At 46.5% G+C, this 57,671-nt stretch carries 46 protein-coding genes and 3 riboswitches (1 of these 49 only partly in view); of the genes, 13 read left to right on the top strand and 33 right to left on the bottom strand.

Going from position 1 to position 57,671, the window contains the following annotated elements; all coding sequences use genetic code 11:
• Nucleotides 1-949: the 5' portion of an aspartate--tRNA ligase gene (gene aspS / locus H8S64_RS00445; RefSeq protein WP_099290904.1), read on the bottom strand. The gene continues 800 nt to the left of window position 1, outside the view; the window shows 949 of its 1,749 coding nt (coding positions 1-949); its start codon is at nt 947-949; its stop codon lies beyond the left edge, outside the window.
• A gap of 189 nt (nt 950-1,138) precedes the next feature.
• Between aspS and H8S64_RS00440 the strand changes: the two genes are divergently transcribed.
• Both H8S64_RS00440 and tyrS read left to right on the top strand, forming a co-directional pair.
• A complete protein-coding gene (locus H8S64_RS00440) occupies nt 1,139-1,618 on the top strand; it encodes a CvpA family protein (RefSeq protein WP_099290903.1) in 480 nt (159 codons plus the stop codon).
• 36 nt (nt 1,619-1,654) lie between these two features.
• Nucleotides 1,655-2,947 (top strand): tyrosine--tRNA ligase, encoded by a 1,293-nt coding sequence (tyrS, locus tag H8S64_RS00435; RefSeq protein ID WP_099290902.1) that lies wholly within the window; start codon nt 1,655-1,657, stop codon nt 2,945-2,947.
• 91 nt (nt 2,948-3,038) lie between these two features.
• Here the strand turns inward: tyrS and H8S64_RS00430 are convergent, their stop codons facing one another.
• The 5 genes from H8S64_RS00430 to H8S64_RS00410 all read right to left on the bottom strand — a co-directional run bounded on the left by H8S64_RS00430 (nt 3,039) and on the right by H8S64_RS00410 (nt 7,725).
• Nucleotides 3,039-3,752 carry an energy transducer TonB gene (locus H8S64_RS00430; protein ID WP_186974554.1) on the bottom strand — a complete coding sequence of 238 codons (714 nt, stop codon included), beginning with the start codon at nt 3,750-3,752 and terminating at the stop codon, nt 3,039-3,041.
• Between the two features lie 220 nt (nt 3,753-3,972).
• The gene (gene hflX / locus H8S64_RS00425) at nt 3,973-5,193 is read right to left on the bottom strand and encodes a GTPase HflX (protein WP_186974553.1); all 1,221 of its coding nucleotides are present in this window, start codon (nt 5,191-5,193) and stop codon (nt 3,973-3,975) included.
• 63 nt (nt 5,194-5,256) lie between these two features.
• Nucleotides 5,257-5,943 (bottom strand): energy transducer TonB, encoded by a 687-nt coding sequence (locus H8S64_RS00420; protein WP_099290899.1) that lies wholly within the window; start codon nt 5,941-5,943, stop codon nt 5,257-5,259.
• Between the two features lie 197 nt (nt 5,944-6,140).
• Nucleotides 6,141-6,827: an energy transducer TonB gene (locus H8S64_RS00415; RefSeq protein WP_099290898.1), complete on the bottom strand. Its 687-nt coding sequence runs from the start codon at nt 6,825-6,827 to the stop codon at nt 6,141-6,143.
• Nucleotides 6,828-7,029: 202 nt separating this feature from the next.
• Nucleotides 7,030-7,725 (bottom strand): energy transducer TonB, encoded by a 696-nt coding sequence (locus H8S64_RS00410; protein WP_099290897.1) that lies wholly within the window; start codon nt 7,723-7,725, stop codon nt 7,030-7,032.
• Nucleotides 7,726-7,947: 222 nt separating this feature from the next.
• Here H8S64_RS00410 and H8S64_RS00405 point away from each other — a divergent pair, with 222 nt between their 5' ends.
• Nucleotides 7,948-8,625, top strand: a complete 678-nt coding sequence (locus H8S64_RS00405; protein ID WP_186974552.1) for a 4'-phosphopantetheinyl transferase family protein — start codon at nt 7,948-7,950, stop codon at nt 8,623-8,625.
• A gap of 224 nt (nt 8,626-8,849) precedes the next feature.
• On the opposite strand, the gene H8S64_RS00400 is transcribed toward H8S64_RS00405, so the two are convergent.
• The 12 genes from H8S64_RS00400 to cobI all read right to left on the bottom strand — a co-directional run bounded on the left by H8S64_RS00400 (nt 8,850) and on the right by cobI (nt 26,024).
• Nucleotides 8,850-9,929 carry a thioredoxin family protein gene (locus tag H8S64_RS00400; protein WP_186974551.1) on the bottom strand — a complete coding sequence of 360 codons (1,080 nt, stop codon included), beginning with the start codon at nt 9,927-9,929 and terminating at the stop codon, nt 8,850-8,852.
• Nucleotides 9,930-9,934: 5 nt separating this feature from the next.
• Nucleotides 9,935-10,879: a TlpA family protein disulfide reductase gene (locus H8S64_RS00395; RefSeq protein ID WP_186974550.1), complete on the bottom strand. Its 945-nt coding sequence runs from the start codon at nt 10,877-10,879 to the stop codon at nt 9,935-9,937.
• A gap of 216 nt (nt 10,880-11,095) precedes the next feature.
• Nucleotides 11,096-12,181, bottom strand: a complete 1,086-nt coding sequence (locus H8S64_RS00390) for a hypothetical protein (RefSeq protein ID WP_186974549.1) — start codon at nt 12,179-12,181, stop codon at nt 11,096-11,098.
• Nucleotides 12,182-12,192: 11 nt separating this feature from the next.
• Complete coding sequence (locus tag H8S64_RS00385) at nt 12,193-13,767, bottom strand: RagB/SusD family nutrient uptake outer membrane protein (RefSeq protein WP_186974548.1); 1,575 nt, start codon at nt 13,765-13,767, stop codon at nt 12,193-12,195.
• Nucleotides 13,768-13,778: 11 nt separating this feature from the next.
• A complete protein-coding gene (locus H8S64_RS00380; protein ID WP_186974547.1) occupies nt 13,779-17,369 on the bottom strand; it encodes a SusC/RagA family TonB-linked outer membrane protein in 3,591 nt (1,196 codons plus the stop codon).
• 49 nt (nt 17,370-17,418) lie between these two features.
• Complete coding sequence (locus H8S64_RS00375; RefSeq protein WP_186974546.1) at nt 17,419-18,549, bottom strand: FecR family protein; 1,131 nt, start codon at nt 18,547-18,549, stop codon at nt 17,419-17,421.
• An 83-nt stretch (nt 18,550-18,632) separates the two neighbouring features.
• On the bottom strand, nt 18,633-19,199 hold the full coding sequence (locus tag H8S64_RS00370; RefSeq protein WP_186974545.1) for an RNA polymerase sigma factor: 567 nt from the start codon (nt 19,197-19,199) through the stop codon (nt 18,633-18,635).
• Nucleotides 19,200-19,298: 99 nt separating this feature from the next.
• Nucleotides 19,299-20,663: a peroxiredoxin family protein gene (locus tag H8S64_RS00365; protein WP_186974544.1), complete on the bottom strand. Its 1,365-nt coding sequence runs from the start codon at nt 20,661-20,663 to the stop codon at nt 19,299-19,301.
• Between the two features lie 290 nt (nt 20,664-20,953).
• Nucleotides 20,954-21,943 (bottom strand): aspartate-semialdehyde dehydrogenase, encoded by a 990-nt coding sequence (locus H8S64_RS00360; protein ID WP_186974543.1) that lies wholly within the window; start codon nt 21,941-21,943, stop codon nt 20,954-20,956.
• A 410-nt stretch (nt 21,944-22,353) separates the two neighbouring features.
• Nucleotides 22,354-24,057, bottom strand: coding sequence for a phosphoethanolamine transferase family protein (locus H8S64_RS00355; RefSeq protein ID WP_366482210.1), 1,704 nt, complete (start codon nt 24,055-24,057; stop codon nt 22,354-22,356).
• Between the two features lie 16 nt (nt 24,058-24,073).
• Entirely contained in the window at nt 24,074-25,219 is a 1,146-nt protein-coding gene (locus H8S64_RS00350) for a BamA/TamA family outer membrane protein (RefSeq protein ID WP_186974542.1), read from the bottom strand.
• Nucleotides 25,220-25,307: 88 nt separating this feature from the next.
• Nucleotides 25,308-26,024 carry a precorrin-2 C(20)-methyltransferase gene (cobI, locus tag H8S64_RS00345; RefSeq protein ID WP_186974541.1) on the bottom strand — a complete coding sequence of 239 codons (717 nt, stop codon included), beginning with the start codon at nt 26,022-26,024 and terminating at the stop codon, nt 25,308-25,310.
• 185 nt (nt 26,025-26,209) lie between these two features.
• Nucleotides 26,210-26,404, top strand: a riboswitch (cobalamin riboswitch).
• Between the two features lie 21 nt (nt 26,405-26,425).
• Between cobI and H8S64_RS00340 the strand changes: the two genes are divergently transcribed.
• The 3 genes from H8S64_RS00340 to H8S64_RS00330 are packed head-to-tail and all read left to right on the top strand — an operon-like array spanning nt 26,426 to nt 29,670.
• Nucleotides 26,426-27,580, top strand: coding sequence for an ABC transporter substrate-binding protein (locus H8S64_RS00340; RefSeq protein ID WP_186974970.1), 1,155 nt, complete (start codon nt 26,426-26,428; stop codon nt 27,578-27,580).
• Nucleotides 27,581-27,586: 6 nt separating this feature from the next.
• Nucleotides 27,587-28,630: an iron chelate uptake ABC transporter family permease subunit gene (locus H8S64_RS00335; RefSeq protein WP_186974540.1), complete on the top strand. Its 1,044-nt coding sequence runs from the start codon at nt 27,587-27,589 to the stop codon at nt 28,628-28,630.
• Nucleotides 28,631-28,662: 32 nt separating this feature from the next.
• On the top strand, nt 28,663-29,670 hold the full coding sequence (locus H8S64_RS00330; RefSeq protein ID WP_186974539.1) for an ABC transporter ATP-binding protein: 1,008 nt from the start codon (nt 28,663-28,665) through the stop codon (nt 29,668-29,670).
• On the opposite strand, the gene H8S64_RS00325 is transcribed toward H8S64_RS00330, so the two are convergent.
• The 8 genes from H8S64_RS00325 to H8S64_RS00290 all read right to left on the bottom strand — a co-directional run bounded on the left by H8S64_RS00325 (nt 29,635) and on the right by H8S64_RS00290 (nt 41,245).
• Complete coding sequence (locus H8S64_RS00325) at nt 29,635-29,850, bottom strand: hypothetical protein (RefSeq protein WP_099290881.1); 216 nt, start codon at nt 29,848-29,850, stop codon at nt 29,635-29,637. The genes H8S64_RS00330 and H8S64_RS00325 overlap by 36 nt on opposite strands.
• Nucleotides 29,851-29,982: 132 nt before the next feature.
• Nucleotides 29,983-31,764 carry a cobalt-precorrin-5B (C(1))-methyltransferase CbiD gene (cbiD, locus tag H8S64_RS00320; RefSeq protein ID WP_186974538.1) on the bottom strand — a complete coding sequence of 594 codons (1,782 nt, stop codon included), beginning with the start codon at nt 31,762-31,764 and terminating at the stop codon, nt 29,983-29,985.
• A 36-nt stretch (nt 31,765-31,800) separates the two neighbouring features.
• Nucleotides 31,801-33,615, bottom strand: a complete 1,815-nt coding sequence (gene cobM / locus H8S64_RS00315) for a precorrin-4 C(11)-methyltransferase (protein ID WP_186974537.1) — start codon at nt 33,613-33,615, stop codon at nt 31,801-31,803.
• On the bottom strand, nt 33,608-34,801 hold the full coding sequence (cbiE, locus tag H8S64_RS00310) for a precorrin-6y C5,15-methyltransferase (decarboxylating) subunit CbiE (RefSeq protein ID WP_186974536.1): 1,194 nt from the start codon (nt 34,799-34,801) through the stop codon (nt 33,608-33,610). The genes cobM and cbiE overlap by 8 nt, the downstream gene beginning before the upstream one ends.
• A gap of 129 nt (nt 34,802-34,930) precedes the next feature.
• Complete coding sequence (gene cobJ, locus H8S64_RS00305; RefSeq protein WP_186974535.1) at nt 34,931-36,337, bottom strand: precorrin-3B C(17)-methyltransferase; 1,407 nt, start codon at nt 36,335-36,337, stop codon at nt 34,931-34,933.
• Nucleotides 36,338-36,587: 250 nt separating this feature from the next.
• Nucleotides 36,588-38,066: a PepSY domain-containing protein gene (locus H8S64_RS00300; protein ID WP_186974534.1), complete on the bottom strand. Its 1,479-nt coding sequence runs from the start codon at nt 38,064-38,066 to the stop codon at nt 36,588-36,590.
• A gap of 4 nt (nt 38,067-38,070) precedes the next feature.
• The gene (locus H8S64_RS00295; protein ID WP_186974533.1) at nt 38,071-38,994 is read right to left on the bottom strand and encodes a sirohydrochlorin cobaltochelatase; all 924 of its coding nucleotides are present in this window, start codon (nt 38,992-38,994) and stop codon (nt 38,071-38,073) included.
• Between the two features lie 10 nt (nt 38,995-39,004).
• A complete protein-coding gene (locus tag H8S64_RS00290) occupies nt 39,005-41,245 on the bottom strand; it encodes a TonB-dependent receptor (protein ID WP_186974532.1) in 2,241 nt (746 codons plus the stop codon).
• Between the two features lie 53 nt (nt 41,246-41,298).
• A riboswitch (cobalamin riboswitch) is annotated at nt 41,299-41,505 on the bottom strand.
• A gap of 193 nt (nt 41,506-41,698) precedes the next feature.
• A riboswitch (cobalamin riboswitch) is annotated at nt 41,699-41,886 on the top strand.
• Between the two features lie 108 nt (nt 41,887-41,994).
• Here H8S64_RS00290 and H8S64_RS00285 point away from each other — a divergent pair.
• Nucleotides 41,995-44,337: a TonB-dependent receptor gene (locus tag H8S64_RS00285; protein WP_186974531.1), complete on the top strand. Its 2,343-nt coding sequence runs from the start codon at nt 41,995-41,997 to the stop codon at nt 44,335-44,337.
• 172 nt (nt 44,338-44,509) lie between these two features.
• Complete coding sequence (locus tag H8S64_RS00280) at nt 44,510-45,721, top strand: C1 family peptidase (RefSeq protein ID WP_186974530.1); 1,212 nt, start codon at nt 44,510-44,512, stop codon at nt 45,719-45,721.
• A 71-nt stretch (nt 45,722-45,792) separates the two neighbouring features.
• Here the strand turns inward: H8S64_RS00280 and H8S64_RS00275 are convergent, their stop codons facing one another.
• Nucleotides 45,793-47,802 carry an LruC domain-containing protein gene (locus H8S64_RS00275; RefSeq protein WP_186974529.1) on the bottom strand — a complete coding sequence of 670 codons (2,010 nt, stop codon included), beginning with the start codon at nt 47,800-47,802 and terminating at the stop codon, nt 45,793-45,795.
• 212 nt (nt 47,803-48,014) lie between these two features.
• Between H8S64_RS00275 and H8S64_RS00270 the strand changes: the two genes are divergently transcribed.
• Both H8S64_RS00270 and H8S64_RS00265 read left to right on the top strand, forming a co-directional pair.
• Nucleotides 48,015-49,334: a cobyrinic acid a,c-diamide synthase CobB gene (locus H8S64_RS00270; RefSeq protein WP_186974969.1), complete on the top strand. Its 1,320-nt coding sequence runs from the start codon at nt 48,015-48,017 to the stop codon at nt 49,332-49,334.
• A gap of 101 nt (nt 49,335-49,435) precedes the next feature.
• Entirely contained in the window at nt 49,436-49,918 is a 483-nt protein-coding gene (locus H8S64_RS00265) for a ferritin (protein WP_186974528.1), read from the top strand.
• 110 nt (nt 49,919-50,028) lie between these two features.
• Here the strand turns inward: H8S64_RS00265 and cbiB are convergent, their stop codons facing one another.
• The 6 genes from cbiB to H8S64_RS00235 all read right to left on the bottom strand — a co-directional run bounded on the left by cbiB (nt 50,029) and on the right by H8S64_RS00235 (nt 55,441).
• On the bottom strand, nt 50,029-50,985 hold the full coding sequence (gene cbiB / locus H8S64_RS00260) for an adenosylcobinamide-phosphate synthase CbiB (RefSeq protein ID WP_186974527.1): 957 nt from the start codon (nt 50,983-50,985) through the stop codon (nt 50,029-50,031).
• Nucleotides 50,982-51,992 (bottom strand): pyridoxal phosphate-dependent aminotransferase, encoded by a 1,011-nt coding sequence (locus H8S64_RS00255; RefSeq protein ID WP_186974526.1) that lies wholly within the window; start codon nt 51,990-51,992, stop codon nt 50,982-50,984. Before H8S64_RS00255 ends, cbiB begins: the two co-directional genes overlap by 4 nt.
• 2 nt (nt 51,993-51,994) lie before the next feature.
• Entirely contained in the window at nt 51,995-53,470 is a 1,476-nt protein-coding gene (locus tag H8S64_RS00250) for a cobyric acid synthase (RefSeq protein WP_186974525.1), read from the bottom strand.
• 123 nt (nt 53,471-53,593) lie between these two features.
• Nucleotides 53,594-54,163, bottom strand: coding sequence for a cob(I)yrinic acid a,c-diamide adenosyltransferase (locus tag H8S64_RS00245; protein ID WP_186974524.1), 570 nt, complete (start codon nt 54,161-54,163; stop codon nt 53,594-53,596).
• A 59-nt stretch (nt 54,164-54,222) separates the two neighbouring features.
• On the bottom strand, nt 54,223-54,744 hold the full coding sequence (locus H8S64_RS00240; RefSeq protein ID WP_186974968.1) for a histidine phosphatase family protein: 522 nt from the start codon (nt 54,742-54,744) through the stop codon (nt 54,223-54,225).
• 202 nt (nt 54,745-54,946) lie between these two features.
• A complete protein-coding gene (locus H8S64_RS00235; RefSeq protein WP_186974523.1) occupies nt 54,947-55,441 on the bottom strand; it encodes a GNAT family N-acetyltransferase in 495 nt (164 codons plus the stop codon).
• Nucleotides 55,442-55,588: 147 nt separating this feature from the next.
• On the opposite strand from H8S64_RS00235, the gene H8S64_RS00230 reads away from it, so the two are divergent.
• The 3 genes from H8S64_RS00230 to cobT all read left to right on the top strand — a co-directional run bounded on the left by H8S64_RS00230 (nt 55,589) and on the right by cobT (nt 57,670).
• Complete coding sequence (locus tag H8S64_RS00230) at nt 55,589-55,978, top strand: ribosomal maturation YjgA family protein (RefSeq protein ID WP_222621121.1); 390 nt, start codon at nt 55,589-55,591, stop codon at nt 55,976-55,978.
• A gap of 65 nt (nt 55,979-56,043) precedes the next feature.
• Nucleotides 56,044-56,556 (top strand): bifunctional adenosylcobinamide kinase/adenosylcobinamide-phosphate guanylyltransferase, encoded by a 513-nt coding sequence (locus H8S64_RS00225; protein ID WP_186974966.1) that lies wholly within the window; start codon nt 56,044-56,046, stop codon nt 56,554-56,556.
• Nucleotides 56,557-56,629: 73 nt separating this feature from the next.
• Entirely contained in the window at nt 56,630-57,670 is a 1,041-nt protein-coding gene (gene cobT, locus H8S64_RS00220) for a nicotinate-nucleotide--dimethylbenzimidazole phosphoribosyltransferase (protein WP_186974522.1), read from the top strand.
• Nucleotide 57,671: the final 1 nt, after the last annotated feature.

The following is a 57,671-nucleotide window of genomic DNA, read 5'->3' as shown; positions in this document are numbered from 1 at the left end:
CCCCGATGTATTCCGCCTCGTTGAACACGGCAAAGTCTTTTCCCTTTGCCACGTTTGTCAAATCGACGAATTTCATGTCAAAACGGATATCGGGTTTGTCACAGCCGTATTGCTCCATGGCGTCAATCCACGTCATTCTCGGTAGCGTGGGAATATCCACGTTCCGGATTTCTTTGAACAAATGCTTGATCAATCCCTCGAATGTATCCAGAATATCCTCTTGTTCCACGAACGACATCTCACAGTCAATTTGCGTGAATTCGGGTTGACGGTCTGCGCGGAGGTCTTCGTCCCGGAAACATTTCACGATCTGGAAATAACGGTCGAAACCGGAAACCATCAGCAGTTGTTTTAGCGTCTGCGGACTTTGCGGCAAAGCGTAGAATTGACCTTGGTTCATACGGGAAGGTACCACGAAATCACGTGCGCCTTCCGGTGTGCTTTTTACAAGCACGGGAGTTTCTACCTCGATAAAATTCTGGTTGCTCAGGTAATTTCTTACCAGTTGCGCCATCCGGTGGCGTAACTCGATGTTCTTGCGTACAATGGGACGGCGTAAGTCCAAGTAACGATATTTCATACGGAGTTCATCACCGCCGTCGGTTTGGTCTTCTATCGTGAAAGGAGGAGTTTCCGACTCGCTCAGCACGGTAAGCTCGTTCACGGATATCTCGATATCTCCCGTCGGAATTTTATTGTTTTTGCTGGCTCGCTCGATCACGGTTCCTCTTACCTGAATCACGTATTCCCGTCCGAGTTTAGCCACGTTATTTTTAATTTCTTCGGGAGCGGACTCTTCAACCACCAATTGGGTAATGCCATAACGATCACGTAGATCCACGAAAGTCATGGCTCCCAGTTTTCTTACCTTTTGTACCCATCCGCTAAGACAAACGCTCTCTCCCGCGTTTTCTATCCTTAATTGCCCACAAGTATGTGTTCTATACATAATTATCAAATTTAGATTCTGGCATAAATATCCTGCGAAAATAGTAAGAATTTGTCAGTTTAAAGACATAAACTGCCGAAAATTGAACGCGGGTATATTTTTGTTGAATAATTTTGGTTTGAATACTCGTGTAAGAGTAGACAATTCCTTATCTTTGGGAGCTGAAATGATGTGATTAAATAATTAACAGTGAATTACATTGATGTGATAATATTGCTCCCGTTAGTATACGGGGCTTATAAAGGGTTTAGTCGAGGATTGATAGTTGAGATGTCAACGTTGTTCGCGTTGGTCTTGGGGGTTTTTATCTCTTTGAGATACGCCGTGAACATGGAGGATTTTTTGAAAGACTTTATAGCGATGCCGGAGTCGTATGCCTATTATATCGCTTTTGCGGTTACCTTCTTGCTGGTTATTATTGTGATTCATTTGTTGGGGAAATTGCTCACGAAGTTGATTGATATGGTTTCGCTTGGGTTGTTTAATAAACTGTTCGGGATCGTGATGGGCGTGTTGAAATCGGCAATCGTGGTATGCGTGATTCTTTTTATCGTGAATGCGATGGACAATCGTTATGAATTTATCTCAGTAAAAACAAAAAGTGATAGTCTATTGTATCAACCTTTTGTTAACTTCGCGAATGGCGTTTACGAGAGCGCTTTTAAATAATTTGGAACGAATACGAACATATAAATTTAAGAATCGATGAATTTTGTAGAAGAACTAAGATGGAGAGGGATGGTTCATAGTATTATCCCGGGTACTGAAGAGCAACTTGCAAAAGAGTTAACGACTGCTTACGTGGGGATCGATCCGACGGCTGATTCATTACATATCGGGCATCTGGTTTCGGTGATGATGATGAAGCATTTGCAAATGGCAGGTCACAAACCCATCTTTGTTATCGGGGGAGCCACTGGAATGATCGGTGATCCTAGCGGCAAATCCTTGGAACGTAATTTGCTTGATGAAGAAACGATCCAAAAGAATATGGCGGGGATCAAGGCTCAATTATCCAAGTTTATTGATTTCAACTCGGATGCATCCAACGCTGCGATTATGGTGAATAATTACGATTGGATGAAGAATTTCTCTTTCCTTGATTTTATCCGGGAGGTGGGAAAACATATTACCGTAAACTATATGATGTCAAAAGAGTCCGTGAAAAAACGGTTGAGTGCTGATTCTACACAAGGATTGTCTTTTACTGAATTTACCTATCAATTGGTGCAGGGATATGATTTCCTTTATTTACGTCGGAATTATAATTGTTTGTTACAAGTAGGAGGTTCCGACCAATGGGGAAATATCACAACCGGGGGTGAGTTGATCCGCCGCAAGGACGGGGGTGAGGCTTACGGATTCACGTGGCCGTTGATGACCAAAAGTGACGGAAAGAAGTTTGGTAAGACGGAATCGGGTAACATCTGGTTAGATCCGAAACGGACTTCTCCTTACAAGTTCTACCAGTTCTGGTTGAACAGTACGGATGAGGATGCCGCTAAATATATTAAAATATTCACGATATTGCCTCCGGCTGAAATTGATGCGCTGATTGCCGAACATCAAGAGGCTCCGCATTTGAGAAAATTGCAGAAGGTATTGGCGAAAGAGGTGACTTGTTTGATTCACGATGAAGAAGCCTACGAGTCTGCATTGGAAGCTTCACAAATCCTTTTCGGTAATGCTACTTCAGATGCTTTGAAGAGATTGGATGAAGATACTTTATTGTCCGTGTTCGAGGGGGTGCCTCAATTTGATGTCGAGAGAGCCGATTTGGAGGCAGGTATCCATATTGTGGACTTGATGGCGGAAAAGACTTCCATGATGTCTTCCAAGGGAGAGGCTAGGCGCGCTCTAAAAGGAAATGCTATTAGTATTAATAAAGAGAAAGTGCAGGATCAGGAATTGATTGTTACTCCCGAGTACTTGATAGATGATAAGTTCATCCTCTTGCAGAGCGGGAAAAAGAATTATTTCTTGATTACGGTGAAATAGAAAGGTTTATAAAGTTTATAAGGTTCTATTACTTTATGAACTTTACGAACTTTATAAACTTTATAAACAAAGAGAGGCTGCGGCCTCTCTTTTATTGTAGTTTAAAATTAATGGGTACCGTGTAGGAAACTCTTACGGCTTTGCCTCTTTGTTTCCCCGGGATCCATTTCGGCATGGTTTGAATAACCCGCACAGCTTCTTTATCAAGTGATGGGTCGACAGCTCTGATGACTCTTACATCCGTGATGCTACCGTCCTTTTCGATAACGAATTGCACGACTACTCTACCTTGAATATTGTTCTCCTGCGCTATAATCGGGTATTTGACATGTTTCGACAGCCAAGCCTGTACATCTCCGCCGGGGAATCTGGGCATATCCTCTACGACCACGAATATATCCGATTCTCCCGTGTATTCACCATCTCCATAGCTATCATAGTCTCCCATACTACTTCCGGAATAATTGTTACCGTATGAGTTTTGATTCCCGACATTAGATTCGGCATCTTCGATTTCGAGCATGTCATCGATATCCAATTCTTCGTCAACAATCTGCATAAGGTCAGTCAACCTAGGAGCGGGAGGAGGGGGAGGGGGTGGTCTCATCAGTGATTGTTGGGTGATGGGAATAATCTCCTCTTCCAGCGGCTCTTCCGCGACCGTTATGAAGCCTTCTTCAACCTTCACGTTAGTTCTCCATTCGAAAGCAAAGAGTAGAGAGGCTAATGCTAGGATTAGACCTATCTCGAAGAAGATACCCTTTTTGTTTTCGAGACTCGCTTTAGATGATTTCTTTACTTCCATAACTTAATTGTCTTAGTTAAGCTTTTACCTCTAATATACAAAAAGTTAGCCGAAAAGCCAAATATATTGGTTTACTTTTCCGTAAAAGAAGTGAATTAGTCAAAAAACTCTGGAATTGTTATGGTTTGTAAAACTGTAAAGTCCATAAGATAGCCGATTGGTGCTGATCTTATGGACTTTATAAATTATAAGGATTTTACGGTTAAAACAGTTGCCCGAACTATTCTTCTTCGTATTCTTGATACAGGAAATCGTTGAAAGGGAAACGTGCGGAATGGATATCTTTCACGATATCGTATAGTTTTTCCTTTAGTTCATCAATGTTCTCTTTTCCCTTTGCCGAGATATAGACCGTTTCCTCACCCTGCTTGGACATCCACATTTGTTTCAGGTCATCCAGACTGTAATTTTTGCGCTCAATGGGTGTCAGGTCGTCTTCGTCCTTTTTCGTGTAGGTAAAGGCGTCTATTTTATTGAACACGGTGATCGTTGGTTTCGGGGTGTCGATGAGTTCACTTAAAGTTTCATTCACAATCCTTACCTGATCTTCGAATTGAGGGTGTGATATGTCTACTACATGGAGAATTACATCGGCTTCTCTCACCTCGTCCAGAGTCGATTTAAAGGACTCTACCAGATGATGAGGAAGTTTACGAATAAACCCTACTGTGTCGGCTAAAAGAAACGGTACGTTCTTTATAGCGATTTTCCGGACGGTTGTATCGAGCGTGGCGAAGAGTTTGTTCTCCGCGAACACTTCCGATTTGCTTAAAAGGTTCATCAAGGTGGATTTGCCGACATTGGTATATCCCACGAGAGCCACACGTACCAGTTTACCCCGGTTCTTGCGCTGCGTGACCATTTGTTTGTCGATCTTTTCCAGTTGTTCTTTCAAGCGGGTAATTTTATCCCGGATGATGCGTCGGTCGGTCTCTATTTCCGTTTCCCCGGGACCGCGTAGACCGATACCTCCTTTTTGTCTTTCCAAGTGAGTCCACATACCTGTCAGTCGCGGGAGTAAATACTGGTACTGGGCAAGTTCCACTTGGGCTCTTGCTTCCGCGGTACGGGCTCTTTTAGCGAAAATGTCAAGGATAAGGTTCGTGCGGTCGAGGACTTTCCTGCCTTTTAATTCCCGTTCGATATTCCGGAGTTGTGTCGGGCTGAGTTCATCGTCGAAAATAATCAAGTCAATGTCGTTTTCTTCAACATAGTTTTTGATTTCTTCCAGCTTACCCTTCCCTACGAAAGTTGCCGTTACCGGTTTATCCAAATTTTGTGTGAATATTTTCACGGTTTCCGCTCCTGCTGTCTCTGCCAGAAAAGCGAGTTCGTCCAAGTATTCGCACATGGTATCGTAGCTGATATTTTCTGATTGTAGCGCTACGCCTACAAGAATTGCTTTTTCTGCTTCTTTTTTCGTGTAAAAATAATTGCTCATATATAAGGAAAAGAAAGGGCTGACGATGAACGACAGCCCCTTTATTAGTTTAAAGTGTCTTTCTTACTGTAATCTGAAGTTGATAGGTACAGTGTAAGATACTCGTACGGGTTTACCTCTCTGTTTTCCGGGTTTCCATTTCGGCATGGATTTTACCACGCGAACGGCTTCTTTATCCAGAGAAGGGTCAACACCTCTCAATACTTTCACGTCAGTGATGCTACCGTCTCTCTCGATCACGAATTGTACGGTAACTCTACCTTGGATATTGTTTTCTTGTGCAATAACCGGGTATTTCACGTTTTTACCTAACCATTTATTAATATCTCCCGGGAACGTGGGCATATCCTCTACTACTTGGAAAATATCTTCCTCACCGTAATCCCCTTCATCATAACCGGTTCCGTCATAGTCATAGCTATAATCAGTGCGGTTTTCCACGTTAGCTTCCACGTCTTCGATTTCCAGTTCTTCATCGATATCCAATTCTTGGTCAACGATCTCGATCAAGTCTGTTAACTTGGGAGCTGGAGGAGGAGGTGGAGGCGGTTTCATCATCTGTTGGGTAATTGGAATGATTTCCTCTTCCACGGGCTCTTCGGCTACGGTAACGAAACCTTCTTCTACTTTCGTGTTGGCTTTCCAGTTGAAAGCGCAAAGTAGAATACCTAGAGCCACTACCAGACCGATCTCGAAGAAAATACCTTTCTTTCCTTCTAGGTCTGCCTTAGGTGTTTTTTTGATTTCCATGTTATTAGTTTAATATTATAAGCTCTATATTTCTTCAATTTGCGTCGGTAAAAATAATCAAATTCGGTATAAACCACAATAGTTCTCTTCTTTTTTTTGAAGAAAATGTTAAATATAGGATTGATTTTCCTTTAAATATTCTTAAATAGAAGAGACTGTCTGTATTGGCAGTCTCTTTTTCAGAAGGTATTGGATTTTTATTGTAATCTGAAATTGATCGGTACCGTGTAAGATACTCTTACAGCTTTACCTCTTTGTTTACCGGGCTTCCATTTGGGCATGGATTTTACTACACGAATGGCTTCTTTGTCCAATGAAGGATCGACAGGCCTTACTACTTGCACGTCGGTGATGCTTCCGTCTCTCTCTATCACGAATTGCACGATAACTTTGCCTTGAATATTGTTTTCTTGTGCGATAACTGGGTATTTCACGTTTTTACCTAGCCATTTATTGATATCTCCCGGGAAAGTGGGCATATCTTCCACGATTCGGAATATGTCTTCTTCGTAATCACCTTCGTCGGCATAGCCATTTCCGGTTTCGTCATAAGAATAATTTGTGCGATTCTCCACGTCCGCTTCGGCATCTTCGATTTCTAGTTCATCGTCAATGTCCAGTTCTTGGTCAACGATCTCGATCAGATCGGTTAATTTAGGGGCTGGTGGAGGGGGTGGAGGAGGTTTTAAGTACGAATGAGTAAACGGGATAATTTCTTCCTCTATCGGAATATCTATCACGGTATTGAAACCTTCTTCTACTTCGGTGGTCGCCTTCCAGTTGAAAGCGCAAAGTAGAATACCTAGAGCAACGACCAAACCGATCTCGAAGAAGATACCTTTCTTCCCCTCGAGGTTTGCCTTGGGTGTTTTTTTGATTTCCATATTCTTGCTGTTTAGATTCTGTAACTCTCGCATAATGTATTTGTAAAGATAATAAAATTTAGTGGGAAATGCAAACTTTTTTGCTCTTTTTTTATTGGAAATGTTAGATTTAACTTCATGGATAAAGAGAAGTAAAAAAGGACAACCACTTGGATTGTCCTTTTTCGGGATGTTCGTATTGTATGTAAATCACTGTATGTTTCTAGTAACTGATGCGGAATGTGATAGGGATAGTAAATTTCACCCTTACGGTCTTATCTCTTTGCATTCCCGGTTTCCATTTCGGCATGGAGTTTACCACTCGAAGTGCTTCGCGATCCAAGTCCGGATGAACGGATCTTAACACTTTTGCCGCAGTAATGCTACCGTCTTTTTCAACGATAAATTCAATAAATATTTTTCCTTGAACTCCGCTTTCTCTTGCTCTTTCCGGGTAATTTAAGTTTTTCCTAAGCCATTTGTTTAAATCTCCGTTAAATTTGGGCATGAGCTCCGGGTTAAGAAATGGTATAGTTTCATCAAATTCTTCATCTCCCGTACCGGTCGAATATTGATCTTCTATACCTTCGATGCCGTTTATCGAGCCGTTTTGACTTTCGGTAACGTCAATGATGTCCGGATCATCCAATTCCAATTCCTCGTTCACGATGTCGATATAATCGATCGGCATCATTTTGATTTTGGGTAACGGTCTGGATGCTTGTTGAGGTACTACTATTGGAAGAACGTCATCTTCAATGGTCTCTGTATCCACGAGAATGATTTCTTTTGTTTCTTCTTGGTAGAATTTTGTCTCAAAGGCAAAAAACACGACTGCAAGAGCTACAACAAGCCCTATCTCGCGGAAAATGAACCGCTTGTTTTCCAAATTGGAACGGGATGTTTTTTTTGCTTCCATGACCTTGCGTTTTTGAAATGTTATCTAAACGTTAATTTGATGTTCCAAAAGTAGAAGATAAAAATGATATAAACAAGTTTTTGAATCAGAAATGTGAATATTTTCTTAAATTTTTAAGCGATGTATTTTAAAATAACGTTAAGTGTCCCGTGTTTATTAGGTTTTTTGGAATATTTGTTCATTGGAGGGAGGTGTTATTTATATCTTTTCTAACTTTGCATCATGATAAAAGTATTATTTATCCGGGTTCCGTCAGATGAAATGTATGACGAGGTGTTCACTTCTTTGCAAGATAAAGTGTCGGAAGAGTGTTTGGTTGAGGCGGGGAGCTTTAGAAATAAGGGTGTTGTCATACGTCGGGTACTTGGCGAAGCCTTAACTGTTTTTGCGTTAAGGAAATATTTCGGAATGCCCTTCGGGAGTTATCGGTTTGCCCGGGGGGAGAAAGGAAAGCCTTTTGTTGCGGAGCGGGAGGGTGTTTTTTTTAATATTTCTCATTCGGGGATTTACGTGGTGTGTGCCGTTTCCGATGGGGAGATCGGTGTAGATATTGAAAAGCGGTCGAAGGCGAGAATGGAGGTTGCCGGGCGTTTCTTTCACGCGCGGGAAGTACGGGAATTGGAAGTTGCTTCCGGAGTTGAACAAGATAAATTGTTCTACGATTACTGGTCGGTCAAGGAGAGTTTCCTTAAATATACCGGTACGGGATTAACCCGCCCATTGAATAGTTTTGTCGTGCGGTTTTCAGATGGGAAAATTTCATTGTCAGAGGGAACGAGGGAATTGCCTTTGTATGTTTATCCTTGTTTGATAGATACTGGTTATGCTTGTTATGTTTGCGGAGAATATAATGAGAAGCCTGCACTCTGTGCCGTTTCCTTACAAGAATTGATATGCTGAGTGGTTCGAAAGAATGAGAGCGTGTCAAAACACGCCCTCTCGTCAATAAGGTCTAAATGTCCATAATGTCGTAAGGTCAAATGCACAAGTAACCAATATATTATAATGTTGTTCATCAGAGTGTTATCAAATTACTGACTTTATAGACTTTAGGAGCCGAAGGCTCGACTTTATGGACTTTATAGACTAGAGGTGTGTTTTGACACATCCTAAATGCCGAGTATCTATCCTTTTGAAAGGCTTGCCATAATTCGGTTTATTTGATTTTTATTTTCGGGTTGAACACGTTTACTTATTTCCTGCAAACAGGTGCGAGTTTTTTCCAATTGTTGTTGATTGGCGATTTGTTCGAAATTTTTTAATTCTTGCAAAACGCTTACGATTTCTTGTTCGTCCGGGAGTTGTTGAGGCAGACTTTGTAGCACTTTGAGGATTTCGTTGACTCGGTTGGTTTGTTTGTTGTTGATGATTTGTCGGAATAGCATACTATATCTTAATGCTCGTGCCCCTTTGTAATTATCCTTTTCCAGTTGTTTTAGATCTGTCAGCCGGCTGTCGAAATTCATATTCATCATTTTCATCATACGAAATTCATTTTTGTACGTGTTCATGATTTTAGTTTCTACCTCTTGGCGTCCCAGTTTTCGACTAAATGCTTTTCGGTTGTTCACGAGATAACCGAAAAGCGGGGTATCAACATTTTCAATTTCATTTTTGATTAGCTTCCAGTTTTCCGGTTCACACAACTTGTTTACTCCTAGCAAAGGCATTGTTCCGCTCAAAACCCTCTGTAACTGTTTTTTATCGTGTATTTGCAGAAAAGCGATGTATTCTTTTAAAAAGGAATCGCTTCGTTCTCCCTTCTCGTATTGTTGTTTCATTTCGGCCAACTTTACCACATTTTTGACTTTCTGCACGAAATCGTCTTCAGGTTTGGATACCGCACCGCCATCCATGCGACAGAAAAGGCTTCCGTCATGATTTAAGATCAGATAAGTCGGATAGACTTGTACTTGATATTTTTTTGCGATATCAATTCCTTCTCCTTCCTGCATGTCTTTCATGATGCAGATGTAATTGCTGTTAAAATAGTCGCCACATTCTTTCAACGGGAAGATGAAATTGACCATGTATTTGCATGGACCACAGGTTTTCGTGTAACAGTCGATGAATAATCTTTTTCCTGTTTGTTTCGATTTTGCCAAAGCCTCGTTGAAGGTTAAATCTTCAAAATTTGTTCCCTCTTGGGCAGTACAAGTAGCGGAAAGGCATAGTAATAAACCAATAAGATAAATAGATTTCATAGTTATTATTTCAATATATTTTGTATTAATTCTTTCATTTCTTTACCGGGACCGGGGGCAAAGACGGTTACGATTTTTCCTTCTTTATCTATAATAAAGTAGCGGGGTACCCCGATGACATGATAATCTGTTTCAAAATGAGAATTTTCCGTTGGATAGGAAATAAGATTCAGAAGCCCTGTCATTTTATTTTCTTCCAAGGCTTTTAACCATTTGTTGCGTGCATTTTTTTGATCAATGGAAATGCTTATAAATAAGATGTCTTTTTGATTGCGGAATTCATTTTGCAATTGTATGAATTTTGGCATTTTCTCGATACAACTACAACACCATGTTGCCCATATATCTGCAACAATAACCTTGCCTTTGAAGTCATTGAAAGTGTAAAGTATGCCATTTGCGTCTTGCAGTGAAGACAATGGGGCGGGCATTCCTTCTCGTAAGGGTGCGTATTGTTCGTAAAGGCTCAATATTTCTTGTTTCAAGGGGGAATCTACCACGTGAGATTCAATGCTCGGACGTAAGTCTGCGATTTCTTTCGGGCATCCGTTGTTTTGGAATAAGAATTTCAGCTTTTTCAGATAGATTTGATGTAATAAGGTATTATTGCCGGACAGAATCTCTTTCAATTTGGTATAATCGTTGTGATTGAGGGGTCTGACGGGAAATTGTGTGGAAAAGGAAATTCCATCTCTTGCTTCATCGAAAGATTCCCCTTTTTTCAATGCTTGAATCATGTAATAATAATCCGTGAACTGTCCCGGGTTATTCTCTTGGATAAAGGCTGTAACTGTCGGGTTGTTTAACTTGATGGGAGGAATTTCCCGGAGTAAAAATTTAATATCGGCCTTTTCACCTTTGTTTTGGATGATATATCTTCCACTTTGGATAAGCATGAAGCACTTGTTCTGAATGGCTGACGGTGTATTTCTTTTACCCGTTTCTTTCATATTTTCACGATAGGTTTTTATAATATCTTTTGCATCGGAAAATTCTTTTGTCCATTCTTGTTTAAGATGTTGATAAAAATTATTGTTCTGTGCGAAAAGGGAAAAATGAAATAGTTGTAGGAAAATGAGAATCTTTATTTTCATGTTTTTATAATAAGAGAAAACAAGGTATCAAAAATTCTATTAGAACTTTTGATACCTTATAAATTTAGATGATTAATTTTGAGGACCTTGAGCTATTCCTTCTAGATCAATGCCACAATTGTTTTTTAAATGATTCACCACGATTTCATACCTTTGATTAATAAGCGGGTAAGTTTCCGGTGGATATTTTACTTGAAACTCTTTTCTGGTGTAGAACATGGCTGCTCTTATATAACTGAGGAAATCCCGGTAAGGGTAAGCTTCTTTTTCCCAATTTGGGTTTGTATAGTGGGATAAACTGCTTGGAACAGTTTCTTTTTGGTTAAAACTGCGGTGAACGATATTTATAAATCCTCGGTTCATATAATAATTAGGATCGTCTTTTTCATAGTCTTTAGAAAGAATTGGATTCTTCGTGTAATCAATGCCATTCTTGAAATCGTTTGGTTCTATAAAAGTTCCATTTTGTAATGCGGCTTCAATCATTAAGTAGAGGAAAGTTGCGCGTCTGATTTTAAGTGATTGAGCATTCGGATGCGCTATTTCATCATCTGTGAAACTGATAGCCCAATAATCAAAACCGTCGGTTTTTAATGCAACAAAATTCCGATTTGTGGTTCCTGTCCCTGTTCCTGTCCCTGTTCCAGTGCCGGTTCCAGTGCCTGTTCCCGTCCCAGTTCCCGTCCCAGTTCCTGTGCCAGTTCCTGTTCCCGTCCCTGTTCCCGTTCCTGTCCCGGAACCACTATCAGCGTCAGGATCTTCCCCCGGTTGTAGCCCTCTTAGATTATCGAGCATATATATTTTTGCGGGTAATACAAGCTGTGCAATTTTAGGAGTCACGTAATTGAAGACGTGATTTTTCAAAAAGCCCAGATAGTAAGGTGCTTGTTCATCGGTAAGATCGTTGCCATAATAAAGTTTACCTGTTCCTAAAGAGGTCCATTGTCGATTAAGGTCTTGAGGAGTAATACCTTTGTAAAGTAAATATACTCCATAAGTATCATGAATCTCTTTAATTTCCGTATCCCATGGATTATTGCCTTGAGGAAATTCGAATCGAAGAACGGAGTAATTGCCGGAAGGTGTCACATCATTTTCATGATAACAAGATGTTATCATGAAAATACAACTTAGTACTATAAATAAATGCTGTTTCATAAATAGTTGTTTTAATTAGAGGTTAAATTACCGTCACGTGGAGCGGGAGCTAACGGGTTTTGTTCTAGTAAATTGTTCAGTTCCAATGCATCATCGGGCAAGGGTAGAGTGAAACCGGGATCATTTTCTTGAAGTGTGTACACGAGCGTAGATGTTTCATCCGGATACCACGTGTGTTTTATTTCTTTCATTCCCCAGCGACGTAGATCAAACCAGCGGTGGTCCTCGAAACATAATTCCCTACGGCGTTCGTTATGTATAAACGTGATCAACTCGTCTGGGTCTGATATGCTTTCATTTTGGTAGTCGGCGGGGAAACGATATTTCCGGAAGTCATTCAGTGTACGCAGGGCTTCCGTTCCCGCGTTTGCATTCCCGGCTCTGTTCAACATGGCTTTTGCTTCGCATAAATTCAAATATGCTTCCGATAAACGGAAACTTCTACTAAAGATACCATTACCTGAAGTTGGTTGATAGTACAATGAGGAACTTACATGTAATTTCCCGAATGCTTGCGGCATTTTTTCCAATTCATTATTTTCGTTGACGATTTCATATCGATGGCGAATAACATAACGCTCCTTGCGGAGATCTCCCGGAGTTTCGTCAAAACATTTCATCAACTCTTCCGAGGCTCTGAAAAAAGGACGTCCTTCTTTTCCTGCACTGGTGTTATAGACATAGTAAGTGACATCGCTCATGTTTCCATAGACCCATATCGTTTCAGGAGAATTGGTGTATGAATGATAATCCAAATACGTGGGATCGTAAGGATATGAAGGACGTTGAGTTGCAATCGTGTTTAAATCCAGTAAATGAAAATTCTCGTTTTGAATGACGTAATTGGCGTAAGTCGCTGCATTTTCCCATTGTTCCATGTATAAATAAACTCTCGAAAGAAGAAGTTGTACCATGGGGAGGCTTGTTCTTCTATTCGGTTGCCATTGTTGATCTACGGGTAATGATTTGTACAAGCGTTCGGCTTCTTGAAGGTCCTTTAGTATTTGTGAATAGACTTGTTCTACCGTATTTCTTTTTAGCTCAGATTCTTCAATACCACTGTTTAATTTCAAGGGAACGCCTAATGCCGTTTTATCGTTATTATAGGGAGTTCCGAAAAGGTTTACCAGATTGAAGTATGCGAATCCGCGAAGGGCAAATGCTTGAGCTTTTACGATATTGATAATGTTTATATCATCTTTTATATCAACAATATAATCTAGGATGGCATTTGTCCCTAGTATCACGGAGTAGTAAGCGCTATAAATGTTGGTATGATTTTGTCCGGTAGATTTCATTACCTCGTACAAATTTGATTGCCAAGAGTAGGGTGCCCACCATTGATTTGGATCTGCACCAACCTTGGGTTCTTGGTAAGGAGCGGCGGTGACGTCATCGTCCAATAATTGAAGGAAGAGGTTTAGTCCCGTGCTGGTATAACGTAGATAAGCTTCTCCCAGCAAAAGTTCATTTAAGGAGGTTGCGTCTTTAGGTACGAATTCACTCTTGGATTTGGGTTCAAGAAAATCTCCGCATCCGCCAAATATCAAGCTGATAATAAGGGTAAATATAATTCTTTGTTTCATGACTGCTTTTATTAAAATCCTACACTCAAACCAAACGAGAAAACTTTGGGCATAACGCTGGTTCCTAATTCCGGGTCAAAGCCATTAAAGCGACTGCTACCGATAACAAACGGATTATTTACGTTTGCGCTAACGGAACAGTTGGTGGCACCGAATTTGGAACATAACTGTACCGGAAGATTCCATGTTAGGGAAAGTTGCGTGCAACGTAAAAAAGATGCGTTTACCACCATCGCGTCAGAATTAGCCCACATTCCATAGATGGAATTTGCCGTGGTGCCGTCCGGGAGTTGTATGTTGATAACATCTTCGACGGAAGTGTACAATGCCGGGTAAATCGTGTGTTTTTCATCTCCGGGTTTTTGCCAACGTTTTAACAAATCCTTTGATAGATTGTTATAAGGTTCCGGTAGTTTCCCGTGACTAAAACTGCTATAAGGGTTTGGAAGACGTTTTTTACCACCCAGCAACACAGAGAAACTTGCTCCTACGGATAAACTTTTATAACGGGCACGTGTGGAAACTCCCCCGGAAAAGTAAGGGTCGGTTTGTCCGGAATAAACGAGGAAGGTGGTTGGGTCGATATCGGAATCCGTTTCTTCAAAATCAATCTTGTTGAAGGTCGGGTATCCGGTTGCCGGGTCTAGGCCGGCGAAAGAGTAAGACCAGAAGCCACTGATTGGATAGCCTTTTTTCAATAAACGCTCGCGGTTCCCGTTAATAAAATCGTTTTTGTTGATTTTATTCACTCTTGTTCTGATATCGTCATTTTGTGCTTTGTTCCAGTTCTTGGAAGCATTGATATTGATAGTCCATGCGAAATTTTTTCTCTTGTAGGGGGTTAAATTGATGGAATACTCTATTCCGTGATTGTGAATACGTCCTCCGTTCAGTTTCATGCTAGCCATTCCGTATTCTTGAGCGATATCTTGACTGATAATAGCGTTTGAACGTCTGCCGTAATACTCTAGGCTCATGTTGATGCCATTAAATAATTGTAGGTCTAATCCCAGATTCCAAGTTTTTGTCCGTTCCCATTTCAACAGGGGATTGGGTATGCTGGATATTGTCAAGTAATACTCCTTGTAATGTTGGAGGATTCCTCGATGGCGGACAATAAGCTCCGGGCTTACGGAAGTTACCACGTTTCCTTGAACTCCGTATGTGGCACGGAAATTCAATTGATTGAGCCACGGGAGATGAATTTTGATGAATTCCTCTTCTGCCATTCTCCAAGATACACCGAATGAATATGTTGGGTCGAATTGCTTGTTGGCATCTTGTCCGAATCGGTTCGAGGCATCGGATCTCACGTTAGCGTTGATTACGTAGCGGTCTTTCAAGGAATAGGCGAATGTGGCAAAAAAAGAAACGAAATTGTTCGTTATAGACGTATTTTTCCAACCACCTTGATAGAGTTTATCCAATGCTCCCCAGCTAATCGGTTCGACGCCTCCCACGGGTATAATTTCTGTCGGGATTGTAGGGCTAACCAGAAGTTCTCCGCGTTCGGGTATGTATCCCCATACAGTGTTCGTGTTATTTTTATTCTCCTCCGAACGAATTTCCATGGCAGCCATCCCGTTGATGCGGTGAATATCATTGAAAGTTTTGGAAACCAATATTTTGTTTTGCATATTATAGGAGGTGGTGTTCGTCTCGTTTGTGGCTAACTCTCCCCCGAACGGTAACATGGCTGCATTAAACCTGTCGGAACCTGCAATTTCCGAATTATAAGGATAACCGCGATAGTTCAGCTCGATATAAGAAGTTTTTTCACCCGCGAATGACTCTGCATTATTCATCCCGTACGCTACGCTTCCCACGAACTGGTATTTCAGCCAATTCGTGATACTCCAATCGGCGTTGAGCGAAATATTAAAATTTTTGGAATCGTTTTTGGAATAACTGTTTTCCATTTCGTGCAGTATGTTATAACCGTATTCCAGTACACCCGTTCTATTTAGCTTGTATTGATAGTATTGCTTGTAGAATGCCAATTCTCCATTCTCTTCGTGTACAGGGATTGCCCGGCTGGTATTTTTTGCGTAAGTTTCCGGGCTAACCCCCGGACCGTATCCTTTTTTCTCCCCGACAGAACCGTTTATATTGAGAGTAACCGCTAAAGATTCGATAAATTGAGCTCTGATGTTCAAGCGGGAGGTGAAGCGTGTCATATCATCACCTTTCTGGCTACCATGATTTGACGAGTAGCCGAAAGAGGCGTTGTAAGTCACTTTTTTTGTTCCCCCGGAAACACTTAAGTTATGGTTGTGGCTGAATGAATTGCGACATAGCAAATCAAACCAATCCGTGTTGCATGTTTCCAGTCTTTCCATTTGTTTCATGAAATCGCTTTCACCAATCAGGCGATTGTTAAACATGGCCATCAAGCCCTCGTATGTATAGATCTGGGGAAGGGGATCTTTCTGGTACCGGATTCCCGAATCGTAAGCTTCTTTACTGAACTGGATACGTTCTTTCGAGTTCATGTAATTGAACATGCCATAGTTCGGGCGGGTACGGAGTGAAAAATTATTAGAATAGCGGATGCTGGTTCGCTCGGCGCTTCCTTGCTTGGTGGTAATCACGATAACGCCGTTGGAGGCTTTGGAACCGTATATCGCGGTGGCGGAAGCGTCTTTTAAAACCGTGATGGTTTCTATGTCGGCAGGGTTCAACCATGAAATTTGGTTACCGATCAGGTTTTTCATGTCTTCCGTGACTGCGGCAGTGGCGTCTAGCGGGAGCGGGTCAGGTTGGATAATTCCGTCTACAACCCACAACGGGTCAGAGTTACCGAGAACGGTAGATGTACCCCGAATCGTTATTTTTGGGTTACTGCCGATTCGGGAAGACGAGTTAACCACCACCATTCCCGGGATTTGTCCTTGCAGCATCTGGTCGATGGAGTTGAATGCCGGCATCATGATATCTTCCGCTTTTACGGTAGTGTATGCTCCCACCATGTCTTTCCGGGGAAGGCTACTGTACCCGGTAGACACTACGGTCACTTCGTCCAGTTGTGACGCATCCAGCTTTAAGGTAACTTTCAGGGGGGTGTCATCCGTGCATTTCACTACCTTCGTTTCCATCCCGATAAAAGAGAATATCAGGCTGTTGTCGCTTTTCCCGGGCAGGGCGATACTGAAATTTCCGTTCACGTCAGTGGAAACACCCACGGTTGTTCCCTTGATGAGAACCGTCACCCCGGGAAGCGGTTCCCCGTTTTCGTCAACCACGGTCCCTTTAATGATTCTTTTCGTTTGCGGTTCTTCTGCTTTTTCTTTAACCACGACCACTCCTTCTACCATCGAGTAAGCTAACCCGAAATGCTTCAGTACGATGTCAATGGCTTGTTTCACGGGAGTATTCTTGACCACAAGGTCTTTGCATTTTTTGTCTTTTACCTTTTCGAGGTTATACATGAATTTGACACCGGTTTGTTTACGGAACTCGTTAATGACTTCCACGAAAGAGGCATCCTTGTAGTTTAGGTTTACCGTTGTATCTTGTGCGTAAGTTATTTTACTGCACAATAATGAAACGGATAAGAATAAAAAACTGACAAAGATGTACGCTGTTCTTTTCTTCTTTTTCATAATGTTGTTTTATTATTTGGTATGATTATCCAGAGTTACCTCTGGTGTATTATATTCCGACGATGATATTTTTCCCTCTGACTTCGATTTTTACATCCGAACTTTTCTCGAACATTTCGATGAATGTACCGATATTTTTGAAACGACTTAAGTCACCCGAGAAGTGTAGGTCTTTTACCCGTTCTTCCGTGTAGAACACGTGAATGTCATACCATCTTTCGAGTTGGTTCATAATATCTTCCAGCCTCATTTCTTGGAATAGGAACATGCCGGTTTTCCATGAGGTGGCGTAACGTGTGTCCACGGTTTTTATTTCTTTTTGCCCGTCTTGTTTTATAACGATTTGTTGCTTGGGAGTCAAGATAAACTTTTCCCCGTCGGGAGTGAGGTAGGCTATTTTTCCGTTTACTAGGGTTGTTATGGTTTCCCGGTTTCCCGGGTAATTGTTCACGTTGAATTCCGTACCCAGCACGGTGATGTCACCCCTGTCTGTTTTCACGATAAAGGGAGCCGTCGAGCGATTGACGCTGAAATAGGCCTCTCCCGATATGGTTACTTCTCGGGTAGAATCGGTGAAATTAACCGGGTAAGTGAGTTGCGAATCGGAGTTCAGCCACACTCTTGTACCATCAGACAAGGTCAGCGTGAATTCCCCACCCCGGGGTACAATCAACGTGTTGTGGATAGTTCCCGTTGGAACGAGGTTTGTCGGTTCGTACTGCAAACCTGTTGTGTCGATTTGGAGTTTTGTCCCGTTTTGCTCTATGGTTTGGTGGGTCGTGCGATTCAGTTTGATTTTCTGACCGTTGTGTGTGATTAGTAACGCTTGCTGTTTTCCGGGATGAATGTCCGATAAATATATCTCCTTATAATGCTCGTGTCGCTTGTGTCCTTGATGCATGAATAAAAATGTTCCCGAACCAATCAAAATTAGAATGGCAACAGCGATTCTTACATAGGTATACTTCGGCGTTATTTTCGTCGGGGTGATATTTTTGTGATAAGCTTTCAAATAATCGAACCGTTCCTGAGCCTCTATTTTCCGGCGTAGGTATCGGTCATCGGAAAATTTCCGGGCAATATCTTCCAGTCGGGAATCCTCGTGTGAGGATTGCTTTTCCTTGTTCAAGACTTGGCGAAACAGCCAATCGGATTTTTCATGTAAAGAGTTCCACTTCATGATATAGTCATTTTTGTTGTACACTATATCCCAAAAGTGGTTTGGCGGGTGACAGCTGACGTGATTTTTTTTTCTTGTCGTGATTATTTTAATATTTCCAGTAACAACAATAAACCGAAATACTCTTTTAAATTTTCTTTTATAAATAAATATGCCCTTTTTTTCTGCGTTTTGACAGTGTTAGCACTAATGCCAAGTTGTGATGCGATTTCCTGAATGGAAAGCCCGTCTATGCTTAACCGTAGTATGGTTTGGCGTTGTTCGGGGAGAAGCGCTATGACCATCCGTAATTTGCGAATGACATCTTCCTCGATAGCTTGATAGAATACATCTTCCTCTTCTTCCGCTTGCACCGAACTCCATTCCGCTTTTCGCCTGTCTTCCACTTTTTGGTCCCGGATGTATTTTAGCGTGTTGTTATACACCGAGCGGTATAGATAGGATGACAATATTTTGACATCTTGAAAATGTAGGCTTGATTTCCAGATTGTAACCAGACATTCTTGAACAATGTCCTCCGCTATGTTTGTTTCGTTTATGATAGAAGACGAGTAATTGCACAATGCCCCGTAATAAAAGCGATACAATTCTTTCCACGCGAGTGGGTCTTTGCTGTTTATTCCTTGTATGAATTTATCGGGCTTTGTCATGATTGCGGCTGTTCTTCTATTTGCAAATAAACAAAAAACAGTAGAAATGACAAAATACAACCATGTTAATGATTGTACTTTGTCATTATATTTATTGTTTTAAAGTTGCTCTGACAGGTATTTTTCAAATTCGCCGGATGAGGGTTTGGGAAGATTAATCCTTGCGATTTTCCCGTCCGGGGTGATTAATATAAATTGGAAAATAGTCTGGGGATTATAGTGGTATCCTGCGAGGAATTCCCTTGTCTTTTCCAAATACAGGTGTGTGCCTGTTTGGATATCTTTGTTCCTGATAACTTCCCTCCAATATTCATTCTTGGGTTCAATGGAAAGGTTAACCAGTTGAATATTCTTTTCCTTGAATAATGGGGTTAATTTATTAAGGTAGGAAAATTCGGCGATACAAGGAAAAACGTTCTGCCAGATATAAAGGCAGACGTACTGGTTCCGGAAATCTTTTAAGGAAAATTCTTTTCCCGTCGAGTCCCTTGCGAAGAAATCTATCGCTTCGTTACCCGGTTCAATGCGAACCCAGCTATCGTAAACGTCCGTGTATCGGGATAATAATTCCGGGTTCGTTAGTTTTTCGCGTGTTATTTTATCCAGTTCCTCTATTTGTACAATTCCGTTGCGTTGCACGTATTCATTTGCCCAAGTGGAGATGAAGTATTGAATCACTTCATCTTGTTTGAAATTTCGAGAGATGTATTGTATGCGTTGTAACACGTTCTCGTAAGGCGTTGTTGCCTTAGCTTCGTTCTGTGCGCTGAGGAAAGAACATGCGTGCGTGATAAAATTCTGGTATTCTTGAAGGTCAAGGTAATCTTTGTCTTCCTCGATCCAATTTTCGAGCGTGGTGTAATAATTGGCTTCGATTTCTTCTTTCTTTTTCCAGCCGTGAGCGTAAGGATAATTCAAAAGAACGGAGCCGAGTAAATATTTAATACGAGCGTGTTCCAGTTTCACGAATTTCTTGCTTGCTTTTTTCAGTGTGTTTTCGCAAGAATCTAGCAAGCGTGAATTTTCCTGTATCGCTTCTTTCAATTTTGTTTCAAATTCTGGCAAGGGCAAAGAATAAATGTTACGGGAAGGGAATACGGCTTTCCAGCGGGAGAGGTATTCCGTGATAGGAGGACGGTCCCCTGTGAGCTTAGACGTGCCGTGAAGTTTTTTACCATCGAATGTAAGGTGGATATGATCCCCTTTCTCCGCGTAAATTTGTTTGCGTTCACTGAATCCGTTGTGTAAAGTTAGGTAGATTGCCTCGGCGTTGTCTATGATACGTTCTCCGTGTTTGGCGGAGTCGAATTCAATGACTCTTACGTCATATTCTGTTGTTGATATGCCCAGCCCGATTTCCGGTAGTTCGTCGACGTCAATGGAGATTTTTATATTGTTTCCGTGACGTGGTGAGCTGGCGCAAGAGATTAGCGTGAAAAATAGAAAGAAATAATAGCATTTCATGTTTTAGATTTTATTTAAGTGATTTACTACTTATACTAATCCCAAAAAATGCTAGAGGGTGACAGGAGAGAGAAGAAAAATTTGCAACATGGAGGTGTGTTTTGACACACCTCTAGTCTATAAAGTCCATAAGGTCGAGCCTTCGGCTCCTAAAGTCTATAAAGTCAGTGATTTGATAATACTTTGATGGCCAGTATTATAATGTGCTGGTTACTTGTGCATTTGACCTTACGACATGATGGACTTTTAGACCTTATGGACGAGAGGGCGTGTCGAAACACGCCCTCGTGTTATACTAGATTATGCTTGTTCAAGTATTCCGTTATCTGCACAGCGTTCGTGGCGGCTCCCTTGCGGAGGTTGTCGGAAACGACCCACAGGTTGAGGCTGTTCGGCTGGGAGAAATCCCGGCGGAGGCGTCCCACAAAGACCTCGTCCCGCTCGTTGGCGGTGATTGCCATGGGGTAGAGATTTTGCATGGGCTCGTCTTGCACGACGATGCCGGGGGATTGAGCCAACAGGGTGCGAACCTCGTCCAAGTCGTAGTCTTTCTCGAATTCGAGGTTGATGCTCTCGGAGTGTCCGCCCACGACGGGAACCCGCACGGCTGTGGCGGTTACTTTAATCGTGTCGTCGTTTAATATTTTGCACGTTTCGTTCACGAGTTTCATCTCTTCCTTCGTGTACCCGTTCTCGGTGAACGAGTCACAGTGCGGGAGACAGTTGCGGTCGATGGGGTGTGCGTAGGCTTTCTTTACTTCTTTGCCTTCCCGTTCGCCTTCCAGTTGGTTGATGCCTTTCAGACCACTTCCGGTGACGGATTGGTAAGTGGATACCACCACGCGTTTGATTCCGTATTTCTTGTGCAGGGGAGCCAAGGCGACCAGCATTTGTATCGTCGAGCAATTGGGATTGGCTATGATTTTATCTTCCCGGGTCAGCGTGTCGGCGTTAATCTCCGGTATCACGAGTTTTTTCGTGGGGTCCATTCTCCACGCGGAGGAATTGTCGACCACGGTTATTCCCGCTGCGGCAAACTTGGGAGCCCATTCGAGGGAGGTGTCCCCCCCGGCGGAGAAAATAGCGATTTGGGGTTTCATGTCGATAGCGTCCTGCATTCCCATGACTTTATAGTTTTTTCCCTTGAAGGTGATTTCTTTACCCACGGAACGCTCGCTGGCGACCGGTATCAATTCTGTTACCGGAAAATTCCTTTCTTCCAAAACCTGCAACATTTTTCTTCCTACAAGACCTGTTGCGCCTACTACTGCTACTTTCATTTCGAATGGATTTTTAATTGTTTGAAAGCCTGTTACGGCATTTCTTGTATATAAGTTAGTTGTTTTATTACCGGGTCAAAAATAGTGAATAAGCATTGCTTCGGCAATAGGAACGAGGTATTTTTTCAATATTGTGTCCCCGTGTTAAAATTGTAACAGAACGGTTGACATACCCTTGAATGTCCCTTCTTTAATCCCAATCTGTGGCACGTGCAAATTTATTGTCCGGTGAATCATCGCGAGAACAGGCATGTTGTTGGTGTTAAAAAAGCCTATTGTTTACTAAATCGTGGGCGAAGAGTGGGTAAACTGTGGGCGATGAGTAGGCGATGTCGCCTAATACCCGCCCAATACTCACCCGAAAGTCACCTGCCGGGGTTATGTAACAGTTGGTTTACAGGAGTATATCCCTAGTTTTTGCAGGAAGTGTTTACCGTGTGATCCATGCCTCGCTGTTGCACCATCTCTTTGTCTTGTTTTTTCAAACCGACTTCGTAGTAATTGATAGGGTTATCGTGATCACCGAGGTACATACGCGGTTGTCGTTTGAAAACCGGGTTGATTAGCGAAAATTCCGGCTCGAAGTGCGAGGTGTTGATCTCGGCAAGGTTCAGCAGGGTATGGAAAATATGGTTCGTGGCAACGGGTGCGTTGCTGTTGTAGCGTGCCACTTGATAGAAATTGGGACGTGCCTCGATGTAATTGTCCGAGAACCAGATCATGAACGGGATATGTAGCTGATAATAGGTTGGGATCGGCGAGGCGTGCAGGAAGCGTTTCCGGCTGTCGTCGAGCAGGTCTTCCCCGTGGTCGGGGGAGTAAATCATGGTGGCGTCGCTGCCGGAGGCGCGTAATATCTCGATCACGTTGTGCAGGAAATGATCCGTGTAAATGATACTGTTATTGTAGGCGTTGACGAGTTGTGCCTTGTTTTTGTATTCGATTTCGGTGGCGTCAGCCGGGGTAAAGTGAGCGAACTCTTCCGGGTAGCGTTCCTTGTAATTGAAGTGTGAACCGTAAGTGTGGAACACGATGAGGAGGTTGTCGTTTGCCAGCGAGTCGATATAATGCTGCATGAAAGGTAACATGGCTTCGTCGTAATTGTTGAGCGTGATTAAACCGCCGTCCTCGGTGGGGCGGATGTTTTTGTAATAATCAGCTTCCTCGCCGAAATAGTCGGTAAACGAGCGGTTCGGTACTTGGTTGGAAAGGAACACGGTCTTGAATCCGGCTTCCTTGAATGCGGTCACTACACTTTTTTGGGTGTACAGGCGCTCGTAATGACAGGCGTCGGCGGCAGACAGGATGAGAGGCACGCTTTTGTGCGTGGTATTCGATTGCGTGATAGCGTCTTTGTACAGGACTAGGTTAGCCTCGTTTTTCAACTTCGGGTTGGTTTCCCGTTCATAGCCCCACAAGCTCCAATTCTCGGCACGTCCGGCTTCCCCGATGACGAGGACGTATATTTCCCGGCGTTCATGGGCGGTATCCCGTGTGGCGCGGAACGTGAAGTCCTTGGAGGTGACGGGGTAATCCATGCTGCGGTTCCATTTCTTGCAGGCAAAGTAGAAGTTGTACATCACGTTCGCCGGGTAGAGGTCTGTTTTTACCTCGTAGGTGTTGTCCCGTCTTTTCTCGTAAGCGGTAAGACCGGAGCCGATGATGAGTAACACGAGTCCCCACGTGATCATTTTCCGGCGAAAAGCGGCAGGGCGGACTACCTTGTGATGGACCGCGATGGAAGCCAGCACGATGACCGGGATGTAGAGGACGCACACGATGATAATGGAGGGCCAGATGTTGCCCAGCAGTTCGCCCGCCTCGGATGCGTTCGTGGTGGGCAGGTTCAGGAACATGTCCACGGCAATGACGGATTCCCCGAAGAGGTAGAATAGCACGAGTTGGAACGCGTGCAGGATAAGCACGGGGATGAGTATGAGTTGCATGAGTCCCGCCCGTTTGAAGAGCGAGAAGACGATCATGTAGATGCTCAAGGGAACAAGGACCAGTATGATCTTCCCGATCGCGGAGAGAGGTTCCGTGAATATCAGGCAGAAGTTGGGGACAAGGTTCAACACGATGAAGAGCCAGAACAGGGTTTTGCTCTTTTTCACGAAGTTGACAAGTCCTTTAGAAAGCCTCGTTAATATTGAAGTAGAATGCTTTGACGCCTTTGCCGATACCATAATCCAATCTTACGTTAATTCTGTTTTTAAATTCCCAACGGTAGCCGATGCCATAAGTGGGCAGGGTGTGGCTCCATTTAAACTTGTCCATGTCCGGAAACACGTTTCCGGCACCTGCCCACGCGGTTATGCCGTGGCGGTTGTATATTTTTTGACGGAGTTCTACTTGCGCCTGTATCAGGTCATTGTCCCGGTAGCGACCCTCGTAGTAACCTCTCATGCTGTACGAACCGCCCATCAGGGCAACCATACTCCACGGGGTGTCCCCGTAGTTGAATATTCCTTGTAATTGCGTGGCAACGATAGCTCCTTTCCACGCTTTGTGATAATACCGGAAGTCGAAGCTGGTACGCTTGAAATCCTGATCGTTACCGAGGAAGCCGGGAAAGAACTGTTGCTCCAGTTGTACGTAGATTCCCTTGTAAGGGTTCGGGATAAAATCTCTCGAGTCATACGAGATGATGATTCCGGGTCCGAAGGTGGTGACGTTCTTGGGTGCCCCGTTGAGGAAGCTGATGTCGTCGAAATCTTTCGCGTTCACGTTGCGGAACATGAGGTTGGGACCCACGTAGAGGTTGGGAGCCAGACGCCACAGGAGTTCGAGTTTGACTTGTTGTTCCAGTCGTTTATATTCGGTTTTGCGGTCTTCATGTCTGCCGGCTTCATAACCGATGCCCCAGAATTCGCTGGGGAAGGAGAAGAAGTACATGTTGGCGTTGAGCCGGAAACGGTCACGCGGGAAGATGCTATTGTTCCGGATTCCCAGCAGGTAGAAACCCGTGGTGGTGATGTCCCCGTAGATGGCGACGTTGGAGGGGGATATGGTTTTGTCGTGCCGGTCGATACGGTACAGCCCGGATGCCACGAGTCCGAGCCCCAGTTTGGTGTCGCTCGAAAAATGCGGTCCCCCGATAATAGAGAAGTCGAATCGCTTTTCGGCTTTCTCTTTGTTGGCGTCCGCGAAATAACGGTAGAACCGATGGAAGAATCCGGTCTTCACGGGTGTGGTGTCAACGGTGACCGTGTCTTGCCCGTTGGCGGAAAGCGACAGGACGCATAATAACGCGATATATAGTGTATGTCGAATCATTTCAGATTGATAAAGTTAAATTAGCATAGATTAAACAATCATTCATCTCGTGATTTCCTTGTACGCAATATTTGTGCCAATTGTTGGGTTAGCCGACAGAGATTCTTTTGGCAGGTCGTATAATCATTAGGGAAAAGTAAGGGAATTCGATTTCCACGAGGGCGTTCCGGTCGGTTTCATGTTGTTCGTTCGCGGTACCCACGTTTTGGTAATAGTGGTATTCGGCATCCGGGTGTTGACGGATGAATTCGTGGACGGTATCGGTGCATTGCGATAATTTCATGATGACGATAACGTGGTTCGTGGTGGTGAGTTCGTGAAGTTCTTCCAGCGTTGTTTTACCCGGTAGGACGATGAGTTTTTCTTCTTGTTTCACGATATGAAGTCCCGATACCGCTCCCGCGGCGATGAACGCGGGTACTCCGGCAATGACGGAGGTGGGGATGTGCATGGAGGCGAGTTTCTCGAACATGTAGTTGCCGGAAGAGTAGAAGCCGGAATCGCCTTCGGCAGTGACGGCAACCGTTTTCCCCTCGGCAATCCGTGCCGCGATTTCGAGGCAGAGTTCATCGTAAGCCCGGTTGGCAAACGTGCGGTCTTTGGACATCGGGACGTGGAAGACTCGGATTTTACTAGCCTCGACGGGTAGGGACAGGATGATGTCCCGGGAGTATGATTTGAAAGTCCCTTCTTTGCTTTTCGTACCGGGGCAATAGATTACGTCAACTTCCTGCAAGGCTTTTAATGCCTTGACCGTTATTAACTCCGGATTGCCCGGACCGAGGGAGATGCTGATTACTTTCATAGTCTATTAAGTCTATAAAGTCCGTAAAGTCTATAAGGTCCATAAGGTCAGTTCTCGAAGTTGTCGTGATGTTTCTGGTGTTTGGGACTTTACGACTTTATGGACCTTATGGACTTTATGGACCTTTTGAACTGATTTCGGGTGCAAAAGTCGTTAAAAAACGGATACGCTCAAAATAATATTTATATATTTGCAGGCGTCTTGGTGCTTCCGTGTTGGAAGAAAAGGGAATCCGGTGAAATTCCGGGGCTGTCCCCGCAGCTGTAAAGTCGTTTCCTGCCTCGAGGGTGGGCAGATTTTTTCTATAAAGCCACTGGATTGGAATCCGGGAAGGAGAAAAGATGACAAGCCAGAAAACCTGCCAGATGACACGAATGATTAATACTTTCGGAGGAAAAGAGATGAATGGATTAGTACGTTTATTGTGTATTTTGTGTGCTTGCGGAGTGTTTTGTTGCTGCAAGTCGAAAACGAGTAAGAAGTCGGTCGAGAAACAGACCGTTCAGGCGGGGAGCGATTCGATTCCCCGGGTTCGGATTAAATACGCTAAAGGGTTTTGGTTGGAGTACCGGGACGGGTATGCCGTGTTGAATGTCAAAGACCCGCAGGAGAGTAGCCACACGTGTTACCAGTACGCTTTGATTCCCCGGAGGAAGAAGGTGCAAACCCCGGCGGGGGTGCCCGTGGTGGAGGTTCCGGTGCGGAGCGTGGTGTGCATGACTTCTTTGCAGTTGTCTAATTTTATCAAACTGGACGCAACGGACCGGGTGGTGGGTATCACGAGTACCCGTTTCCTTTTTAACGGGGAGATGCAGAAGCGGGTGGACGAGGGGAAGACTCGCCGTATCGGGATAGAGGGGAATTTTGATAACGAGATTATCATGAGCCTGAATCCCGACCTGATGCTGATTTCGCCTTTTAAACGCGGGGGGTATGATGCCGTGAAAGATATCGGGATTCCTCTGGTGCCGCATCTCGGGTACAAGGAGATGACTCCTCTCGGGCAGGCGGAATGGATTAAGTTCGTGGGGTTGTTGCTGGGAATGGAGGATAAGGCGGGGGTGGAATTTGACCGGATAGAGAACCGGTATAATTCGTTGAAAGCGATGGTCGGTGACGTGGAACGTCGTCCCGTGGTATTTAGCGGGGAGTTGAGAGGCGGAGTGTGGTATGCCGTGGGGGGAAAGAGTTTTCTGGCACAGCTTTTCCATGACGCGGGTGCGGATTATTTCTTGAAAGACGACCCCCGTTCGGGTGGGGTGACGTTGGATTTCGAGACGGTGTACAATCAGGCGGAGAGTGCCGACTACTGGAGAATCGCGAATAGTTTTGCCGGGGAGTATTGTTATGCGGCGTTGAAGGCGCAAGACGAGCGTTACGCTGATTTCAAGGCTTTTAAGGATAAACGTGTCATTTATTGTAACATGCGGGAGAAGCCGTTTTACGAGAGTATGCCCGCAGAACCGGAGGTGGTGCTTGCCGATATGATTCGGGTGTTTCACCCGGGTGTGTTGCCCGACCATGAACCGGTGTATTACGATTTGCTTAATAAATAAGAGTGCATGGGACGAGGGAGAAATACGATATGGATGTTTTTTATCACGGTGTCTATCGTGGTGTTCTTGTTATTGAATATGTTGTTGGGCTCGGTGGCTATCCCGTTTTCATCGGTTTGGAACGTGCTGACGGGTAGCGGGGAGGAACCGGTGGCTTGGCAGAATATAATTTTGAAGTCCCGGTTGCCGCAGGCGTTGACGGCGTTGGTGGCGGGCGCGGGACTTTCTATCAGCGGGTTGCAGATGCAGACTATTTTCCGTAATCCGTTGGCGGGACCTTCCGTGCTGGGTATCAGTTCGGGGGCGAGTCTGGGGGTGGCTTTCGTGGTGTTGTTGTCCGGTAAACTGGGGGGAGTGGCCTTGAGTCGTCTGGGATTTATCGGGGAGGTGGCGCTGTCTGTCGCGGCTATCGTGGGGGCGTTGTCCGTGATGGGATTAATCGTTTTCGCTTCCCGGAAGATACGGGGGAGTGTTACTCTCTTGATTATCGGGGTGATGATAGGGTATATCGCGAATGCCGTTATCGGGGTACTGAAGTTTTTCAGCGTGGAGGAGGATATCAAGGCGTACGTGATTTGGGGATTAGGTAGTTTCGCCCGGGTTTCGGGGAACCAGATGATGTTGTTTGTGACGATTATGGCGGTGATTATCCCGCTGTCTTTTTTGTTGATTAAGCCGTTGAATCTGTTGATGCTGGGGGACGGGTACGCCCGTAATCTGGGACTGAATATTAATCGTGCCCGGGTGTGGGTGATTACTTGCTCCGGGGTGTTGACTGCGATTGTCACGGCTTATTGTGGTCCGATTATCTTTTTGGGGTTGGCGGTGCCTCACTTGTGTCGCACGATATTCCAGACTTCGGACCACCGGATATTGATGCCGACCTCGATGCTGGTGGGGGCCTCGCTGGCGTTGCTTTGTAATCTGATAGCCCGTTTGCCGGGGTTCGAGGGGGCTTTGCCCGTGAATTCGGTGACGGCATTGGTCGGGGCGCCGGTGGTGGCGTCGGTGTTGTTCGGGAAACGGAAGAGGAATGAGGTGGAAATTTAATGATTTACGATTTGTGATTTTAAATTTGGGTTATGGTTCGTTTGGTAAATCTTTCTATCGGGTACAGGGGTAAGAGCGACACGAAGGTGGTGGCTCAAGGGATTTGCACGGAGATAAACGGGGGGGAGTTGACTTGTCTTTTGGGGGCGAATGGGGTGGGGAAGTCCACGCTTTTGCGCACCTTGTCGGCGTTTCAACCGAAGTTGGGAGGGGAGATTTTTATTATGGGGCGGGAACTCGGTACTTATTCAGACAAGGAGTTGTCGAAGACGATAGGCGTGGTGCTGACCGAGAAATGCGACGTGCGCAACATGAGTGCCCGGGAGTTGATAGGGATGGGAAGAAGTCCGTATACCGGTTTCTGGGGAACGCTTGACAAGGAGGACAGCCGGATAGTGGAGGAGTCGATAGCGCTGGTGAAGATTGAGAATCTGGCTTCCCGTATGGTACACACGCTGAGTGACGGGGAGCGGCAGAAGGTGATGATAGCGAAAGCGTTGGCACAACAGACACCCGTGATATTTTTGGATGAGCCGACGGCATTTTTGGATTTCCCGAGTAAGGTGGAGATTATGCAGTTGCTTCACCAGTTGACACGGGAAACCGGGAAGACGATATTTCTTTCGACGCACGATTTGGAACTCGCCTTGCAGATTGCCGACAAGATATGGCTGATGGATAAGCAACACGGCATCACGATAGGCACACCGGAAGATTTGGCGTTGGAGGGACATCTGAGTAGTTTTTTTGCCCGTAAGGGGATTGTTTTTGATATGGAAACGGGGTTGTTCCGGATAGAGAATCAATATACTTCGCGCGTGCGGTTGCAGGGACACGGGCAAAAGTATGCCATGGTGCGGAAGGCGTTGCAGCGTAACGGAATGTTGGCTAACCGGAACGTGGAGTCGGAGGTGTACGTGGAAACGGGTGATTTGACAACTTCGGGTTTCAGGATTAACGTGCCGGGAAAGCCCGTGATAGAGGTGCAGACGATTGAAGAGTTGTTAAGCGCTATGCCTGCTGTCTTGCCGGAAGGGTAAAAAATAAGGCAACTCCTTATTCAGAGCCGCCTTGCTTCTTTTGCGGTTGTAAACTTTCTTTGATTTGTGAACCCTGCTGATGTTCACGGGATGGAGATGCTCCCGTATCTCTTCTTCCCTTCGGGCTTTCCTCGTTGCTTTCAAGTAGTCTTCCCGAGTAATTTTGGTTTTGTTTTTCATTATAATTTATTTTCGGCAAAGATACGCAATTATTTTGATAATCTAATCACTTGATTTTCTCGTTGCAGGGCAAATGCGTCAAAACGCTTTTCGCCCTGTCCTCGTTGCTGATTGCTTAATCTTTTGACGGACTTATTCTTCCGGAATAAGAATAATCTCTAAACGTGTCCGCGAGAGCAGGGGAAGGCATTGGGTGTAGCAATGTTGCACGAGGGTATCGAAGAAAGCGGGGGTGTGGGCAAAGATGTCCCATAGTTCGCGGGCGAGGGTGATGTCGGCAATGCGGGCTATGGATGAAGGGGGGCATTGGCTTTCGGCGGCGAGGCGGGTGATGAAGGCTTTGTTCATGACGACGTGTTTGCTATGCGTGTCGAGGTTGCCCTCGGCGAGTTTGACGGCTTTGCCTATCATGATGCCCATGGTGACGGAGGGGATGGACTCGGTTTCTGCCAGTTTGAGGGTTTCGCCGATGAAGTTGCCGTAGTGGATAAAGGCTTGGTCGGGCAGTTCGGGGAAGCGGGAACGGAGTGTCTTTTCGCTCTTGGCGCCGGAGTTGATGACGATGTGGTTACAGCCAAGGGCTTTGGCTACCTGTATTTCTTTGCGGATGCTGTTGACGAAGGCTTCCGAGGAGAAAGGGCGTACTACTCCGGAGGTGCCGATGATGGAAATACCGCCCGTGATGCCGAGGCGGGGATTGAATGTCTTGGTGGCGAGTTCCCTGCCGCCGGGTACGGAGATACGGATGTTGATGCCGAGTATATCCTTATGCTCCCGGAGCAGGCGTTCCGCTTCCCGGGTCATCATGGTACGGGGAGTGGTATTGATGGCTGGTTCCCCCACGGGTATGCCCAAACCGGGAAGCGTGACGGTGCCGACTCCTTCGCCTTGTAGAAAATGGACGCCGGGAGTGGCGGACGGGGTAATTTCCGTGTATATCGTGTAGCCGTTCGTGACGTCCGGGTCATCTCCCGCGTCTTTGGTAATGCCACAAGTGCAGGAGTTCGGGGCAAACGTGCAGGAGGCAACGGGAAAGGTGATAGTTTCACCGTTGGGGAGGGTGATTGTCGATTGCTGTTGCGGTTCGCCCGTGAGGAGTCCTTGCAGGGCGGCTACCGTGGCGGCTGTGGCGCAGGAGCCTGTCGTGAATCCGCTTCGCAAGGGGAAGAATCCCGGCACGAGTCGTTCCACCCGGTAGCGTAGCCCGTGTTCCCCGTTTACGGTGTAAAAACTTTCGGGTAACGCGGGACGGCGAATGACGAGCACGGGGATGCCGAGGGCTTTTGCCGCTGTAATCTTCTCGGAGTAGAAACCCGATTCTCCGCTCTCTTTGGTGATGATGGCGTCCGGTTGAATCTCCCGGAATAGAGCCGCCTCGTCCTGTTTATCCTGCCAGAAGAGTAATCTTTCCCGGGGGAAGCCTGCCCGAAGTGCGAGGTCGAGTGATTGTTCCCGGTCGAGTACGCGGAACCAGCAAGGTGTCTTTTCCCAATAGCGGCGCATCTTGCCGATGGTTTGTACCCCGGTAAGGGCGAGTAGGTTGCGGATGTGGTGGTGTTCAAGGTAATCTATGGCGTCGTCGAACGTGTCGCACCAGACGAGCGATTCGTCCCGCTCGGGATAGAGGCGCTCTAAACGGATGACGGGGATGTCCAAGCGTTCGGACACGGCGGCTATATTGGCGTGCAGTTGGGAGGCGAAGGGGTGTGCGGCATCCACGATAAGCCGGATGTCATGGCGGGTGCAAAAGTTTTGCATCTCGCTTGTAGCCATGCCCCCGGCAACACGGGTACCGTGTTTACACTCGATTTGTTGCGTGTCACTTTTGGTCGAGTAGTAATAGGGGGAGCCTGCCTCGTCGAGTACCCGGACAGCCGTTCTGCCTTCTGTTGTTCCGCCGAATATGAGGACCATGATATTTACGATTTATGATTTACGATTTATGATTATCTAATTTCTGAACAGGTGTTTGAATTGGTGTGAATATAGTTTTGACAGTCCCTCGCGGTTATCGATGGCATCGCCGACGACAATCATGGTGGTGAGGGTGAGGTTGTTTTCTTTCACGATACGGGCGAGGTCTTGCAATTGTCCCCGGAAGATGCGTTCGTCTTTCCACGTGAGGTGGTAGCATGCTGCCACGGGAGTGGTGGGCGGGTAGTGTTGCAGGAGTTCGCTTTGTACTTGGTCGACAATGGAGGCACTGAGGAAAATACACATGGTGCTTTGCGAGCGTGCCAGCATGTGCAGTTTTTCTTTCTCGGGCATGGGGGTGCGTCCTTCGCCTCGCGTGAGGATGATGGTCTGCACCTTTTCGGGTATGGTGAATTGCGATTGCAGGGCGGCAGCGGCGGCGAGGAAGGAAGAGATGCCGGGGGTGATGTGGTAGTCCATGCCGTACTCGTCGAAGAATGCCATTTGTTCCTGTATTGCCCCGTATATGCACGGGTCGCCCGTGTGAAGGCGCACGACGAAGAGTCCCTTGTCGTAAAATTCTTTCATGAGGCTGAATTGTTCCTCGAGTGTCATCGTGGCGGAACTGCGCACGGTGGCACCGGGTTTGGCGTAATAGGTCAATTCCACGGGCACGAGGCTTCCGGCGTAAAGGATAAGGTCTGCCGCTTCAAGGAAGTTTTTGCCTTTCACGGAGATAAGTTCCGGGTCACCGGGTCCGGCACCCACGATTTCGATAAATCCCCGGCGTTCTGCCGCCCGGTCGAGAGCCACGGCAAAGGTGAAGTCGTTGCCCTCGGATAGTTTCCCTTTCTGTTTTTCTACTAATAATCTGTCGTTTAAAGATGTTGCTAATGCACTAGCTTCTGCAACGCTCGGTACGGAGGTGACTTCCAGTACTTTCTTCGAGGGATTGGGTATCTTGATTTCAGCAAGTTCTATCGGGTCGTAAATATGTACAGGAATGTTACCGGCTTTTCTAGTGATTTCGTCAACGAGCGCTTCCTTCTCTTTTAAATCAATAGTGGATACGGTTGCTAACGCGAGGGGAGATAGGTGTTTTGCCTCAAGACTATGGAATATATATTCCGTTACTCCCTCGGGATTGCAGTTTTTGCGGCAGCCGACGCCCAAGTGGAGCACTGCCGGGCGGTAGTACAACGCGGGTATCGGGCTCTCGTGTCGGAACGGGGTAACGGCAACGAGGAGTTGGAATTTGCCGAAGTCGATATCCTCGAAATGGTAGAATATTTTCACGTGTTCCGGCGCGGTACGTTCCAGATAACGGGTGCCTTCGTCCCGCGTGTCAAGGAGCAGAGCCGTGGGACGGGTGTTGACGAATGCCGTGATGATGTCATTCATCGGTGCGGTTGTTTCGGTTTTCCATCCCTGTTCTTTGCCAAGGGTGTCGAGAGCCCACAAGCCCGTGTTGTCGCTTTGTGTCGTGATGACAGCTTCGGCACCCAAGATGTTGGCTACCCGGCGGGTGAGTTGGTTGGCTCCCCCGACGTGTCCCGACAGGACGGAAATGACGTGTCGCCCCGTGGTATCGATGTTGATGACAGCCGGGTCGGTGTATTTCGACTGCACGGACGAGGCTATGGCACGGACGCATATACCGAGGGCCCCGATGAAGATGAGGGCATCGTACCGGGAAAAATGTTCGGACACGAAAGCGGTGATGGACGTGATGCTGGTGCAATCCGCCTGTTCTCCTTTGGTGAAAAGTTCGGTACCGGGCAGTTCTTGCCGTATGGTGCGGGCGATTTGTAAGCCTTGTTTTGAGGATATGATAATAGCTATCTTATTCATGTGCTGATGTTTTTTGTACTTGTATGATATCTATCGGGTTGTGGGTATCTACCGTGAGGCGGTGTTCTCCCGTGACGGAAAAACCGTGTCGGGTGGCACCGCGGATGAAGAGTTCTTTGCTTTCGGGCGATACCGAGTTGAAAACGATAACGCCGCCGGGGACGATAACCTCGTTCAGACGGCAGATGATTTCTTCCATTTTACCCCCGTGTCCGCCGATAAATACGGCATCCGGGGGCGTGATGCCGGAGAGGTCGGTCGCGGTGAAGTCACCGATGTGTACTTCTATGCCGGGCGTGCCGAAACGGGCGGCATTGGTTTTCATGAGATGTTCTCCTTCAGGGCGTTGCTCGAAAGCTACCACCTGAAGGTGGGGGAATTGGAGTTTCGCCTCGATGGAAACGGAACCCGTGCAAAAACCGATGTCCCAGAGCGTGTGGCGTTCCCGTAAGTCGAGCATGCCGAGCGTGAGCAGGCGGACGGGCATTTTGGTAATCATGCGGGTGCGTCCGTCGAGTAGTTCAAACTCGCTTTCCGGGATGCCGAAAGGACGGGGGTGCGCGTGAGTACGTTGCAGGATGACGCAATTGGGAGCGACGAAACGTTGTCCTATTGCCTCATCCGGCGAGAGGGTGCGTACGCGTTCGTTTTCGTTGCCGAGGATTTCACCCGTGTGCATCCGGTAATTGTCGTACCCGTAAGCCAGCATCCGGCGGGCAATGGCATCCGGGGAGTGTTGCTCGTCGGTAAGCAGACCGATTTTCTCGTGTCCCTCGATGAGTGCCCGGTCAAATTCATGCCACGGTCGCCCGGTGAGGGAAACGACGTGCATGTCGTGGTAGGGAAGCACGAGGCGGTGTGCCAGTATCTGCAAGGAATTGAAGTAGGGGTATAACCGCATGCCCGCTTCCGGGAGCCGTTTGCGTATGGTGTTGGCGAAGCCGAAGAAAAGCGGGTCGCCGGAAGCGAAAACGACAATCTCGTCCTCACCCTCGTATTGCCGGAAGACGTTGTCAAGCGGCACCGTGATGTCTATCCAGCGGTAACCTTCCGGTAAGAACGGGCGCACGATGCCGTGGTGACGTTTCCCCCCCGAGAATACGGTACGTGAAGCGATGTGCCCGCGTATTTCCCGGGAGAACTCCTGTTGCCCGTTGTCGTCAATTCCTATAATGATAAAGTTCATAAGATAATTGAAAATTAAAAATTGAAAATTGAAAATGAAGGAAGACTTCATGGCAATTTTCAATTATCGGTTATAATTTAGAAATGCAGTATTGTCATTTTCAATTTTCAATTCTGCATTTTCAATTGTTTACACGTCCCTTCCCGGTCGCAGTCCTTCCGCGTCGTCAAAGCAAAGAATGGCGTTGACGAGTGTAGCGGCGAGGTTGCTTCCGCCCTTGCGTCCCTCGATGATGAGCTTCGGGATGGTGGTGAACGATTTCAACATGTGTTTGGATTCCCGCACGTTGACGAAGCCCACGGGTGCGCCGATAACTCCGGCGGGGTGTGCTTTGCCGAGGCGCGTGAGTTTGCATAGCTCCATGAGAGCCGTCGGGGCGTTGCCGAACACGTAAAGGGCGTCCGGGTGTTCTTCCGCGGCAAGACGTATGCCTGCTTGCGTGCGGGTGATTTTCATGCGGGCTGCCATTTCGGCGACACGTTCGTCGGAGAGGTAGCATTTCACCTCGATGCCCAACCGCTCCAAGGCTCCCTTGCGGATGCCGGAAGCCGCCATGGTGACGTCGGTAACGATGGTGCGTGTTTTCCCGTCGTGCAAGAGGGCGTGGAGGGTTTCCACGGCGTTGTCGTCCGTGTAGAGGATATTCTCCATGTCGAAGTCCGCGGTCGTGTGGATGGCGTGCAGCAATGCCCATTTTCGCCCGAGGGGTATATCTTTATTCTGTAATTCCGATTCGATGGTGCGGAAGCTGCGCATCATGATTTCCTGCCCGATGCCCACTTCGTCGGTGCGCTGTTCCCGGTAATAGCCGCGGGGGGTGATGATTTTGTCGTCCCACGCGTAGGATTGCGAGTTGCCGATAATCACGATAGTGAACATATCCACTTCCTCGGGGTCGAAGTCGGCTATCGTGGTAATCTTGATTTCCTGTTCATCCCGTCCCGCTTGACGCACGAAACCGACAGGGTTTTCCGGTGAGCGGTATTGGCGGAAGATTTCTTTCAGGCGATGGAGTTGCCAATAGCGTCCTTCGCTTTTCGGGTTATAGACGGCAGTCACGAAGTCGGCGGAGGCGGCTGCCTCTATCCGGCGTTCGATTTTCTCCCAAGGTGTCATGAGGTCGGAGAGGGAGATGATACAGAAGTCGTGCCCGATGGGTGCGCCGAGTAGCGCGGCTCCTTTCTGGAAGGCACTTATCCCCGGTAGTATCTCTACCTCGACGGGACTCGCTTTTTCGCGTTTCATCTCGAGGACGAGGGGTGCCATGCCGTATATACCGGCATCGCCGGAACTGACGACGCAAACGGTTTTTCCCTGTTCGGCGTACTCGAAAGCGAGCGCGGCACGGTCTTTCTCTTTCTTCATGCCCGTGTCGATACACTCGGTACCCGGGTGAATGACGGATTGGATGAAGTTGAAGTAATATTTGTACCCGACAACCACATCCGAGCGTGTGATGGCGGCACGGACCGCGGGAGTGATGTCTTCTTCACTGCCCGGTCCGATGCCGACGACGTATATTTTTCCTTGGTTCATTGTCATAATTTTGAAGTATCGGACAAAATTACACTTTTACCGGCTGGATTGCAAATCAAATCCGGTCTAAATTCCGGAGTAAACGGCGGGGAAAAAGGTATGATATTCTGGTGTTTTATTAAATATCTTCTGGAGTTCTTTTAACCCCGTCAGAAGAACTCCAAAAGAACTTCAAAAGAACTTCAAAAGAACTCCCCTGTTTCCTCGCCGTCTTATGGTGATTTACAAGCAAGTGTTAATAGAGGTGAATTTATCTCTTTCGCCTTTTGCACAACCGGATGATGTATTTCACCGAGAGCACGATTCCCGTGAATGACACGGCGGCTCCCCCGAGAAGGAGAGTCCAGATAACGACAGTCCACAACATGGGGCGTTCGACGAGGAACTTGATGTCCAGCGTGTGCAATCCCCGGTAGAGCCAGCGTTTCCAGCGTCCGTTCGTGTCGTAGTGCGCGGGTTGGAAGGATTCGAGGTTATAGTAATAACAATCCTTCGCCTTGTTGTCGAGTTCGACCTTGTACGCGGGTAACGGCAGCGGGCGTCGGCGGGAAATGTAGTAATTGTCGTACTCCTCCATTTTTGTCACCGTGTAGGGGACGGTATCCCGGGTGAGGCGTTTGATGGCGGCGTAAACCATTTCTTCCGTGATACGGAAGGGACGGATGCTGTCGGCAGAAGCGTCGAGGGTAACGGTTTCTCGCTCTGTCCTCAATTTATACAGGGGCATGCCTTCGTAATGTGTCCATTCCACTTGTTTCACGGGACCGTGTGTCCGGCTGACGGCGGCAATAGCGTCGCGATAGTCCAGCGTGTAGGTATCGGGTGAGGGAGTCCCCCTGTCCGGTGCGCCTTGCCGCGTCATGCCACGGGGTTTCTGTTCGCCGAACAGCCACGAGGGAAGCGGTGCCATGGACATGTATCCGCTTAATATCCACGTGAAGACGAATATCCCGAAGAAGAAGCCCGTGACGTGATGCCACTTGAACCACGGTTTCTTGTAGGGGGTGCGAAGGAAGCCTTTCCGGCGGTTCAGCCAGTAGGAACGAATGCCGAGAATGAATCCCGTGAAGCACATGAACATCCCGAGGTAGCAAGACCAGTACATGAATCGCGTCCACAAGTTCTGGTTTTCCCGGATGACCGTGAAATATACCCAGTGGGGTATTGCCCCGAACCATGCCCAGAATCGTTTGTCGGAATCCGTGAATTGCAAGATATTGCCGCTTCGGGAGGAGATGTACAGTTGATATCCTTCCGGTCCGTCATAAAAGAATTTGTACACGGGCAGTTCCCGTTTGTTGTGGGCAAGCGGTATCCATTGGTCGAGGGCGTGCAGGGTGTCTACCCGAGTAATGTTGTTGTTCGGGCACCAGTTTTTTGCCCGCCATTCACAGAGGGCGTAATTCACTGTCGGTGCCACGGCGTTGGTGTCGGCGTATAAATCATGACTCTTTCGCCGGTTCCCGAAATGGAACACGTTTTGTCCTTCCGGGTTGTCGAGGCTGATTCCGCCCGGGCGGACGTCAGCGGGCAGGCGGCGGAGCACGTCTTGCATGGCGGGTAATGACGCGGTGCCAAGGGCTTGCTGGCGGGCGAAGCGTTCTTCTTGGCTTACACGGGGAAACGAATGGTATATCATCACGATTCCGGAGATAAACCACGAGAAGCACAGGATACAGAGAATGATTCCCAGTATCCTGTGGATATGGATGAGTAATCTTGTAATCATGTGGTTAGTCGATGTCGTCGGTCTTTTCGTATTTCTTTTTCTTCACGATGATGTCTTCCCGCTGGTGGGTAGAGGCGAATTTTGCGTGACGGATGAACAGGTCTTGTATCGCCTCGTTTTGTCCCAGCCCCTCGAGGATAACGTTGACTTTATAACCTTTCTTTTCCAGTTCCTCTTTCCAGTCCCCGGCAATATCGTTTTTGGCATGGTCGCCCGCCACGAACATGAAGGGGACAAGGGTGACTTCCTGTGCCTTGTTGGCTTCCAGTTCCCGGATAACGTCATCCATGGCGGGATAGCCTTCGATGGTTCCCACGTGGTAGTTCTTGTGGCCTTGTGCTTTCATCACGTAGTCGAGCATCCCGTACGTGGAGTTTGCCGGGTGGTAAGTGCCGTGGCACACGAAGACACAATCGCCTTTCGCCTTTCCCCGGAGCGATGCGGTAAGGGCTTGCACGGTTGCCTTGTAGTCTTCCGGGGTATAGAGCAGGGCGTTGCCCAGCCGGATGTCTTTGAATTTGTCGCGGTAGAGAGCCACTTCCTTGCGCAAGGCTTCCATCTCGATGCCCTCGATGATGTTCGTGGGTTGGATGATGAGGTGGGTGTAGCCGTCCGCTATGAGTTGGTTCATTGCTTCCACGGGATTCGGTTTCACGATGCCTTTTTCTTTCAAACGGCGCATAATCATGCGGGAGGTGTAGGCTTCCCGGACTTCGATGCCGGGGAATGCCTTTGCCGCTTTTTTATTGATAGCCTCGATGGTGAGTACGCGGGTGTCGTCGTGTGTCGTCCCGAAGTGAACCATAAGAAGGGCTATTTTGTCATTCGGCCCGAGGGTTTTGAATATATCGGATTCCTTGAAACCTTCGCCATGACCGAAGGCGGATACGCTTGTCAATAAAAGAAAGGCTATTAATATGTTTTTCATGATATCGGTTTTATTTCGTGAAACGGATTACAAGACTGGCGAAGAATGTTCTGCCGGGGTTCAGGGTAGCGTAGTTCACGCCGTTGGGGCGGTCGTCCGTCCAGTCGAAGAGGTTGTCAATCCCGGCGTTCAGTTCAAACAGGAAGTTACCCACGGGTGCGAAAGTATGCGTGGTGGCAAGGTTCCAAAGTTGGTACTTGGGGGCGCTGACGTCGGTGTATGTGTCTTCCCCGGTCTTTTTGTCCGTTGTCTTTTTATAGATGTATTTCGAACCTTGTATTCTCCCGTTGACATTCACGTGCAGGCGGTATTTGTTCCACTCGTGTGTCCAGCCTCCCCGGAAGGTAGCGGCGTGTCTTACCGATTCGCTTAGGCGGCGTCCTTCCCCGTCGGCAGCGTAAACGCAGTTGTAAGCCCCCGCGGCGGAGAATCCGGCACCGAGGTAGCTGTTCACGGAGATGTCGAAGCCTTTGATGGTGGCTTTGTCGAGGTTTTGATACAGTTTTTTGTTCGCTATCCCGTTTGCTTTTTCCTCTTCGGTAGGGTCTACCTTGTAGTCGGAGATAATATCTTTGACGTCATTGATGTATCCGTTCAAGGCAACATTTAAATGCTTGCCCGTGTACTCGATATTTAAATTGTAGTAATTGGATTTCTCGGGTTTTAAATCCGGGTTCCCTATCGTGATAGAACCTCTGTTTTCATAGTCGTAATACAGTTCTTGAATGCTGGGGGTTTTGAATCCCATGGCGTATGACGTTCTGAAATTGAATGAGCCGAGGGAATACATCAAGGCTATTTTTGGCGTGAAACTGTTTTTGAACATTTCGTTGTACACGTAACGGAATCCCGGGAGGATTTGTAATTTTTCCCAAACTCGGATTTCATCTTGCGCGTACAGGGCTAACGTGTAAATTTCTTTCGGTTCGTCGAGGCTTCCGGGGTTTTTCATGTAGTCGTTCGTGTATTCGGTGCCCACGGAAATTTTATTGTACTTCCCGGCTTTGAACACTCCTTTCAGGTTGCCGTTGTAGTACTTTTGGCGTTTGGTTAAATCTTCGTCGCCGACATGGAAAGTGGTGTCTTTTTTGCTAACTTGCGCTACCGTGTATAATTTGTTGTACTCGTAGTTGTCCATGTAAAGGTCGAGCGAGATGTACGCTCCATCGTTCATGAAGTACTTTCCGCCCAAGCCGAAATTATAGTCCATGTAGGTGAGGTCGTATTGGTACCCCCCGTCGTTTTTCTTTTCTTGTACCGGACGGTTTACTTCCCGGTCGAAATAACTTCCTTGCGCGTAGAGTTTCAATTGCTCGTTGGGAGCGTAAGTGAAGTGTTGGGTAACAATATTGGAATGGAATTTGCTGGATGACTCTTTTCTCGTGGGGATGACCGTGTCGCCGCTGATTTCATTGGGGTTTAATTGCCATCCGCCCATCTGCCGCCTTTGGTAAGAGGTGGAGGAGGTGAATTTGCCGAAATTCAAATCGACACTGGCGTTTTGCGAGAAGCTGGATTCTCCCCCGAAACGGGTTTTCGACTGCACGCTAATCGGGTCTTTCGGTTGTTCGGTGATAACGTTGATTACCCCGGCGATGGCGTCCGAACCGTAAAGGGCTGATGCAGCGCCTTTCAATATCTCGATACGTTTCACCCGTCCCATGTCGATACGCGACAAGTCGGTATTGTTGGAAACATCTCCCGCCACTTTCTTCCCGTCGATGAGAATCAAGATGTATTTGTTGCTCATGCCGTTGAGCGTGAAGTACGAGCCCATGACCGTGGGGCGAATATTGAACGCGGGGTTCAGCAACAGGAGGGCGTCCTCGAAGGAGTTTACTCCTGCCTGTCTTAAGTCCGACCCGCTAATCACTTCTACCGGGACGGGCGAATCTTTCAATCGGCGGTGGGTTCCTGTTCCCGTCACCACGACCTGATTCAAGTTTACCGGGGTGGCGAGTAACTGGAATAATATGTCACTTTTGTTTCCGTTCACTTTCATGGAACCGACCTCGTAGCCGGAGTAGCTGGCACGAAGCGTGTAAGTCCCGTCGGGTATTTTTTCCAGAATGAATTCGCCCTTGTTATTCGTGGCGATACCGATGCTTGTTCCGACTAACCGAACATTTGCCCCGGCAAGGGCTTTACCGGTTTTGGCATCTACAACTTTCCCCTTTAAGGTGATTTCTGCAAAAGCGACGCTCGCTAATGCTACTACGAATAATGTAGTCAGCGCTACAAATTTCTTCATGTAAGATTAAGTTTAAAAGTTCATAATGGTACTCCTGACCCCGGGAATACGCTATTACCTGTTTTGCTTTGGCAGGTCTCCTGACTACGCCTAAGAAAAGTACCTTCCCGTCCGCGAGGACAGTGGTGCAAGAACCTTTCTTTGAATCCCCTCCCGGGGAAACGGGCATCACAGTAGCGGGCACTGTGTCGGATTCTAACCGACTTCCCTCTTGTGCGCTAATGGGATATTAACACATCACCAAAGACTCCGCGAATGTATGCAGATTCCATTAAAAAATACAATGAAACGGGGAAAAAATTAATTAATAATTTGTAGGGGAATTAGTGGTAAAATAGGATATAGAGAAATTACATTTCCTTTGATTGTGTTGAAAATCTGAGTGTTGTAAAGAAAATAAAAAAGTCATGCAAGAAATGCATAATATAGAAAAATATATTACTTTTGCCCCCGTTTTGGTGCGGAACCTTCGGTCATGAAGGCGACGCTTAATAGGGAATCCGGTGTGAATCCGGGACTGTACCCGCAGCTGTAAGTTCCTTTACAAGGGATTTTGTACTTCAAATGTCACTGGTGTAATAACTGGGAAGGCAACAAAATCCGGAACAAGTCAGAAGACCTGCCGAACGATGATAACCATAGCTTTCGGGAGAAAAAGCGAGAGGAAAAATACGGATTTTACCTTGAAACTCATGTTACCCTAAAGACTATGTTAATAATGCTTTATTCATTATTAATATATAGTTTGTATGAAAAAAGTTGTTGTATTGGCAGTATTGCTGTTCGCGTGTGTCGGCTCGCTTTTCGCCGAGGATAAAGACAAGCGCAAAAAGAAAAGTATCACGGATACGATTTTTCGTATCGATGAAGTAAGTGTGCTTGAAAAAAGAAAACGTATCGATTTGTTGGGGTTGGATGTACCGTTGCGCTTTGTCCCGATAACGGTAAGTAAACTTTCCGGGCAGATGCTGGAGCGTAAAGGTATCGTGAATCTGGAAGATGCCGTGAAGTTTTTGCCCGGGATTATTCACAAGACAAATCAACTGGGGGCGTTCCAACGATTCTCTATCCGGGGACAAGGGAGCGCGCTTATCATGATCGACGGGATGCGGGACGAGCGAACGGTTAGCCAGAATGTTCCTTACGGGGACTTGTCATCCGTGGAGTCCATCGAATTGATAAAGGGACCCGCTTCGGTGTTGGCGGGACATTCTGCCATGGGAGGGGTTTTGAACATCGTGCGCAAGAAGGTAACACCGGATTTTTCAGCTAATGCCCGGATTAGTTATGGTAGTTGGGAAGAAAAACGGGCTACATTGGGTTTCGGGGGAAAGTTGGCGGGACCGCTTGATTACCGGGCGAATATCCATTATTCCACGGGCGACGGTTACCGGCGCACGAACGCGAATAGATTCTCCCTTTATGGGGTTTTAGGCGCGAATGTCGGCAAAGTAGGGAGATTGGAAGTGAGTGGCAGTTACGCGGATGATAAGTACACGACTGAAATAGGGGCCGCACCGACCGTGCGTTATGATGTGTACGAAGTCGGTAAGGATGCCGGGCCTTTTATGAAGAGCGGAGAACGGCATCCTTATGCCGATTATCACGAGATATATAATGATTACGCGAATAATCGGATGAAGCGTAAAGTATGGGACGTGACGGCACGGTACACTCACGTGATATCCGAGAACATGACATTGCGAGAGAGGTTTACTTATTTCCATAGCGATTTGGATTATTGCTGCGTGGAAGGATTGGGGTACCGGACTTCGGAGGAATCTATTTATAAATGGTATTATACCTCGAAAGGTAAAACGACCTATATAAATCTGGATTCTGTGGTGCGAAATAAACCGTTGAACTTTAACCCGGAGCATAAACAATTGAGTAATGTGCTGGAATTGACAGGTAACGTGGAGACCGGATTCGTGAAACACCATTATACATTGGGATGGTCGTATTTCGCGTTTGACTTTGTACAGTATAACGGGTACGGGAGTGATGATTTGTGGGGACCCGGATTGGGTGCTGTGTTGGCATTGAAGAATCCGCAGTTGGTACAAGGCTGGTGGGATTCCAAAATTTCAGCTGCAAGTCTGAAAACCGATAGAACGCATGCCGTGTATTTGCATGATGTGATGGAATTTAGCGACCAATGGAAGGTGATGTTGTCCGGACGCGTGGATTTTTATAACTATAAAACGGCAACAGCAAAGGTTTTGGACGGGAAACAGGACTACAAGAAGGAGAACCGTTCGGAATGGAATAAAGTGAAGACTTCCGCTTTCACGTATCGGGCGGGAGTGGTGTATTTCCCGGTGCCGGAATTGTCATTTTATGCTTCCGCTTCTTCTTTCTTCAATCCGGTGGTGAAGTTCTATAATCCGGATATTATGTATTTGGATAGAAAGGGGAACGAGTTCAATCCCGACACGGATGGCGGAGAAGTGTTTAAGCCGGAGAAAGGAATTTCGGCAGAAGTCGGGGGGCATTACACGTTGAATGAATGGGTGGATGTCAACGCTTCGATTTTCTACACGAGCCGCTATAATGTCGTGAAAAGTTTGGGTGATACTACAGTGGTGATTGACGGCAGTACCGTGACGAAGAATATTCAAGGGCAAGTAGGTCGAGGAATGTCAAAGGGATTTGATTTTGAGATTGTGGTTCGTCCTCTTCCGACGCTTCGGTTTACGACGGGATTGAGTTGGGCGGAATATCGTTTGCGACAGATAGCGGAGAGCGGACGATTCTCGAAATACAAGGAAGAGAATAAGAATGTGCGTGAAACAGGTGTGCCTCGTACAACTTTTTACGCGTATGCCGATTATACGATTCCCACGGGGGTGTTGAAGAACTTGTCGTTCCAATTAAGCGGAAATTTCAAGGATAAGGTGTTCTCCGATATCAAGGAACGAATTTACACTCCGGCGTTGTGGCTGATGGATGCGGGAATATATTACACGATCAAGGGGCATGTGAATCTGGCTTTGAATATTAATAATTTGTTTGACAAAGAGTATTTCGAGAAAACAACTGTACTGGGAAAACCCCGGAATTATCAGGCATCCGTGTCATATACTTTTTAGTTTCGCCGAAGGCGAAAGTTACAGGTTGGCAGGTTACAAGTTAGTATTGATTTGTAACCTGCTAATTTGTTGTTTATGAAATCTGTGGAAATATTTTGAGGGGTAGACGTCAGAATGCAGACTTATTGGCTACTTTTGTCAAAAAATAGAATAGTCATTATAATATAAGAATATGAAAAAGTTTGTATTGTTTTTATTTGTTTTGGTCTTTGCTGCCCACGCGGGCGTTTACGCGCAAGATACGGTAAAGCAGGATACCGTGAAACCTGAAGGGTATAAGTTTACGGACATCAAGAGATTGCCCGCTACTTCGGTGAAGGACCAGTTTCGTGCCGGGACTTGTTGGTCGTGGTCTACGGCTTCTTTTCTGGAGTCGGAGATGATGCGACAGGGAAAAGATTCGGTTAATCTTTCGGCTATTTATTTCGTGAAACACGCTTACAGTGACAAGGCGGACAAGTATGTGCGTTTGCATGGCGTGTTGAATTTTGCCGTGGGTGGTGCTTCGTCGGATGTCATTAACATGGCGAAGAAGTACGGGATTGTGCCTCTTGAGGTGTTCGAGGGGTTGAATTACGGGGAACCGAATCACGTGTTCGGGGAGATTGACGCCGTGTTGAAAGCGTACGTGCAAGCGGTGGTCGAGAATAGGAATAAACGTTTGAGTACGGCTTGGAAGAAAGGGTTTGATGCAATTTTGGACGTTTATCTTGGTGAAGAGCCCGAGAAGTTCGAGTACAAGGGAAAAGAGTACACACCCCGGACTTTTGCCGACGAGGTGGTGGGGTTGAACATGGACGATTACGTGAATCTGACCTCGTTCACGCACCATCCTTTTTACACGGAGTTTGCCTTGGAGGTGGAAGACAATTGGTCGTGGGATAAGGCTTACAATATCCCGCTCAACGAGTTGATGCGGGTGATGGAGAGTGCGATTGATAACGGGTACACTTTCGTTTGGGGTGCTGACGTGAGTGAGAAAGGATTTGCAACGAAGGATGCCGGGGTGGCGGTGGTGCCCTCGACCGACACGAGAGAGATGACCGGGGCTGAAATTGCCAAATGGGAGAAATTGCCTAAAGAACAACAGACGTTGGATGCTTTCAAGCTGGCTCCGGCTCCCGAGAAAAAGATTACCCAAGAGATGCGGCAGGAAGAGTTCGACCGTTACTTGACGACCGACGACCATGGTATGCACGTTATCGGCAAGGCGATGGACCAGAACGGGACACCTTATTTTATCGTGAAGAACTCGTGGAACAAGTACAATCGGTTCGGCGGGTATTTCTACGTTTCTTATCCTTATATGGCGTTGAAGACGATGGATATTCTGGTACACAAGAGTGCGATTCCGAAGGACATCAGAAAGAAGTTAGGAATTTAATGTAAGTTTATTATAAATGAAACCGCCTCGTGATGGGGCGGTTTCGTTATTTATGAAAGAAAAGAATTGTTTTATTTCTTTGGATTTTTATACCAATCCCCGTATTTTGTAGGTTCTTTGACCCAATTTAAGAAATCGGGATAGAATATGTTTATTTTCACGGATTCATCCGGAACTACATAGTCCGTGATGGGAAGGTCGATGGCGAACGGGTAGGGATTTGTTTCATCACCCACATAATATTTAGGACCAATAGCATTTCCTTCTTTGTCAATACCACTCCGGTCATCATATCGTCCGAAATCATTTGTAATGTCCGCTAGTTTGGTCGGCGGGTAATTTGTGAGATGTATTTCCCGTCGGGGAAGTGAGGTTACGGGGTTTCCTGTTTTGCTTCTACTGACGCAAATAAATGGATTGTAGAATTTATTCTTCTGAATATCATCCACTTTTACTCCTGCTGACGCAGCGAGTTTGATTGTCAACGTGATTTCTCCGTTATTCTTGGCTTGTCCCAAATCATCGAAGAGGATAAATGTTGCTTTATCTTGCTCTTTTTCCATTCCTTTGGCATCAAGCTGGGCTGAAGAGGTATTGTTGTTTGTCATTTTTACCTCGTCCACGTATGTTTGGGGTAGGTCAATCTGGTACCCGAATGCACTTTGGATTTTACCCCCTTCATGGTAAGGGGTAAAAGAGTTTTGGATTTCAAGGATGTTATTGTCTTTGTCAAAGGTGTAACTTCTCTTGTAGGTGATTACCACGTCGTTCATATCGTAATCCCCTTTATTAGGCCACAAGTCCTCGAATGCTAATGTACCGACGGTTTCACCACTTGTTTCGGGGTCGAAAGGCACTTCGGGGTCGGTGGTCGGTTTATTGGGATCATAGATAGCCTCGTCCGGAGTTGCCTCCACGTAGAAGAGAATATCTTTGTAATCTTTATCACCTCCGTCTTCAATGCCAAGAATCGTTTTTTTGCTTTCCTTGTCATATATGCTTATGCAACTTTTTATCTTTCCTTCATTAAATTCGTCATTCGAGAACCAAGTGCCTTTCTTCGGGTTGTAATTAACCTTACAATTGTAACCATAGTCCTCAAATCCGTTTGCAAGTAAGAACCAGCCGATAGTTGTTCCTTGCGGGAATGTTTCACTTCCTTCACTTTTCCCGTCTTCACCATAATACATCAGTTTGATTCTATCACCTCCCCATAAAGTTCCTCCGGGACGGCTGTATTCAGTACAACTTGGAAAAGCTAAATATTTGGGTAAAGCGTTAAATTCTTCTGCAGTTAGTTCTTTTTTTGAGTTATAATAGTAATACCCCATTGCATTACGATACTCTCCCTTCCCGTCCAAGAAAATAAGTTTTATGCTGGCATTTTCTATTACTTTGATGTTTACAACGTCAGAAGATCTCACGTATTTAAAATTATCGATTCCTTCTAATGTATTTTGGATTCGATTCAATAATCCTTCCGGAATATCATATTCTTTCAACAAATAGTTCGGTATTCCATTTTTTTGAAAATAATCACCATTACTCCATGTGCCGAGAGGGGCAGAAATATTATATGGATTATCTCCTCCCGCACGGGAAAGTGATACGTTTTTAGCAAGAGTGGTTGCTGCTTTGGCTCCAGAGGACTGTTGTTGTTCTCTATATTCTTTCATATTGAACCGGATGCCGCTCTCGCCGACTTCCAATTCCACGCATTCAGGTAAACCGATGTATTCGGAATAAAGATAAACTTTATCTGTTGCCGTGGGTAAACTGATAGAACCCGTGTATTGACAATCGTCGTTCGTGTAAACTTTGAATGGTGCGTTTACCCCTTCCTTTTTCTTGCTTACGCCATTTTCAGTAACGATAGGGTTTTCTGTATAGATTTCGAATACGGCTTTGTAGCCTTTTATTCCATAATCGATATCCAGTGATTTTTCTGCACGAGTCAAATAGTCAGAATTATTACTTTTCGACTCGTCTTTATTGGGGTCATAAACGTCTTTTTTACATCCCCCAAATACTAGTGCACCAATAAATAGGTAAAGCACATACACGCTCTTGTTGATTTTCATCCTCTTTTGGCTTTTAATGTTTATGCAAAGTTATATATAAAAACACTAAAGTGTATCTATATAGCTATAATTTAAACAGATTTAATATATAGTGAGAACGGTGAATCCTTTTTATGGGATTTGAGTACTGTGTTTACGCTATTATTTTGTTTCGTATTTATTTTTTATTCTTCGGGTGTTGTATCTTTGCGATAAACAAATGATGGATGATTATGCGTAAACCTCAAGTATTGATTGGTGCGGCGACTTCCGGTAGTGGGAAGACGACTTTCACGTTGGGATTATTGCGATTGTTGAGGAACAAGGGAATGAAAGTGCAGCCGTTCAAATGTGGTCCGGATTATATTGACACGAAACATCACGCGATGGCTGCCGGGGAGGAGGCTGTCAATCTGGATACTTTTATGGCTTCGGCGGGACACGTGCGGCAAATCTATTCCCGTTACGGGACGGGGGCTGATGCCTGCGTGACGGAGGGAGTCATGGGATTGTTTGACGGGTATGACAAGATGAGGGGAAGTAGTGCCGAGATTGCCGGGTTGCTGGGGATTCCCGTGGTGCTGGTGTTGAACGCCAAGTCGACGGCTTATTCCGTGGCGCCCGTGTTACATGGGTTCAAGCATTTTTACCCGGGGATTCGTGTTGTCGGGGCTATCTTTAATTTCGTGGCGTCGGAGTCGCATTACGCTTACCTGCGGGGTGCTTGCGAGGATGTCGGGATTGAAGCTCTGGGGTATATCCCCAAGGATGAAGGGATTGTGATTCCTTCCCGTCATTTGGGATTGTCGATTGACGGGAGTTGCTGTTTTGACGAGTTTGCCAATCGGGTGGCGGAGGTGATAGCTAAAACCGTGAACGTGGAGCGGTTGTTGGAGATTTGTACGACGGATTTCCCGGCATGTGGAGTGAACGGGGACGCGGAACGGGGAGAGATGAAGATTGCGGTCGCGCGGGATGAGGCTTTTAATTTCATGTACCGGGAGAATATCGGGGCTTTGGAGCGAGAGGGGGAGGTCGTGTTTTTTAGCCCGTTGCATGATACCGTGTTGCCGGAAGCCGATTTGATTTATTTGCCGGGCGGGTATCCCGAGTTGTTTCTTGCCGAATTAAGCGGAAATGAAGAGATGAAACAGGCTCTTCGTGCTTATTGCGAGGCGGGAGGGCGTGTGTTGGCGGAGTGTGGGGGAATGATGTATTTGTGTGAATCTATTGCCGGAACGGATGGTGTCGCTTATCCCATGGTTGGGGTTTTGAGTCGGGAAGCGACCATGGAACCCATGAAGTTGAAGCTGGGGTACCGGGAAGTGGTCTTGAACGGTAAGGCGATTCGGGGGCATGAGTTTCATTATTCCCGCGTGAAACCGGGGACGGAAGAGGTGGTTCGCGTGGGAGAAGTGTACAATGCTAAAGGGGGAAGGGTGGATACACCTGTTTACCGTTACAAAAATGTAATAGCGAGTTACGTCCATTTTTACTGGGGGGAGTGCGGGATGGAACGATTGTTGAATATGGCGTTACGGGATTCGGAATGACAATTTGTCCCGTGGCGGGTATTTTTGACAGAGGGCATCGCGTGGCATATGTTTTGTTCAGCTTTATTCGGAGAATAGAATAAACTTTAAATAAAAGAGATATGATGAAAGAGAATTTAGTGAAAGCGTTTAACGCTCAGGTGAATGCCGAGATGTGGTCTTCTAACTTGTATTTGTCAATGTCCGTGTATTTCGCCCAGAGTGGGTATCCCGGGATGGCATCATGGATGAAAGCACAGTCTAAAGAGGAGTTGGAGCACGCTTACGAGATGATTGATTTCGTGATTAAACGCGGTGGAAATATCGAGATTGGGCAAATCGACGTGGTACCCGTGGCATGGGGGACGCCGTTGGAGGTGTTCGAGCATGTCTATGAACACGAGTGCCATGTTTCTAAATTGATTGATGATTTGTTGGATGTCGCTATCAAGGAAGGTGATAAAGCCGCCCAGAATTTTATCAATGGATTCGTGAACGAACAAGTGGAGGAGGAAGATACCGCGCAAACAATCGTGGAGCGTCTTCGGAAATTGGACGGGCACAATCTTGTGTATATGGACGATAAGTTGGGGGGACGGAAATAAATTAATGGAGGTGTGTCGGAACACACCTCCGGTTCATAAAGTTTATAAAGTTCGTAAAGTTGAGCCTTCGGCTCTTAAAGTCTGCGATGGTGTGTTGCGACACACCATCTTTATATGATGGAATAAATAGTGCAAATCAGTAAGACGGTAACGAGGCACACGGTTTGATTGACGCGGGCGGCTCGTTTGTAATCCCTGCCGGATAGTTCCCGGTCGTTGCTGCCGATATAGGGTTTTTCGACGAGGATACCGTGGTAGATGTTGGGTCCGCCGAAGCGGCAATTCAAGATGCCTGCCATCGCCGATTCGGGGTAGCCGGAATTGGGACTGGCGTGTTGCCGGGCGTATTTTCGAATGAAGCTGAAAATGCCTTTTCGATAGCCGGATAAGGCCATCAGGAGAGCTGTCAATCGGGCGGGGATGTAATTCAAAATGTCGTCGAGATGTGCGGAACAGCAGCCGAAGTCCTTGTAACGGGCATCTTTGTACCCGAGCATGGAATCGAGGGTGTTTACCATTTTGTACATCATCATGGCGGGAAAGCCGCCCAAGGCGTAGAAGAATAGCGGTGCGACGACTCCGTCGCTGAGGTTCTCCGCCATCGTTTCCAGTACAGCAGTGTATATCTTTTTCGGGGGCAATTGACTGGTGTCGCGTCCCACTATCCATGAAAGGCGTTTTCTTCCGGCTTCCAATCCTTGCGTTTCGAGCGTGCGAATCACTTCCCCGCCTTCTTGAATAAGGCTATGGTTTGCCAGACCGTAGAAGACGAAAACGGAGGCAACGATGTAATAGACGGCGGGATGAATGAGCCAAGAACCCCACGCGAGCACTCCCCCCGTGCAGAGTGTGGCGAGAGGCAACCCGATAGCGATGAAACAACCTTTGGTTTTCCGGTGGTTCCCTTTGTTTAAATGTCGTTCGCACCAAGCGATGATATTCCCGAAAGCCACGATGGGATGGGGCAACTTTCTCGGATCGCCGAAAAGTAAGTCGAGCAGGTACCCGATGACGAGGGGAACGATTATAATTGAAAATTGAAAATTGAAAATTGAAAATGAATTCATTTTAATTCTAAATTTTTTAGCGCGTTCACGAGCATTTGGTTTTTCTCTTCGGAGAGGGTGTTTATCCGGAAGTAGTGTTCATCCAATCCGCGGAAGTTGGAGGCGTCCCGGATTAGAATCCCGTGTTGTTCGATGAGATGTTGTTTCAGTTGCCTCGTGTCGAATTTCGTGTGCACGAGGAAGAATGAAGTACCTGAATTCAACGGGATGAAACCGGGGAGGTTGTCGAGTTGGTTGACCAATTGCTGTTTTCGTTTCATCAGTCGGCTCGTGTCGGGGAGTAGGTATTTCCCGTTTTTAAGTAAGAATTTACCGACCTCGATAGCCAGCGAATTGACGCTCCACGGGGATTTGAAAGCCCGGACGCGTTCTATCAAGGCTTCATTTCCCAGCATGTAGCCCAAGCGTAAGCCGGGGATGGCGAAATTCTTGGTCATGGAATGTATTATCAATAGATTCGGGTAGCGGGACAATAGCGGTTCGCAGGTTTCTGCTGTCGGGGCGAAGTTGATGAACGATTCATCCACGACAAGCGTCATGTCCGGGAATTGTTGCAGGATGTATTCTATTTGTTCTTGCGTCCAGATGTACCCGTTCGGGTTGTTCGGGTTACAGATAAACATCAAATCTCCCGCGATGGGTTGGAAGTTTTCCAAAGGGATGAATGAGAGTTGGTGTTTGTATAATGTACAAGCGTCTTCATATTCGCTGAAGGAAGGTACCGGTAGTATCGTTTTCGCCCCCTCGAAAGCGTGGGCGATGAGGTAAAACAGCTCGGTAGCACCGTTTCCGGCAATCACGTTGCGCGGTGTCAGGTTGTGGCTGTTTGCCACTTCGTTTACAAAGGATTCGGCAGCGGGTTCCGGGTAATGGAATATCGTGTCGATTTGTGTCTTGAGGACGGAGCGGATGATGTCCGCGTCCGCGTCGTACCATACATTCGTGGAGAAATTGGCTTTAATATTTGTTCCTGTCTGGAACAGGTCGTCACCATGTCCGTTTAGCATTGTTATTTGGTTTTAAGTGTGGAGTATATATAGTCCATGTCAACACATGCTCGCACGTGCCGGGCTAGTTTGTCATATTGTTGTTCCTTAAACTCGGCGTAGTCGAATGTTTTCGGCGAGGCTTGGGTTAGACCTGTCGCCAAGTCATTCAGTACGATGTTGTTGTCCAAAATGCCGTGGAGGTAGGTGCCCCAGCATTTGTCGCTGAGCAGGTAGCCGTCCGCCTGTCCGTCGGGTAGCCGATTGAGAGGCGAGGCGGTTGCCCCGTCGAGCAGGAGGGTGCGTCCCATGTGGATTTCGTACCCTTGGCAAGTTTCCGGGTAATCGCGGAAGTTGAATTGGCGTTGTCGTGTGACTTTCTCCGGTTCCATGACCGTGACGAGTGGAAGGATACCCAAGCCCGGTATGGCGGGTATGTCGCCTTCAATCTGGTCGGGGTCCTCGATGAGGGCGCCCAGCATTTGGTAGCCGCCGCAGATGCCGATTACTTTTTTCCCGTCTTTGTGGGCACGAATGATTGCCTCGGCGATGCCGTTTGCCCGGATATTTTGTAAATCCGATATCGTGTTTTTGGTGCCGGGCAGGATGATGATATCGGCTTTACGGATTTCGTCGGTGTTGTTCGTGTAATAAGCGTGGAATCGCTCATCTCTTTCCAGCACGTTGAAATCCGTGAAGTTGGACATCCTTTTCAACAGTACGATAGCGACGTTGATTTTCCCGCTTTCCGCTTTTGCGTGTTTGGTTTCCAAGGAAACGGAGTCTTCCTCCTCGATATAGATATCCCGGAAGTAAGGGATGACCCCAACAACGGGTATGCCTGTCAATTCGTGCAGTAAGCGGCGTCCTTCGTCGAAAAGGGAGCTGTCCCCCCGGAACTTGTTGATGATGATTCCTTTCATTTGGCGTTTTTCTTCTTCCGACAGTAGGGCGATGGAACCGTAGACGGAACCGAAGACGCCGCCCCGGTCGATATCTGCGACCAAATAGGTGGCGGCATCGGTGCGCAGTGCCATGCGCATGTTGGTGATATCCCGCTCCCGGAGATTTAATTCGGATATGCTGCCGGCTCCTTCCAGTACTATCGGGTTGTACCGGGCACGCAAACGCTCGTAAGCGGCATAGGCTTCGTTGAATAATCCGGCTTTGTTGTCGGACATGAAGTATGCTTTCGCGGACATGTTGCCGACGGGCTTCCCGTTTACTACCACTTGCGAGTTCTGGTCATTCGTGGGTTTCAGTAGCACGGGATTCATGTCGCTTTCCGGGGCTATACTGCACGCTTCCGCCTGTACGGCTTGGGCTCGTCCTATTTCCAACCCGTCGGGGGTGGAGAAAGAGTTCAAGGACATGTTTTGTGCCTTGAAGGGGGCGGGATGATAACCGTCCTGTTTGAATATACGGCAAAATGCCGTGTTGATGATGCTTTTTCCCGCGTCCGAGCAGGTACCGACAAACATGATAGAGCGAAGAAACATGTGTTAATTTTAGATTTTAAATTTTAGACCTATTGATTTCTTGATTTATGATTTAAGATTAGATGATTCCCATCCACTAACCAACGCTCTTTCAATCGTAAATCGTAATTCATAAATCGTAAATTATTTCTTTTTCTTGTAAAGAAAAGCTTTCCATTTTTCCTCTTCCGAGCCTTCTTTATCCATATCCCAGCGTGCCATGGTGAAAAGTAAATCGGACAGGCGATTCATGAAGCGGAGGATGAGGGGGGGGACTTCGTCTGTACGGTTTAGTGTCCATAAACGTCTTTCGGCTCTCCGGGCGATGGTGCGTGCCACGTGGCATTGGGCTGAAATCATGGTTCCGCCCGGTAGCACGAAATGTGTAGAGGGGTGTTGCAGCTCGTTATTCATCCGGTCAATTTGTTGCTCGCAAAATGTATCCAGAGCCTCCGGGAGTTTGTTCGGGTTCTGTGCCCGGATAGCGGAAGGGGTTGCCACTTGTGACATGACAATCATTAACGAGCGTTGAAGGTATGCTAATACTTCTTGGCGTTCGTCCTCTTCGTTCAAAAGAGCCCGGATGACACCTAGCGACGCATTCAGTTCGTCGAGCGTTCCGTTTGCCTCGATGCGGATGTCATCTTTATCTACCCGGCTACCCCCGTGTATTCCGGTGGTTCCTTTATCTCCTCCTTTCGTGTATATCCTCATAATAATTGAAAATTGAAAGTTGAAAATTGAAAATGGGATTTCCAATTCTCGATTATTGTTTATATTTTATAATAAACCCGGGTTGTGTTTTCCATGATAGGGAGGTCTATCATGTCGATAGGGCGTTTCCCTTCAAGGTATGCGATGATAGCCCGGTTGAATGCCCCGTGACCGATGGCGACGATGCGTTGATTCGGGAAGTTCTCTTGCAGGTAATGGATAAAGTCGATGGCACGTTGAAAGAGAGCCTCGACGGATTCCACGCTGGGGGGAAGATGTAGCCAATCGACATCGTCCAATTGCTTCCCGGTATATACCCCCCAATCCATTTCCCGTAATAAGGGAGTTTGCAAGGGTGTTAGTCCGTGATGTTTTGCCACGGCGAGTGCGGTATCATAGCTTCGTGCCAAATCACTGCACACGACAGCGTCAAGTTGTTCATCCTTTAAGTCTTCCGCCAGATTCTCCGCTTGCGCTTTGCCCAAAGGGGAGAGTGTGCCGGGAAGTTGTCCTTGCAGGATATGTTGTTGATTTTCCAGTGTTTCCCCATGTCGGGAGAGTATAAGTTCAATCATCACTATTTTTTATTATCCACGATACAAAAATAGTAAACAATTTCATTTCTCACGGTATTCCCGGGGTGATTCTACTGTAATACTACCTTTACACGCTTACAACTCTCTTGTTGCACCGTTATTTTGCCCTTTTCCGGTGGAGGTGTAAGCGGGTGAAATGTGGGGTGTAAGCACCATGAGGTAGGATTACCGTGGGATAACCCAAGGATTACAGTTCTTTCTGCATGATAATGACGTCGAAGTCTTCCCCGAATTTATGTCCCACTTTTTCAAGTTGCGCGCAACGTTTAAACCCGTATTTCTCGTGAAACGATATGCTTTGAGGATTCTTGGATGAAATGTCGGCGAGGATTGTCCGGATACCCCGTTTTTTCGCGTCGGTTTCCAGTATATCCAGACTCATTTTGCCTGCCCCGGCATGCGTGTAATGGGGGAGGATAAAATAACTGATTTGTGCCGTGTGTTTGAACGTGGGGAACGGGTGATAAGCACTTAAATAGCAGAACCCCGCGATGGCTCCCGTGTCTGAATCTTTTATGGCGTAGGCGGGATAGTCTTGTATTTTCTCCATTATTTTTTCAAAGAAGATGTCCGGCAATCGGGTTTCGGAAAAGGCCGCGAAACTGTTTTCAACGTAGTAATTGAAGATGTCCATAACCTCTTTCTGGTGTGTATTTCCTAGTTTTTCAAATGTGATGTTCATTGTGATTCAGGATATTGGTTTGGTCAAAGTTATAGAAAATATTGTATATTTTTCGGGGTAATACTTTGCTTTTCTTGAAAAAATAGAGAGATTTGTTGTCTTGTTAAGTCTTTCGGTGTTTCCCGGAAGGAAATGAAAAGATGTAATATGGAGAAAAGTGTGCGGTTAAGATATTTATTATTGACATTGGGGATTGTTGTGTTGGGATTGCTTTCCCGGAAGACGAGTATCTGCTCGATCGACTTCGTGAGAATGTATGTCGGGGATGTGCTTTGGGCGATGATGGTGTATTTCGGTTGCCGGTTGTTGTTCGTGAGTTTGAAAAAAAGTGCGTCTTTTGGTGTTGCGTTGAGCTTTTCTTACTTGATAGAGGTTAGTCAGTTATATCATGCACCTTGGATAGACTCTATCCGGGCGACGACGTTGGGAGGGTTGGTTTTGGGTTTCGGTTTCCTGTGGAGTGATATCGCGTGCTATACGGTGGGAGTGACTCTTGGATTTTGGGTGGATTCCTTGCCGGGATGGGGGCGAAAATAAATGTTTTATATTTTCCGGAATAATGTTTTGAATTTCTTGAAAAAACAGAGAAATTTGTCGCTATGATGAAAAGAAAACTAATATTGGTTACGGGCGGACAGCGTTCCGGGAAAAGCAGGTACGCGCAAGAATTAGCGTTACATTTGTCTGATAACCCGGTTTATCTGGCTACTTCAAGGGTGTGGGACGAGGAATTTAAAGAGCGGGTAAAGCGTCATCAACAAGACCGGGGAGCACAATGGACGAATCTGGAAGAAGAGAAGTTTATAAGTAAATGTGACGTGCGGGGGAGGGTGGTTGTCATTGATTGTGTGACTTTGTGGAGCACGAATTTCTTTTTTGATAATGATTCGGACGTGGATAAATCATTGGAAGAGATAAAAGAAGAGTTCGACCGGTTTACCCGGCAAGAGGCGACGTTTATATTCGTGACCAACGAGATCGGAATGGGGGGAATAGCTGTCGATCCCGTGCAGCGCCGTTTCACGGATTTGCAGGGATGGGTGAACCAGTATATCGGTCGTGCAGCCGATGAGGTGGTGTTGATGGTGTCCGGTATTGCCATGAGAGTGAAGTAAATAAAATATAATCCGAATTGAATATCGGAAGTGCGCGTGCATTTTCAATTTTCAATTTTCAATTTTTAATTGTATGAGAAGTTTTGTTATAAAAGAAACGGATAAGGCGATTTTGCCTGATTTGATTGATAAGATAAATAATTTGACGAAACCGAAAGGGTCGTTGGGATTGTTGGAGAAGGTTGCGGCTCAAATCGGTTTGATACAGCAAACTCTTTCCCCGGAGTTGAGAAAACCACAGAATATTATTTTTGCCGCAGATCATGGTATCGTGACGGAAGGGGTTAGTTTTTCCGCTCCCGAGGTGACGGCACAGATGATATCCAATTTCATCAAAGGGGGCGCCGGGGTGAATATGTTTGCCCGTCAACACGGTTTCGGGATTAAGTTGGTGGATTGTGGGGTGAACTGTGATTTCGGACCTATGGAAGGATTGATTGACCGGAAGATTCGGAAGATCACTTCGAATTATTTGCACGAGGCAGCCATGACTGAAGAGGAGTTTGACCGGGCAATAGAGATTGGCGCGGAGATCGTGGATATGGTGTATGCCGAGGGGACGAATGTGGTGAGTTTCGGGGAGATGGGAATCGCGAATACTTCAACTTCTTCCCTGTGGATGACTTACTTGACGGGGATTCCTTTATCGGATTGCGTGGGAGCGGGTAGCGGGTTGTCACGTGAAGGTGTGGAACACAAGTACAATGTCTTGCGTCGCTGCATGGAGAATTACAAGGGTGACGGTTCTGCTAAAGATATTCTTCGTTATTTCGGCGGATTCGAGATGCTGGCTGCCGTGGGAGGAATGCTTCGGGCTGCCGAATTGGGGATGATTATTATCGTGGACGGTTTTATCATGACGAATTGCGTGTTGGCGGGACGGGCTTTGTATCCGGCATTGACGGATTATTGTATCTACGGGCATCAGGGCGACGAGTGCGGGCATAAACTTGTGCTGGATTACCTGAAGGCGGAACCTCTGTTGAATCTTGGTTTACGCTTGGGGGAGGGAACCGGGGCAATCTGTGCTTATCCTTTACTGGTTTCAGCCGTGAACATGATAAACGAAATGGCTTCTTTTAAGTCCGCGGCGGTGACGAAGTACTTTAAATAAT

This window comes from Butyricimonas hominis (assembly GCF_014287455.1).
Lineage (GTDB): Bacteria > Bacteroidota > Bacteroidia > Bacteroidales > Marinifilaceae > Butyricimonas > Butyricimonas muris.
This window is presented reverse-complemented; position numbering and strand designations above follow the sequence as displayed.

What these genes read in the sequence shown, in the direction of transcription:
- tyrS (WP_099290902.1), top strand. Translation starts at nt 1,655, where the DNA reads ATGAATTTTGTAGAAGAACTAAGATGGAGAGGGATGGTTCATAGTATT.
- H8S64_RS00430 (WP_186974554.1), bottom strand. Translation starts at nt 3,752, where the DNA reads ATGGAAGTAAAGAAATCATCTAAAGCGAGTCTCGAAAACAAAAAGGGT.
- hflX (WP_186974553.1), bottom strand. Translation starts at nt 5,193, where the DNA reads ATGAGCAATTATTTTTACACGAAAAAAGAAGCAGAAAAAGCAATTCTT.
- H8S64_RS00420 (WP_099290899.1), bottom strand. Translation starts at nt 5,943, where the DNA reads ATGGAAATCAAAAAAACACCTAAGGCAGACCTAGAAGGAAAGAAAGGT.
- H8S64_RS00415 (WP_099290898.1), bottom strand. Translation starts at nt 6,827, where the DNA reads ATGGAAATCAAAAAAACACCCAAGGCAAACCTCGAGGGGAAGAAAGGT.
- H8S64_RS00410 (WP_099290897.1), bottom strand. Translation starts at nt 7,725, where the DNA reads ATGGAAGCAAAAAAAACATCCCGTTCCAATTTGGAAAACAAGCGGTTC.
- H8S64_RS00405 (WP_186974552.1), top strand. Translation starts at nt 7,948, where the DNA reads ATGATAAAAGTATTATTTATCCGGGTTCCGTCAGATGAAATGTATGAC.
- H8S64_RS00400 (WP_186974551.1), bottom strand. Translation starts at nt 9,929, where the DNA reads ATGAAATCTATTTATCTTATTGGTTTATTACTATGCCTTTCCGCTACT.
- H8S64_RS00395 (WP_186974550.1), bottom strand. Translation starts at nt 10,879, where the DNA reads ATGAAAGAAACGGGTAAAAGAAATACACCGTCAGCCATTCAGAACAAG.
- H8S64_RS00390 (WP_186974549.1), bottom strand. Translation starts at nt 12,181, where the DNA reads ATGAAACAGCATTTATTTATAGTACTAAGTTGTATTTTCATGATAACA.
- H8S64_RS00385 (WP_186974548.1), bottom strand. Translation starts at nt 13,767, where the DNA reads ATGAAACAAAGAATTATATTTACCCTTATTATCAGCTTGATATTTGGC.
- H8S64_RS00380 (WP_186974547.1), bottom strand. Translation starts at nt 17,369, where the DNA reads ATGAAAAAGAAGAAAAGAACAGCGTACATCTTTGTCAGTTTTTTATTC.
- H8S64_RS00375 (WP_186974546.1), bottom strand. Translation starts at nt 18,549, where the DNA reads ATGAAGTGGAACTCTTTACATGAAAAATCCGATTGGCTGTTTCGCCAA.
- H8S64_RS00370 (WP_186974545.1), bottom strand. Translation starts at nt 19,199, where the DNA reads ATGACAAAGCCCGATAAATTCATACAAGGAATAAACAGCAAAGACCCA.
- H8S64_RS00365 (WP_186974544.1), bottom strand. Translation starts at nt 20,663, where the DNA reads ATGAAATGCTATTATTTCTTTCTATTTTTCACGCTAATCTCTTGCGCC.
- H8S64_RS00360 (WP_186974543.1), bottom strand. Translation starts at nt 21,943, where the DNA reads ATGAAAGTAGCAGTAGTAGGCGCAACAGGTCTTGTAGGAAGAAAAATG.
- H8S64_RS00350 (WP_186974542.1), bottom strand. Translation starts at nt 25,219, where the DNA reads ATGATTCGACATACACTATATATCGCGTTATTATGCGTCCTGTCGCTT.
- cobI (WP_186974541.1), bottom strand. Translation starts at nt 26,024, where the DNA reads ATGAAAGTAATCAGCATCTCCCTCGGTCCGGGCAATCCGGAGTTAATA.
- H8S64_RS00340 (WP_186974970.1), top strand. Translation starts at nt 26,426, where the DNA reads ATGAATGGATTAGTACGTTTATTGTGTATTTTGTGTGCTTGCGGAGTG.
- H8S64_RS00335 (WP_186974540.1), top strand. Translation starts at nt 27,587, where the DNA reads ATGGGACGAGGGAGAAATACGATATGGATGTTTTTTATCACGGTGTCT.
- H8S64_RS00330 (WP_186974539.1), top strand. Translation starts at nt 28,663, where the DNA reads ATGGTTCGTTTGGTAAATCTTTCTATCGGGTACAGGGGTAAGAGCGAC.
- H8S64_RS00325 (WP_099290881.1), bottom strand. Translation starts at nt 29,850, where the DNA reads ATGAAAAACAAAACCAAAATTACTCGGGAAGACTACTTGAAAGCAACG.
- cbiD (WP_186974538.1), bottom strand. Translation starts at nt 31,764, where the DNA reads ATGGTCCTCATATTCGGCGGAACAACAGAAGGCAGAACGGCTGTCCGG.
- cobM (WP_186974537.1), bottom strand. Translation starts at nt 33,615, where the DNA reads ATGAATAAGATAGCTATTATCATATCCTCAAAACAAGGCTTACAAATC.
- cbiE (WP_186974536.1), bottom strand. Translation starts at nt 34,801, where the DNA reads ATGAACTTTATCATTATAGGAATTGACGACAACGGGCAACAGGAGTTC.
- cobJ (WP_186974535.1), bottom strand. Translation starts at nt 36,337, where the DNA reads ATGAACCAAGGAAAAATATACGTCGTCGGCATCGGACCGGGCAGTGAA.
- H8S64_RS00300 (WP_186974534.1), bottom strand. Translation starts at nt 38,066, where the DNA reads ATGATTACAAGATTACTCATCCATATCCACAGGATACTGGGAATCATT.
- H8S64_RS00295 (WP_186974533.1), bottom strand. Translation starts at nt 38,994, where the DNA reads ATGAAAAACATATTAATAGCCTTTCTTTTATTGACAAGCGTATCCGCC.
- H8S64_RS00290 (WP_186974532.1), bottom strand. Translation starts at nt 41,245, where the DNA reads ATGAAGAAATTTGTAGCGCTGACTACATTATTCGTAGTAGCATTAGCG.
- H8S64_RS00285 (WP_186974531.1), top strand. Translation starts at nt 41,995, where the DNA reads ATGAAAAAAGTTGTTGTATTGGCAGTATTGCTGTTCGCGTGTGTCGGC.
- H8S64_RS00280 (WP_186974530.1), top strand. Translation starts at nt 44,510, where the DNA reads ATGAAAAAGTTTGTATTGTTTTTATTTGTTTTGGTCTTTGCTGCCCAC.
- H8S64_RS00275 (WP_186974529.1), bottom strand. Translation starts at nt 47,802, where the DNA reads ATGAAAATCAACAAGAGCGTGTATGTGCTTTACCTATTTATTGGTGCA.
- H8S64_RS00270 (WP_186974969.1), top strand. Translation starts at nt 48,015, where the DNA reads ATGCGTAAACCTCAAGTATTGATTGGTGCGGCGACTTCCGGTAGTGGG.
- H8S64_RS00265 (WP_186974528.1), top strand. Translation starts at nt 49,436, where the DNA reads ATGATGAAAGAGAATTTAGTGAAAGCGTTTAACGCTCAGGTGAATGCC.
- cbiB (WP_186974527.1), bottom strand. Translation starts at nt 50,985, where the DNA reads ATGAATTCATTTTCAATTTTCAATTTTCAATTTTCAATTATAATCGTT.
- H8S64_RS00255 (WP_186974526.1), bottom strand. Translation starts at nt 51,992, where the DNA reads ATGCTAAACGGACATGGTGACGACCTGTTCCAGACAGGAACAAATATT.
- H8S64_RS00250 (WP_186974525.1), bottom strand. Translation starts at nt 53,470, where the DNA reads ATGTTTCTTCGCTCTATCATGTTTGTCGGTACCTGCTCGGACGCGGGA.
- H8S64_RS00245 (WP_186974524.1), bottom strand. Translation starts at nt 54,163, where the DNA reads ATGAGGATATACACGAAAGGAGGAGATAAAGGAACCACCGGAATACAC.
- H8S64_RS00235 (WP_186974523.1), bottom strand. Translation starts at nt 55,441, where the DNA reads ATGAACATCACATTTGAAAAACTAGGAAATACACACCAGAAAGAGGTT.
- H8S64_RS00230 (WP_222621121.1), top strand. Translation starts at nt 55,589, where the DNA reads ATGGAGAAAAGTGTGCGGTTAAGATATTTATTATTGACATTGGGGATT.
- H8S64_RS00225 (WP_186974966.1), top strand. Translation starts at nt 56,044, where the DNA reads ATGAAAAGAAAACTAATATTGGTTACGGGCGGACAGCGTTCCGGGAAA.
- cobT (WP_186974522.1), top strand. Translation starts at nt 56,630, where the DNA reads ATGAGAAGTTTTGTTATAAAAGAAACGGATAAGGCGATTTTGCCTGAT.